Source organism: Vibrio sp. S457-15 (assembly GCF_000960545.1).
Lineage (GTDB): Bacteria > Pseudomonadota > Gammaproteobacteria > Enterobacterales > Vibrionaceae > Vibrio > Vibrio parahaemolyticus.
Genome location: NZ_JYOQ01000177.1, coordinates 172705 through 230375 on the forward strand (window position 1 = coordinate 172705; position 57671 = coordinate 230375).

Here is a 57671-nt window from a genome sequence, read left to right on the forward strand (position 1 = left end):
TTGTTGGTTGTAGTCGTCAATCAGGCTCGATAACGCACGATAACTATCACCATTATGAACTAGATGTGGCAGATGAAAAAGCTGTAGTGTCAATGGTTAGAAGTGTTCGTAAGATACTGAATAAAGTTGATGTATTGGTTAATAATGCAGGCATGGCTTCAATGAACCATTTCTTGACTACACCTTTAAGTAGCGCTGAAAAAGTTATGGCTACAAATGTCTTTGGTACATTTCTATTTTCACGAGAAATTGCCAAGCTAATGATGAAGCAGGGCTATGGCTCAATAGTAAATTATTCAACGGTAGCAGTTCCTTTAGATTTAGAAGGGGAGGCTATTTATGCGGCTAGTAAAGCTGCGATAGAGTCTTTAACGAGAGTCTCGGCTAAAGAGCTTGCCCCTTATGGTATTAGAGTTAATGCTATTGGTCCTACTCCAGTGCCGACTGATTTAATCAAAGCAATACCCAAGAAAAAAATTGATGAATTAATATCAAAACAAGTGATAAAGCGACTAGGACAAGAAAGTGATGTTATTAACGTAATTGACTTTTTCATTTCCCCTAATAGCAACTTTATCACTGGGCAAGTTTTATATTTAGGTGGGGTTTTTAAATGACCGGTTACTTAACTAAGTTATTAGACTATTCTGATGAAATTGCTCTTTGTTTTGATAATGGAAATTATACTTATAAAGAGTTAAATGATCGAATAAATTACTTTTTTAATGGATTGAAAGACATAAAGTCTGGTCAAGTGGTTTGCATTATTAGTGATTATTCATTTGAAGCAATTTCTTTATTTTTTGCTCTGGTAAAGAATAAAAACATTATCGTTCCAATTGTCAGTGAGAATCGAGAAGAAGTAGAAAAAAGACTCGATGTTGTATCTCCTGATGTTGTTATTAATTTAAGGGAGGGAAACTTTAGTGATCTTCCTAACTATAATGTTAGTTCTGACTCAAGGCATCCATTAATTTTAGATATTGTGGCCAGTCGAAGCTCCGGATTAGTGTTGTTTAGTAGTGGTAGCACTGGTGTACCTAAAGCGATGATCCACAATTTAGACAATTTACTCAGTACCTATGCCGATAAAAGATCGAAGTCTTTATCTATTATGGTATTCCTAATGTTTGATCATATTGGTGGGCTAAATACTTTACTCAATTCATTGGCTATGGGGGCAAAGATCGTAATCCCTCAGAAGAGAGAGCCTGAGCATGTTGCAATGCTTGTTGAGCAGGAAAAAATTAATTTATTGCCTGCTTCACCAACGTTTTTAAATATGATGTTAATTGCAAATGTGCATCAGCAATATGATCTTAAATCATTGAGAATGATTACATATGGTACTGAAGCTATGCCGGAAAGCTTGTTACTAAGGTTGAAAGCAGCTTTACCGCGAGTAAAGCTATTGCAAACTTTCGGTACAAGTGAAACTGGCATTGCGCAAACTTCCAGCAGATCTTCAAGCAGTTTAGAAATTCGATTTGATGACCCGAATCAAGAATACAAAATTGTGGACAATGAACTTTGGTTGCGTAGCAAGACACAGATTCTTGGTTATTTGAATCATGATATGAGTAGTTTTTCGGATGATGGTTGGTTCCAAACTGGAGATTTAGTAGAGCAGTCTGGTGACGGATATTTGAGAATTATCGGGCGAGCGAAGGAAGTCATCAATGTTGGTGGTGAAAAGGTTCTTCCAAGTGAAGTTGAATCCGTTTTATTGGAAGTTGATGGTGTTGAAGATTGCGTTGTCTATGCTGCATCTAACGCTATAACTGGTCAGACAGTAGTAGCAAACATTACACCTGCCTCGGACATGGACTTGAAAGAACTAAAAAAGCAAATTCGTAAATACTGCCGTACTAAGTTGGATAGCTACAAAGTGCCCACGAAGATGAATTTTAGTACAGATACAGGCATTAGCGACCGCTTCAAAAAGGTTCGTATCAACAAATATAGTAATTAATGTTCCTGAATAGGTAATAGCATCATGATCCCTTTTAATAAACCAGCAGTTGTTGGTACAGAGACGGCATTCATTCAACAAGCACTTAGTAGCGGTAAGTTGAGTGGTGACGGTGACTTCGGACAACAGTGCCAACGTTGGTTTGAAAAACAAACCGGTTGTATTAAAGCACTACTAACGCCTTCTTGTACTCATGCTCTTGAACTGGCGGCTTTGCTCATAGACGTTCAGCCCGGTGATGAAGTTATTATGCCAAGCTACACTTTTGTAAGTACGGCAAATGCATTTGCTCTTCGTGGAGCTAAAATAGTGTTTGTTGATATTCGTCCTGATACGATGAATATTGATGAAACTAAAATTGAGGCGGCGATTACCGAAAAAACAGTAGCTATAGTACCTGTACATTATGCTGGTGTTGCTTGTGAGATGGACACAATCATGAGTATTGCAGACAAGTATCAACTTATTGTTATTGAGGATGCAGCTCAAGGTGTGATGTCTACTTACAAAGGGAAAGCGTTGGGGGCAATTGGCCATCTAGGTGCATATAGTTTTCATGAAACGAAAAACTATACGTCCGGTGGTGAAGGTGGACTACTTCTTATTAGCGATCAATCTTTTGTTGAACGAGCAGAAATTGTTAGAGAGAAAGGTACGAATCGAAGCTTATTTTTCCGAGGCATGGTTGACAAATATACCTGGGTTGATCTTGGTAGTAGCTTGCTTCCAAGCGAGATTCAAGCTGCTTACCTTTGGGGACAGCTTGAAGATGCTGAAAGGATTAACCAGAGACGACTACAAATTTGGCGCACATATCTAGATGAGCTTACGCCTCTAGCAACAAAGCACAATATAGAAGTGCCAACTGTTCCTTTTGAATGCCAACACAATGCGCACATGTTTTATTTGAAACTAAGAAATTTGGAACAGAGAAGCAAGTTTATAGAAATGCTCCGAGACGAAGGTGTTATGTCGGTGTTCCACTATATTCCTTTGCACAGCTCACCAGCTGGTCAAGAGTTTGGTCGGTTTGTGAGCAGTGACAATTACACGACGCAAGAAAGTGAGCGTTTGGTAAGGTTACCGTTGTTTTTCAATATGACTGATGTTGAGCTGTCTTTTGTTATCAAGGCCATAAAAAATGTACTAGGACGCATGGAATCGTAATAATGCCAAGCAGCGATATTAAACATATTTTTTTAGTGTCTAGTACTGACCATTTTTCCTCTCTGTTTATTGATGCCTTAATTGAGAAAGCTGGCATTAATCACGAGACGTTAGGTGTCGCCGTTTTCGGGGGGGGGGATGTTGAATCTCAATACCCTAAGAAAATTGATGGCGTCACTTACTTTTCTTACGAGAAGGTGAACAACTCTATTTTTTTGAACGCCTCAACGATAACTTATTTCTCTTTAAGTGCACTTAACTCGGCTCAAGTTCGAGAGGTTCTCGAGCTTAACCCACAAATGAAAAGTAAGTGCTATATGTTTATCACGGATGATGAGGTTGACAGATGGCTTTTGTGCAAAGACAAGCATGGGCATTTAGTTACAGATGTTAAATTTAACATTACAGAGAATGACCTTTGGGTTTTGAGTCAACAAGAGTGGTTTATTGCTTTAGATGGTGCATTTCGTGATAAGTTGACTCAAGTATTAGGTCGACTAGATTTTTCTATTGTTGATTCTGGTGTTGTGTTCGATACCTTACCTACCAGAGCCGCTGAAAGTTTGGCGGTGTCTGTTTATGCAGACGAAAAAAATAAGAAAAAGAGTATCCTTTTAGGTACAAAACCTAATGCATTTAAATATCAAGATATTAAAGCGATGTTACGTGCATTCATAAAAGCTAGTGTGCACACGGAATACAAGTTTGTTGTGATGTGGCCTGTAAAGCAGTGGCGAAAACGTCTTCTTTTAGAACTTTATTTAACCTATTTGCAAAAGATAAAAAAGCAGACAGTCGATGTTTCTGTCTTAACATCTCTTCCCCCATTAGCTTACACGGCTGTTGTGATGTCGTGCACACATCTTGTGCTTCAACCTAGAGGCGGAGCTAGTACCGCCCGTCAACTGATGAAGTGGGGGCAAGGTAAGGTTTATGTGGCGAAAGGAAGCCACAATGAACTGTTCTTTAAAGATGCACAAAATATTGAACTATGTAGTTTTTCTACATTTGATGAGCTAGCGAGCAGTTTAGGAAAACAGATTGATGTTAACGCTAATGCCTCTAAAATAAATGCAGAAGAGCAACGTTCACTTCAAGAGCTAGCTACACTTTATAGCTAGGCCACACCCAGATTTTCAAGGCTAAATATGAGCAATATTCTCTCTCTTATCGGTCGTACCGATGCTTTATTCACTCAAGACATCTCAAATCATGAAGTTGAATTGTCAAAGATTGTCTCTGAATCTCGCTTTCTTGTCTTAGGTGGGGCTGGCTCTATTGGTCAAGCGGTCACGAAAGAGATTTTTAAACGAAACCCACAGAAACTTCATGTTGTTGATATTAGTGAAAACAATATGGTTGAGTTGGTTCGTGATATTCGTAGCTCTTTTGGTTACATTGATGGCGATTTTCAAACATTCGCATTGGATATTGGTTCCATTGAGTACGATACGTTTATCAAATCGGACGGTCAGTTTGACTACGTATTGAACTTATCAGCTCTTAAACATGTGCGCAGTGAAAAAGATCCATTCACACTCATGCGCATGATCGATGTGAACGTATTCAATACAGATAAGACAATTCAACAATCGATTGAATCTGGAGCGAAGAAATACTTCTGTGTATCGACAGATAAAGCTGCCAACCCCGTCAATATGATGGGCGCCTCTAAGCGTATTATGGAAATGTTCTTAATGCGCAAAAGTGAGCAAATGTCGATTTCAACTGCTCGTTTTGCCAATGTGGCGTTTTCCGATGGCTCTTTACTGCATGGCTTTAACCAACGAATTCAAAAGCGTCAACCAATCGTAGCACCTAATGACATTAAGCGCTATTTCGTGACGCCACAAGAGTCGGGAGAGCTTTGTCTCATGTCTTGTATCTTCGGTGAAAATCGAGACATCTTCTTCCCTAAGTTGAGTGAGGCTCTTCATCTAATTTCATTTGCTGATATTGCTGTGAAATATCTAGAGCAATTGGGGTTTGAACCATACCTTTGTAGCAGTGAAGACGAGGCTCGTGAACTCGCGAAAACGTTACCTGAGCAAGGCCAGTGGCCTTGTCTGTTTACAGAAAGCGATACAACGGGAGAGAAGGATTTTGAAGAATTCTTCACGGATAACGAAGTGCTTGATATGGAGCGCTTTGAAAATTTAGGCATTATCAAAAACGAACCGTCGTTCGATCAAGATCTTTTGACTTTATTTGAGCAAAGCATTGCTGCAATGAAAGATAAGCGTGAGTGGAGTAAGGAGCAGATTGTAGAGTTGTTTTTTACTATGATTCCCGACTTTGGCCACAAAGAAACGGGTAAATACTTAGACAGCAAGATGTAAGCGGAGCGAATAATGAAGCCAACATCGATTGTTGAATTTGTACGAGATACGTATCAAACCAAAGACTTTATCCCACTACACGCGCCGACTTTCCAAGGAAATGAAAAAGCGTATGTGATGGAGACTATCGACAGCACTTTTGTCTCAAGTGTCGGTAAGTTCGTAGATCAATTCGAACAAAAAATAGAGCAATACACTGGTAGTGCAAAAGCGGTAGCCACTGTTAATGGTACAGCGGCATTGCACGCCGCGCTTTATATGGCGGGTGTACAAAGTGGTGACTTGGTGATCACTCAAGCTCTTACTTTTGTCGCTACTTGCAATGCCCTGTATCACATGGGAGCTGAACCTATTTTCGTTGATGTTTCAAAAGTCAGCCTTGGTTTATGTCCTAAAGCGGTGGAGGCTTACCTAGCGGAACATGCAACGCTCACTGAGGAAGGGTGCTTTCACAAAGCGACGGGGCAACGTATCAGAGCTGCAGTTCCCATGCACACGTTTGGTCATCCGGTTGAGTTAGATGAACTAATGGCAGTTTGCTGCAAATGGCAGCTTGTTTTGGTTGAAGATGCAGCAGAAAGCTTGGGTTCTTTCTATAAAGGCCAGCATACCGGAACCGTTGGTGACTTTGGTGCCGTCAGTTTTAATGGTAACAAGATCATTACGACTGGTGGAGGCGGTATGGTGTTGTGCAAAACGAGAGAATCGGGTCTACAAACTAAACATGTAACGACGACGGCGAAAGTACCTCATCCTTATGAGTTTTATCACGACGAGCCGGGCTTTAATTATCGTATGCCAAACCTCAATGCGGCACTTGGTTGCGCGCAAATGGAAGTTATAGAAAGCTACTTGGAACAAAAGCGCAAACTTGCGAAGCAGTATCAGAGCTTTTTTGTTGGCAGTGAGATTCAGTTTGTTATTGAGCCAGAATATGCGCATTCAAATTACTGGCTTAACGCGATCATTTGCCCTGATATCGAATCCCGTGAAGCCATGTTACAAGAGACAAACGCAGCAGGTGTGATGACTCGTCCAATCTGGAAGTTGATGCATCGCTTGCCTATGTTTAAAAATGCACTTCGAGGTGATTTAAGCTATTCAGAGTTCATTGAAGCGCATTTAGTTAACTTACCAAGTACCCCCGTAGCATTAAATCGTTAAGGCAAGATTCAACATGACTCAGCAACAAAAGAAAGTTGCCGTATTTACCGGAACAAGAGCCGAGTATGGCCTGCTTTATTGGCTTCTAAAGGATATTCAAGATGATCCTGAGTTGAAACTTCAGCTCTTGGTGTCTGGTATGCATCTTTCGCCAGAGTTTGGTGAAACTTATCATCAAATAGAGCAGGATGGATTCGTCATTGATGAAAAAATTGAGATCCTACTTTCATCTGACTCCGCAGTTGGTACTGCGAAGAGTATGGGACTAGGAGTACTTGGCTTTGCTGATGCTCTTTCAAGACTGAAGCCTGATATATTGGTCATTTTAGGTGACCGATTTGAAGCTCTTGCCGCAGCACAAACGGCAATGATACTGCGCATCCCCATTGTTCACTTGCACGGTGGGGAGATCACTGAGGGGGCGTATGATGATGCAATACGCCATGCTATTACCAAATTAAGCTATTTGCATGCTACGTCCACTGAGGATTACAGGCAGCGTGTTATTCAGTTAGGTGAGTCGCCTGACCGAGTAAAAAATGTGGGTGCCATTGGTTTAGACCACCTAAAACGTGCAACGTTTATGACGGTAGATGAGCTTGCAAAGTCACTTGCCTTTAACCTAACTCAACCATTTTTTGTGGTCACATATCATCCAGTGACCTTAGGTGATGAGAAGCCTGAGGCAAGCTTTCAAGCGCTCTTAGGCGCATTAGATGAATTTCCCAATCATCAAGTAATCCTTACTTATCCGAATGCTGATGATGGAGGGCGACGTATTATCCCTATTTTGGAACAATATGCTCAAGCTAACCCACAACGTGTTTTAGCTATTCCATCTCTTGGGCAAGTACGTTACTTGAGTGCGGTAAAGTATGCTGATGCTGTGATTGGTAACTCTTCGAGTGGGATTATCGAAGTGCCTGCATTTGACGTACCTACCGTGAATATTGGTTCAAGACAGAAAGGGCGTTTGGCCGCCAAGAGTGTCCTAAATTGTAAGCCTGATCAAATAGATATCTCTGCTTCAATACGTGCGGCTGTGCAGAGAGCTTACAAAAAAGATAGCAACGAGGTTGTCTTAAATCCTTATGGGGAAGGTAATACAAGCGGACAGGTGATTGACATGATTAAAACTTTACGTTTTGAGCCGAGTAAGGCCTTTTTCGACCTAGATTTTGATAATGTATAATTATCCCATTGTAGATTTGAAGACGATAGAAGAGACTCTATGACATTAATAATTGCTGAAGCTGGTGTAAATCACAACGGTGATGAAAAATTGGCATTTGAACTAGTTAATGCAGCATACAAAGCTGGTGCTGATATTGTTAAGTTTCAAACTTTTAAAGCAAAAAACTTAGTCACCGCTGAAGCACAACAAGCTGAATATCAAGTTGCTAACACGCAAAAACAAGAGTCTCAGTTAGCGATGTTGAGCCGGTTAGAACTATCTTATGACGTGCATCATCAACTTGTAGAGCACTGCCAGTCAATTGGTATTGAGTTTTTATCGACAGCTTTTGACTCTGAGAGTCTAGATTTCCTTGTTAATGACTTAAAGTTAACGCGATTAAAAATACCGTCGGGAGAAATTACTAATGCCCCTCTTGTTTTGGAGCATGCACGTACTGGTTGTGACCTAATTGTCTCGACAGGAATGGCAACCTTATCAGAAGTGGAGGCCGTTTTAGGGGTTGTCGCTTTTGGCTATACTGCAGATAAAAGTGCAATGCCAAGCGAGTTAGAGTTTCAAAAAGCGTATGCCTCTGAGCTTGGTCAAAAAGCCTTAAAAGAAAAAGTGACATTGCTGCATTGTACCACCGAATACCCAGCGCCAATGGAAGAGATAAATCTTAAGGCAATGGATACCCTTTCAAAAGCCTTTGAGCTTCCTGCCGGTTACTCGGACCACAGTGAAGGCATCACGATCCCCATTGCGGCAGTTGCCCGTGGAGCGGTTCTGATCGAGAAGCATTTTACTCTAGACAAGAATATGGAAGGGCCGGATCACAAGGCTTCACTTGAGCCTAGTGAGCTGACAGCGATGGTTTCAGCAATTCGTCAAGTTGAAGTGGCGTTAGGAGTAGGGGTCAAAAGTCCAACGGTTTCTGAAGTTAAGAACAAAGCGGTAGCTAGGAAGAGCCTGATAGCAGCAACGAACATTGCCGCTGGTGAAATGTTTACACCGAATAACCTGACTATAAAACGCCCTGGAACAGGTCTTTCCCCTTACAAGTTTTGGGAACTATTGGATAAACCAGCGAGCAAGTCTTACCAAGCTGGAGATTTAATTTTTGAGTAAAGAGCGTTTGAAGCCTCTCGTAATTATTGGTGGGGGCGGTCACGCAAGCGTGTTGGTGGATACTCTTCTTCAACAGCAGAGAGATATTCTGGCCGTTATATGTCCTGATGATTTGAGTGAGCGCGGCATTTTTAACGAGCTACCTCATTTTCGCAAAGACGAAGATGTCTTTAGGTTTGATTGTAACGAAGTTTTGCTAGTCAATGGCATTGGTGCCCTCCCCAAATCGGGCTTAAGAAGCAAGCTAACTCAGTTTTACACAGCGAGTGGGTACCAGTTCGAAACAGTGATTGCTTCTTCTGCTCAAGTATCTCCTTTTGCGGAAGTTCATATGGGGGGGCAAATTCTTTCCAGTGCCATTATTCAAGCCGGAGCCAGAATTGGTCGCCATACAATAGTGAATACTGGCGTTATAGTTGAGCATGACTGTGATATTGGATCTTTTAACCATTTGGCCCCTCGTTCAACACTGTGTGGTCAAGTTCTGACTGGCGATAATGTTTATATTGGAGCGGGGGCTACGGTGATTCAAAACGTCCGAATAAATACAAACTCTATTGTAGGTGCTGGAGCGACAATCACTCAAAATGTGCCAATGGATACGATCTGTTACCCATATAGGGTAACAATGAAAAGTTTTAAATGATTTAGAAAATAGGTTAAGCATGAGTCATTGTTGGAAAAATGTTTTAATTAAGCCAACCAGTTCATTACTTGATGCGTTAGAAATTATAAACAATGAAGCGTTGAGGGTTGTGCTAGTTGTTGACGATAATGATCATCTTTTGGGGGTCGTTACGGATGGTGATATTCGTCGTGGGTTGCTTAAAAACTTGCCTTTGACAGCTGATGTAGCGCAAGTGATGAACACTAACCCATTGACGGCAAATATTAACACTCCTCGTGAAGAGTTAATTTCAGCAATGGAGAGCCGTAGCGTTCTTTCTATTCCATTGATAAAAGACGGAAAAGTGGTTGGTTTAGAAACTCTGCACGGTGCGCTACGTCAACCAACCTATCAAAATCCTGTTTTTCTCATGGCTGGTGGTTTCGGGACTCGGTTGAAGCCTCTGACTGATACATGCCCTAAGCCAATGCTCAAAATTGGTGGTAAGCCTATTTTAGAAACGGTTATTCGAAGCTTCATTAAGGCTGGTTTTGTTAATTTTTATATTTCTACTCATTACATGCCGGAGCAGATTGAGCAGTATTTTGGTGATGGCTCTAAGCTCGGGGTAAATATCACCTACGTTTATGAAGAGTCTCCGTTAGGTACTGGCGGTGCTTTGGGTTTGCTACCTAAGGACTTACCAGCAGACCTGCCATTAATAATGATGAATGGCGATGTCTTAACGAAAGTTGATTTTCAGCGACTTCTGGAGTTCCATACAGAAAATCAAGCTGATGCAACGATGTGTGTCCGTGAATATGATTATCAGATCCCGTATGGTGTTATCAATGGCGATGGCAATAGAATTACCAGCATGGTAGAAAAACCAATCCAACGTTTTTTTGTTAATGCCGGAATATACGTTGTATCTCCGAGAGTCATCCAATCCGTACCGAAAAATCATCATATTGATATGCCGACTTTACTTGAGCAACATATGAATGAACGTGAAAATGTACTCATGTTTCCAATTCACGAGTACTGGCTTGACATTGGTAGAATGGATGATTTTAATCGCGCTCAAGCAGATATCCATACGTTAGGGGTACTGTAGTGATCGAGGGTAAAAAAGTAATTGCGCTCATTCCTGCTCGTGGGGGGAGTAAGCGCTTGCCTAGAAAAAATGTGTTACCGCTTAACGGTAAACCTTTAATTGCTTGGTCTATTGATGCTGCGAATAATTGCCCATACATCGACAAAGTCTTGGTGAGTACTGATGATCAAGAAATCGCAGATATTGCATTACAATTCGGGGCTGAGGTTCCTGAATTGCGGCCGGAACATTTGGCTTCTGATACAGCGAAAACAGAAAGTGTGTTGATTTACACGCTTGAAAAGTTTGGTAAAGGTGATGAGATACTTGTCTTGTTACAACCGACATCCCCTTTACGCACCACTCAGCACATTAATGAAGCTCTGGAGTTGTTCATAGAAAAGCAAGCTTTGTCCGTGGTTTCTGTTACACCATGTGAGCACTCCCCGCTATGGTCGAACACGCTTCCGGAAGATGGTTCGATGGGGGGGTTTCTGAGGCCAGAAGCACTTAATCGTTCACAAGACCTCGGAGAGTTTTACCGACTAAATGGAGCGATATACATTTTTGATGCCAGAGACCTGCTGGAACAAAAAAAAATTCATTATACCGCTAAGTCATACGCCTATGTCATGGATAACCGAGTCTCTTTTGATATCGATCAGAAGTTGGATTTTGAATTGACTGAGTTTTTTATGGGTAGAACGAACTGATATATAATGCCTTGTTACAAGGCATTATATTACTTAATGGTTCAAATTTTCTTATTTCAGGTTTTTGTCTGTTTTCCATTGAGTAAGGAAGTCGTGTAGGTCCAGTGCAAGTAAATCAACTTGTATATTATCATTGACCTCTTTTAGGTTCAGTACAGAGGTTGAGTTCAAAGTATAAAGATGAACATTTTTATCATCTGGAGAAATAAGAACTTCTGCTGGTATAAATTTATCTAGAACCAAACAAGAAAAATGCTCAGTATAATCTGTACATTCGCGAGGATGTGGCTTTATTACTGTAATGTTATATTTCTCAGAAATTTCTTTGTACAGCTCTATTTTTCCATCTTCCGTCACCAGATCGCTGATAGGTTGAGTAAATAAAATGTTTTTTCCACTAAGAGACTCGAAGTTGTGCGTAAGTATCATTTGCAAACTAAAATTTCTTGTGTAGTCCAACATGTCAACAACATCGAAGACTTTTGTTTTGTTTTGTAATTGAGAGTCTACAAGTTCTGGTTTTGATAAATAGATACTAGTTATTTTATTTCCATAGCCCAAAGGAGATACAACTCTGCCTTTTAAAGCACGTTTTACTCTTTTTTTGAATGGTATTGGGCCATTATAGTTTCCAGCCCCATCTTCTAGAACTGAGCCGTGAGATAAATCGAATAGAAACGCATAGGTTAGGTGATCGTGACCAAAAAACTTTTTCTTTTTAATTAGAGTTGTAATGTCATATTGTAGAAGTCCCATTTTGTAAAGCAAAGAGTCCCAATTTTTGTTGAGCTTAGTGTTAACAATGACTACGTTATCTAACTTACTATTCGCTAACAGAGCCTGGAAGTCAATATGGCTAACGAACAGTGTATTATGGCCCCCTTTATTAATATATAAGTATAAAAAAAGTGCGAAAATTGAGTTTACGTAACATACGTTCTCATAATTAGACTGAATTCTCTTATACGTAATGATGTTTTTCATTATTTTTTCTCAAAGATTATTGTTACTATTTTATTCACAACATTTGTATAATTAGCGATGAAATTTGCACTATGCAAGCTTTTAGAGTTTGTACTTAATGAAAAGTGATTATCTATCAAGTTACTGAGTTCATTAATTTTTGTAATGATATTGCAGAACGAATGTTTTTTAAGAAGATTAACAATTTCTGTAAAATTGTAATAACTTGGTCCTGTGATTACAGGTACTCCCAGGGCTGCTGGCTCTAACACATTGTGTCCACCGACTTTATCTCCGATTAGACTGCCACCCATAAAGCAGATGTCTGCTGCACCAATCAATACGAGCATTTCACCCATTGTATCGCCTAGGTAAATCTGAGTTGTGTTTTCTGCAGGTTGCTTTTCTGTGCGACGGACAGTTTCAAAGCCTTGTTTTTTACAAAGAGCGAAAACATCGTCAAATCGTTCCGGATGCCGAGGAACTAAAATGAGTAAAGCATTGGGATGAGATTCTAAAATCTGTTTATGTGCCTCTAATACCTGTTCATCCTCGCCTTTATGCGTACTCGCTGCAATCCATACTGGGCGGTCTTTTCCAAGTTGTGCTCGAAGTGCTTTGCCTTGTAGCTTCACGTGATCTGAAATTTGAATATCAAATTTAATCGAGCCCGTGACCGATAGCTTCTCTTTATTGACGCCTAAGCGTTCAAATCGCTCTGCATCAGAATCCGTTTGACAAAGTACTTGCGTCAAGCATGGATGAAGTTGGTTAAAAAGCCATTGGACTTTTGCGTAATTTTGACAGGATTTTTCTGATAGCCTAGCGTTAACTACGGTGATCGGAACATTGGCTTGTTTGACGACGTGGAGCGTATTTGGCCACAGTTCTGTCTCTATAATCAGCATTTTCTCTGGCTGTATTGCCTTTAGGAAGCTTTTTACAGCAAAGCCAAAGTCTATTGGCATATAGCGGTGTTCAACTAAATCACCCAACTTGGCTATTTGTTCCGCACCAGTGCTCGTGGTTGTTGTGACAACGATAGGTTGCTCTGGATATTGCTGTTTGAGTTCCTTGATTAGAGGTGTTGCCGCGATGCTTTCGCCTACAGAAACAGCATGAATCCAAATTGGACGCTGATGCGTTTTTAACTGTGGGGTTATTCCAAAGTGTTCTTTCCATCGCCCACCAAATTTGGGTTTATTGGGTTTGCTTTTATATAAGCCCAATAAAAGAAATGGTGAGGCAAGCGCTAACAGTGCCGTATAAATAATTCGAATTAACATGAAATAGTCGCAATGGCTTCGAGCTTCTGGATGCTATCTAGGACTTGTTTTGGCGATAGCTCAGTCAAGCATTTCAAATGTTGGTATTGGCACTCACGCTTGAAACATGGTCGGCAGTCGATATCGGTATGAACCATTTCAACTTTTTCAGCCAGTGGTGGTGTGTACTTTGGTGATGTTGAGCCATAAACAGCAACGACATTACAACCTACAGCGGCTGCTACATGCATTAAGCCTGAGTCATTTGCGACCACCGTTTTACATGCAGCAAGAAGATCGACCGCTTCAATTAAACTGGTTTGCCCTGCTAGAACATGAATGTGTTCATGGAACTGTGTTGGAACAAGTGCACGGATATTGTTACAAGTCTCTAGGTCTTTTTGAGAGCCAAACAGCCATACTTGATGGCCGGCTTTGCACATCTGTGTAGCAACTTCGGCATAGTGTGTTTCCGGCCACTTTTTCGCTGGGCCAAATTCTGCACCAGGACATAGACCAACAGCTGGTCGTTTTTGATCTAAATTGAATTTATTGATGGTTGTTTGCTGTTCTTCTTTATTGATCGACAGGCTAGGGCGAGGCAGTGTATCCAATCCTCCAAGAGAAGATGAATCAACCATTTCTGATTTAGAGTAAGCGAGAGCCACATAACGCTCAACCATGTATTGGAAGGATTTCATATTTGGACGCAGGTCATTGAGAAGACCGTAGCGCATCTCTCCTTTCCATCCTGTACGCAGAGGTATATTCGCAAACCAAGGAATCAGCGCTGATTTCGCTGATTTTGGCAGAATATAAGCGTGGTCGTATTGCTTTTCACGTAATGATTTACCAATCTCTCTGCGGCCTAATAAATTAAACTCACCATGGCCTATCGGCATCTCGATTGCTTGGTGAATTTCTGGCATACGCTCAAGAATAGGCTTACACCAGCCGGGTGCAATAACATCAATTTGGCTTTCCGGATGCAGTTGCTTTAGTGTGATGTAAAGAGATTGGGACATCACCATATCACCAACCCATGCTGGGCCAATAATTAGAATTTTTTTCATTTTTCAACTTGCCAGTCAGTGTTGTATCTCGGCTTAAAGAGATTGTAATAATTGTTGCCGTCTTCTTGTGAATGCAATAGCTGTAGCACCCACATATATTGTTCTGGTTTATCACCGACGAAGTATTCAATAGCTTCGTTACAGGTGCGGGCGTCTTGTTCTTCACCTTTGTCTAAATCAAATGCAGGCAAAATTTCGATATCGAATGTGCCATCTTCGGTGTTCATTGAAGCGAACAGAGGTAATACTTTGGAACGTGATAGTTTAGCAATTTTACCCAATCCAGGGAGCGTTGCTTTACGTGTGGCGAAAAAGTCGACAAATACGCTGTGTTCAGGGCCATGATCTTGATCGGGTAGGTAATACCCAATGTAGCCGTCTCGAATAGATTTTAGAAAAGGCTTAATGCCACCAGAGCGCTCGTAAACTCGGCCGCCATACTGAACTCTTTGCTTGTGCATTAACCAGTCAGCCACATCGTTCTTTTGTTTTTTTGCCATCGCAGAGACAGGCATCCCCATTGAAGCCAGCAAAATAGCAGGAACATCGATAGCCCACGAGTGAGGCACCATCAAAATCACATTTTCATTGTTATCAATGTGCTGGCGTAGTACGTCCAATCCTCGAATTTGGCAGCGACTCTGAAGCCATTGAGGAGAACGCAAACTCAGCAACCCAAAACGAAAAAAGAACATGGCTGCTGTGTAGAGCGTTTTTTCAATTAAGGCTTCGCGTTCCTGAAACGTCTTTCCAGGGAAGCATAATTCAAAGTTGACTCGAGCCCTGTGAGCTGGCCCTTTATGAGATTTAGATAACTTTTTAGCTATTGTTTTGGCTAGCCACTTTTGGGCGCTAAGAGGCATTAAGGCTAGCGGCAAAAAGAGTATTACACCTAACCAAGTTCCCCAATACTTAGGCGACAAAAAATGACGCTCAAATTCAGGGTTATATGCTTTGGAGTCGTAGTCGTCACGTTTTGCTGTCATGGCGTGTCTAGTTACCTATCCGTCTTGATTTACTCGTATGAGAGCAAGGTGATAAAAATAAGATAGTAGAGATGATACAGGCTATTGGAATGGAGTAAAGGTGGCAACAAGTGATGCTACCACCTAAATAATGCTTAACTGTTTTGGATAGTTAAGTATTCGGCAACGCCTTCTGCAACCGTCTTGAACTCAACATCGCAACCGGCAGCGCGTAGCTTGGTAAGGTCTGCTTGCGTGAACTCTTGATAGGCACCTTTTAGATGTTCTGGGAAAGGAATAGTTTCAATCTCGCCTTTTCCATGATGGGCAATGACCGCTTTTGCTACTTCTTCAAAAGATTCTGCACGACCAGTACCACAGTTGAAGATGCCAGAAACACCATTTTCAAGGAACCACAGGTTTACCTTACATACATCACCAACGTAAACGAAATCACGCTTAAAAGACTCGCTACCTGCAAACAGTTTTGGATTTTCACCTGCGTTTAGTTGGTTGTTCAAATGGAACGCAACAGATGCCATGCTGCCTTTGTGATCTTCACGTGGGCCATATACGTTGAAGTAACGGAAGCCGGTGATTTGAGAAAGGGTTTCACCATGTTCTTCAGCGTCTTGCCATAGACGACGAACGTAGTTATCAAACTGTTGTTTCGAGTAACCGTATACATTGAGTGCGCCTTCGTATTCGCGTTCTTCAACGAAAGTATCTGTATCGCCGTAAGTGGCTGCGGAAGAGGCGTATAGGAATGGAATTTCACGATCTAAACAGTAATGAAGCAACTCTTTTGAGTATTCATAGTTGTTTAGCATCATGTATTTGCCGTCCCACTCTGTCGTTGCAGAGCAAGCGCCTTCGTGGAAAATTGCCTCAATCGGACCAAAATCATCGCCCGCCATAATTTGGGTCAGAAAGTCGTCACGATCCATGTAATCTGTGATGTCCAGATCAACTAAGTTCTTAAACTTTTTGCCATTTTTTAGGTTGTCGACAACCAAGATATCGTTAATACCAGCTTCGTTTAGTGCTTTAACAATGTTGCTGCCGATCATGCCAGCGCCACCAGTTACGATGATCATAGAACTTCCACCATAGATTAAAATTTTCTCAGGAATTCTAGCAAGAAACGAAAAGTAGCGCTATTGGAAGCAGGAAGATAGGTTTGAGTCTTCTATGACTCAGTATCTATATATGAAAAAGGGAGCCGCAGCTCCCTTGAGTACTTTATTATTCCGCATCCGAACGGTTAGGCCTTTGGTACCAAGGATTTCGCTCGTCGGTCAACTCAATTAAGCTGTATTTACGTCCGAGCTTCTGTCCTCCGTCACGAGTAAGAGGCTGCCAACTAAAGTTCGCACGATTGTTACTTGGCTTAACGGTCATGATGTCAAATGGAATCGACAAGTAGAAACCTTTAGTAAAGCTACCTTCACCAAATTCATCCGCAGACAAGTCTGTAAATGAGGCAAAGGCGCCAGCAATTACGCCACTCTTGAACTGCTTAGAAACATTGATTTGTGTCCCAACATCGCCAGCTAAGAACTGCCCGACATCGACTTGGATCATCAAGTCTTGCAGGAATTCCCATTGAGGGTAGTAGTAACCAGATACAAAACCAGTGAAGCCTTTATCAATAACTTGGAACGGACGTCCATATTCTGGCACGTTTTGCCATTTCTCATCGTAAACACCGAAGTAACTTTGTGGATCACGTTGAGAAATTACGTTGACGTCAGCGCCAATCGCCCAGTTAGCTCCTTGTGGTCGGTAAAGAAACTCGGTACCGACTCCAGCAAACATGCTCTCCAGATAACCCGCGTAGAATTGCTGAACCATGGTATTAGAATACTCTTGGAACCAAGTCAATTGTAGGTTTGACATGGTTACCGCATGTTCATTTTGGTAAGCGCGGAACATGGTGCGAACACGAGGAACGGTAGTGCCATCAGGTGGAGTGACATAGATAAACTTATCGTAGTTGTTATACCAATCCCAGTATAACGAACCGCCAATTTCAAGGTTGTCCGTTAGCCAGTATGATGCATTACCGCTCAGCCCTACACTAAAGAGATAGAAATCTTCAGCATTTCCGAGAGTTTGAACAAGCTTAGGTGCAAAGCCCCAATCAAAACGTTCAAAACCATCATGGACAGATTCTCCACTTGGCTTATTGCTAGCTTTTGCGGTTGCATCTTCTATTTTGGGGGTGATGTAATTAACTTGGGCAAAGTCGCGATATTTCTCCTTGGAAATAATCGTTTGTTCGCCGACTAAGCCTCGGCTACGTTCATTGATCGCATAGGTATCAATATCGTCAGGCATTTCATTATGAAGTACAGCCGCCGCTTTTTCATGTGCCTCTGTACGGTCACGATATTTCTTTTGCTCACCAACGACAGTTACGGTGTTGTCATCAACATAAATGCGCGTGTTTTGGTAACCTGCAATTTTGTCTAAATCTTCTGTTACACGTTCCCAGTCAACATCAGACAGTTCTTCTGGCTGATTGCTTTCTACTTCTGGCGTAGGTGTGTCTCGCCAAAAAGATGGCATGTCATTGAAATTAGTGTTTAGCGTTAAGCCAGCGACCAAAGTGTCTCCGCGTTCATAACTTAAACGAAAATCAGCCATTCCTAGACGATAGAGCACACCAAAGTTCCATGGTGTATGGGGGGTCATATCAACGTCTGCGCCCACAACTGCATAGTCTGTAGAATAATCATTGCTGTCGTACTCAACTTTAAATCGTAAAGGAGTATGCAAAGTCTGGAATTCTACGCCACCAAATAAAGCCGCGGGCCCTTTGAAAGCTCTGTCAAAATTAGTTGTTCCTCCAGAGTCAAGAAACTCTTCAGACCGATCACAAAATCTCTCTGAAGCTTTACAAAATGGATTGGTTATATTGTCTCTGGTTCCTAAGTAGCCCCAGCCCATACCGAGAGTAAAGTCGAATGTTCCAAGCTGAGGAGTTGAGTATCGTTTGGTCGCTGCAATATATTCTGCATCAAACAGGCCAGTACCAGCGAAGTCTCTTACCCCAATGGCAATTTCAGGAGCATATTGGGATTCTTCCCATACTTTAAATTTAAAATCTATTCCTTTGTCTGTGTACTCATTGTCTACATCAGGAAGTGAGGTGGAGTATGGCAAGTCTTGAACTCGAGTATACCGAATAGTTGTTTCTAGCCAAGGCAGTACCTGCAAGGTTACATTGTAAAAAAGGTATTCGTTACTCCCAGTAACAGAAAAGTTGAACTCCCCTTCAGGAGCCATACGTCCGGTTGGCATCTGCATTAAGCCAACACCACCAAAGTCAGATTGAGAAGGCTGTAACGAGGGAGCCTCAAAGGGTATTTCTTGAGCCCAAACCAATGCTGGACCCATTAAAGAAAGGGTTAAGCTTTTTCTAATTGGCATCATTGTGGTCTCTTTGTGGAATTTGGTATCAGTTGAGTGAGTAAGCGGACAATATCTTGGTCCATTTCGGAGTATTCGAGATCATCAAATGGGACATATACCAATGTCAGAGGTGGTAAGTAATATTGTGTTGTTAACCAAGCTCCGTGATGCGGCTTAACTACATGACCATCTGGGTAGATCAATACTGGCGGCGTTGATAACGTACCAATATTACTTTTCAAATTCTCTATTTGTCTCTGCAAAGGGATGCCTGCCTGCTCCTTCACGGAATAAACGCTATTTAGGTTTCCTAAGTAAAATACTTTTTCTTCGCGTAGAGGGCTTACTAGAACGTAATTGCCGTGCAAAAGCGGATTGTCGAATTTATTTAGTCGAACTTTATCAACATCGATTGCAGACAGTACTCGTGGTGCAAAGCTTTGCTTCTGAATGAATTTGTAGAATGGGTGTGCAACCAAATTATGTTGAATCATTTGATTGAGCACCGAGTTCTTTAAAGCGGTAGAGGTTTTCTCGGCGCGTTCCGATTTATCAAACAAAGTCGTACCAAGAGGATATTGCTGCGAGACGCTTTGCTCCTTAGCAAGTGCTAACACACTTTCTAAACGAGTCGGCCCTTGAAATTGCAGCTGTTTGCCTGCTTCTAGCAATTCAACATTTAATGGTTGCATAGCAGAGATTTCTGTTTGAGCGAAGCTAGGAATGCTCAAAAGCGGTATGACCAAACCGAATAATGTGAGTAGTTGCTTGCTCATGATTTGCTATATCCCTTCAAAATGGTTAACTCAACCGGAATCATATTTGGCCCTAGGTGTTGTAAGGTTTTAACGACCTGGCCCTGTTCATTGACCCAGTAGTAGTTTTCGACCGATTGAGAAAGGCTGCTAAACTCAACAACTTCTTTATATACGTTGGTCATAGTGCTAGAAATAGGTGTTGTTAACGTTTCTTGGCCTGAGTAAGAACGCGTTATATTTGCAGGAAAACCATAACGGTATTGTGTTGCCCAATCGTATGAGAGTGCGTAGTTGACAGATGTTGAGTCTAAAGAAAAATCTGGAACGTCACCGTAAACGCCCGCCAAGTCTCCATTCTGTAGTCCAATCGTTTTGACGATATGCCCATTCTCTGTAACGATCATAGCTTTGTCAGCACTTACCCATTTCAGTTGTATTTTTCTATTGAGAGGGTTTCGTTCTGCAAAAGCTAAAACAACAAAGACCTGTTTTTGATTCCCAAGTTTTAAATAGGCACTGGCATAAGGAACGGCATTTATTTCTTCTGGGGTCATCTCTACATCGATGTAGTTACCATATGCTTCTTGGACTGTGGCTGATACATCATTGAACTTTTGTGTGCAACCAAAGAGTAAGGCGAATAGCGGAAGAGTGAGAACTGTGCGTAGCGATTTAGACGTTCGGAAGATATTCATTGATCCCTCTTATCAAATAAAATCGCCCTGAGTGAATCAGGGCGATTGTCTTCTATCTACAAACTACAAAACAAAATTAGTTAGTAGTAGGAGCTGATGCTGAAGTAGACGTCGTAGTTGAATCGCTATCTGATGCTGCAACTGCTACTACAGTCACTGCTGCTGCTGCACCTACTGCTACAGCTGTTGTGCCTGTTGCAGAAGCAGAAGCTGCACCTGCTGAACCTGCTTCTTCTGCTGCAAATGCAGTTGATGCGCTTAGAGCCATAAGAATAGCTAGAGCTGTATTCTTCATTATTAATCCTTGTGTATCCGGTATAAAAACATCGATGTTTGGTAGCATAAAAAATGCTCCAAATTATATTTTAGATAAAAAAGCCTTAGCATGTAAATAGTTTCTTATTTTGCCATGACTTACGATCTCATTTCTAACACCAGCGTGACATTGTGCGGTTATCTTGCTCCCTTGCTTGCTGATAAACTATCAAGAGTGCATAATTTGTCGGCCTATTTCATTCAGAACTAGAGGTTTGGAGTCAATAGGTCGTTTTTACTTACGCCATATAGAAAGCGATACAGTGGCTCACGCTCAACGCCTCGGGGCGGTAGCGTGCCAATTCTTCAGTATTTAATGGCCTGCATAGCACGCTTAACTTTGCTTTGGCAGCCCATATTGTTACCAGTACTAGGAACTTTTACGTGATAAAAAAGCAGCATTGTTTGGGAATACTTAGTGCACTGGGTTTGAGCCTGAGTTCTTCTTCAGCGTCAGCCGATTTTTATGCTGGTGCGTTAGTGAGCTACTCAAATGCAGAATTGAAAAGCTCGTCTTCTGAGTCCGTGAAAGAGGGAAGCCCTTTCCTTCTTAGTGCGCAAGCTGGTTATTTTTTTAATGACTATATTGGCTTAGAAGGGCGCTATGGGACATCAGTTCAACGTGACAATGGTCTTGCCGTTGATAGCGTTTTGAGCGGCTTTGTTAAGTTTAATATGCCAGTTTCAGAGCGAGTTGCACTTTATGGTTTAGCTGGGTATTCAAGCGTTCAGCTTGATCTACAAAATGTAGGGTCTCACAAAGAACAAGGATTTAGTTTTGGGTTGGGTATGCACTACGCTTTAAACAACCAAAGCGCGGTGATATTTGAGTTCGTTGATAACGTCTCTGAAGACCAAGTTCGCCTTAACTCAATTACACTGGGTTTTCAGCACCGTTTCTAATTTAAATACCTAGAGCTCAAACTTGGGGCTAGGGTCTTTTATTCAATTATTATAGTGACATACCATGTTTAAAGGATATTTCTCTATTGCCGCTTTTATATTGGCAAGTACGTTTGCGTCTTATTCAATGGCACAAACACCCACTCCAGAACAAATAAAAATGTTTCAAAACTTACCCGCTGACCAACAGCAGGCATTGGCGAGTAAATATGGTTTCTCAATTCCCTCTAGTTCGTCCTCAAACAAGTCTCCTTACGAAAATCCGCAAGTCATCAAGCCTAGATCTGAATCTAGTGGAACTATCTCTTCCAACGTAGAAGAAGAATGGCTCAAAAAAGGCGAACAGAAAGAGCTTAAACGCTTTGGTTTAGATCTTTTTTCTGGTTCTCCAAGTACTTTTGCTCCGATCAGTGATGTTCCTGTGCCAGCAAATTACACCGTGGGTGCAGGCGATGAAATTATTGTGCAGTTATTTGGTAAAGATAATGAAACGCATCGTCTACGCGTAAATCGCGCGGGCACAATCAACTTCCCCTCACTTGGGCCAGTAAATGTTGCTGGCATGCACTTTTCCGATGTACGTGACTCTCTGACTCAACGAGTAAAAGAACAAATGATTGGTGTGCGCAGTGATATCTCATTGGGTGAATTGCGTACCATGCAAGTGTTTGTCATGGGTGATGCATATAAACCAGGAGCCTACACGGTTAGCGCATTGACGACAATTTCACAAGCTATCTATTACAGTGGCGGCTTTGGTGAAAGTGGAGCGCTGCGAGATATTCAGCTAAAGCGTGATGGTAAAATCATTCGTAAGTTGGATATGTATGACCTGTTACTTAAAGGTGATGCAAGTAATGATGTGCGCTTACTACCGGATGATGTCGTTTTCATAGGCTCGGTTAAAGATACAGTTTCTGTAGAAGGTGAGATCAACCGTCCGGCAATTTATGAAGTCAAGTCAGGTGAAACCTATCAGCAACTTATTCAGATGGCTGGTGGTTTTACTGCTAATGCTTATGCCGAGCAATTGGAGATAAAACGCTACGCTACGCATGGTACTCGGGAGGCTTTGACGCTTGATTTTAATAAAACGCAAGCTCGACAGAGTAAAGTTAAAAATGGCGACGTCATCAAGATCTTGAAAAAAAGCGAAGAGCTTACTCGTTACGTGCAGATAGGGGGAGATGTTCGTCATCCTGGCTATGTGGAATGGCGCAATGGCCTTCGTGTTGCCGATCTTTTCAAATCTGTTGACTCTGCTTTTAATTCTACTGCTGATGTTAACTATGCCGTTGTGGTGAGAGAAGTGAATCCACAGCGTGATATTGAAGTGTTCCAGTTTAGCTTAGCAAATGCAATTTTATCGCCAAGTAGTCAAGACAACATCCAGCTACAATCACGTGATCGTATATTAGTTTTCAACCGTTTCAATAACGAAGACTTGGATACTTTAGCAACACAAGAGTCTGTTTCAAAAGCGAAGACGTTAGAGCAAGCGCAGCAACAAGCAGAGCTTGACCAACAGAAAGAACAAAAACTCATGAGTTCTTCTGTTGCGGTTTCGCATTCAGCAGACGGCATGGTCGTTAACCAGAACACATCTAAGCTGGCGAAACCAGCTAAGATCATCATGTTTCGTGGCAAAGAGATTACAGAAGAAGACTTTGAGAGGCTGAAGCAAAACACTCGTCGCACTTTGCTTGCACCAGTGTTATTACAACTCCAGCAGCAGTCTCGTTTAGGGCTAGCCCCTCAAATTGCTGAAGTATTTGGTGAAGTGAAGCACCCTGGTCGTTACCCGATTACTCCAAGAATGACGGTATCAACGCTAATTGAAGCAGCCGGTGGTTTGACTTACAACGCATTCACGATTAATGCAGAACTAGCACGAACAGCGATTAATAGTGCGGATGAGCGTGCGTATATTGATGTTGAACGCATTGATTTACGTAAAGTAATACAAGGCAGTGCTTCAGACGATGCAATTATCGTAGGCCGAGATCGTTTGAACATCCTCGAAAAGCCAAATGTGAAGCTACAAAGCACAGTCACTTTACAAGGTGAAGTTCGCTTCCCTGGAACCTATACCGTGCGCCAAGGTGAAACCTTAAGTGAGTTATTGGACCGAGCGGGCGGCCTAACCGAATTTGCTCACCCTCAAGGAGCAATATTTACGCGTGAAGCATTGCGTTTACAAGAGCAGAAGCTTTTAAACCAATACGCCGCAGATATGCGAGCAGAGACTGCGAAGAAAACATTCCGTGCAGACAGTAATATGGGCTCAGTGATCTCAGACCCAGATAAAACACTGAAGTTTGTTGAAGAAGCAAGTCGCAGCAAAGCACTTGGCCGTATGGTGGTACAGTTAAACCGTATTTTAAAAGGCGAGCGTTCAGCAGACTTTATGCTCGAGGACGGTGACTTCCTCTTTGTTCCGACTTTCCGAAACACAGTATCAATCATGGGTGAAGTTCAAGTTCCAATTACCTACTTGTTAGATAACAAACTTGACGTCGATGATTATCTGAACAAAGCGGGTGGTGCTAAAAAGCAAGCCGACGAAGACCGCATTTTTGTAGTGCGTGCGGATGGTTCTGTTTACAAGCCTTCATCAGGTTATTGGTTCGGAAATAATAAAGAAGGGTTAAAAGCTGGCGATACTATCGTTGTACCAATTGATACCGACTACCGTGATGCATTAAGCACGTGGACTGCAGCAACGCAGATCCTCTACCAAACGGGTGTTGCTATCAACGCACTGAAGTAATGACTTAAGCCACTTAACAAGAGAAAGGGGGAGAAATACCTCCTTTAATATTAATGGAAAATAATCAACTTGAACTAGATATTGGTGAGCTCATACGCTCACTTTGGCAACAAAAAATAATGATAGTTGCCATTACATTTGTATTTGCAGTCGCATCAGTGCTTTTTGCTATGTCTAAGCCTAACCTCTATAAATCCGAAGCAGTATTGTTTCCAGTAGCAGACAATACGCCTAGTTCAGCTATGGGGCAGTTGGGGGGGCTAGCTGCATTAGCTGGATTTGGTAGTCAAAAGAGCTCTAAACAAGCAATTGCCTTAGAGTCTTTACGTTCACGAGCATTCTTGGGGGCCTTCATTGAACGTAGAGATATTTTGATTCCATTGATGGCAATCGAGCATTGGGATGCAGCTACTGGAAAAGTATATATTGATCCAGAGATTTATGACGAAAGTACAAGCACTTGGACAAGAGTTGTTAGTAACGGAAAAACACCAAAGCCAACCATCTTAGAGGCCACGAAAGTTCTAAATGAATTACTCGTTATCGATTCAAATAAAACGAATGGTTCAACTATTGTTGCTTTGACGAACCAGTCGCCAGTTTTAGCAAAACAATGGCTTGATTGGTTGATTTCAGACCTAAATAAATGGATGAAGAATAAGGATATCAACCAGGCTAAGAATAATATTCAATACTTAGAGAAGCAGTTGAGTCTTACTAATCTCTCTGAAATGCAAAATGTCTTCTATCAATTAGTTGAAGAGCAAACTAAAAAATTAATGCTTGCGGAAGCGCAAGAAGACTACATTTTCGATATTATCGACCCTCCTGTAGTACCAGAAGAAAAAGACAGCCCAAGTCGAGCTATCATCTGCGTTCTTGGTACTTTGATCGGTGGTATTTTGGCAATGGTTATTGCGTTGTTCCGTATTGCACTATCAAGAAAAAATGTTTAATTTGAGCCTTGATCCAAATAAACTCTTAGGGGTACATATGTACCTCTTTGCTATATTGGCCCCCCTTTCAGTAACAAAATGGAATAAGATAGTTTTAGTCCTCTTATTCCTATCAGCATTAATTACATTTTTCTACTACATCACTATTTCCAAGAAACTCACGTTTGATAAATATTCCTTTGGTGTGATTCTTATATTTTTGTCTGTCTTTCTTGTATCATTATTTAGTATTTTGATAAATCGAGATTACCTTGTTGCTGATTACTTAAAGTCAGTAGTTATAGGCAGGATGTTTACACTAATAGCACTAACACTTAATTTGGTGCTATTTACAATTTGGTTGGCAGTAGCTGATGAAAAACGTGTGAAACTTATCCTTAAGCTTGGCTTGCTCACTGTATTTAATTTTATTTTGCTTGGGTATTGGCAAGTTATTTGCAATTTTATTGGTATCCCATTTTTCGTAGAAACTAGAGACTGGATGCATGGTGTGCCTGCAGCTTTACGCTCAATTTTTCCTTCTCGAGTGACCTCGATAGCGGAAGAGCCGAATTTCCTTTCCCCGGTTTTGATGGAGTGTATGCTGCTTATTACAGTATTAGTGGCAAAGAAAGTTATAAGACTAGCAATGTTGGGAATGACTGTTGTTATCGTCGTACTTTCTTTTTCTGGCGGAGCCTATGTTAACTTTGCTTTAATTTGTGCTTTTGTATTTTCTTTGATTGCCTTGAAGACAGTATTAACTGGAAAAACAAGAATCAGTCACTTTTTTGTGCTATTGCTGGTTTTTTGTTTATTGTTGGTGCTGACGTATTTAGGTACGTTGCTTTTAGATTTTATCTATTACAAGCTACAGCACGAAGCAACTGGCGGCTCTTCTCGTAGCCAATTTATGGTTTCATTTACTACTTTATTAGCAGAGTCTAACCTAGCTCAACTAATTTTTGGTCATGGACTTGGTACCATGTCTGTTTTAGATAGCTTTGGTATGCGAAGTGAGGATTATTTATTCAGAATTACGAATAACTATACATTGGATATGTTTTGGGAGGGAGGTGTTGTTGGCGTTGGTTTGATCTTGCTTTTTTACTTTAAACTGATTTACCCAGGCTTGAAGTATGGTTTTAAGAATAACACTTACCTTATAGGTGCTATAATGACATTCCACTTCCTAGTAACTTCCACATACCGTTCAGAATATCTAAGTACTCATTTTTTATGGGTGTTACTAATGATCTTTTCCATATATAAATTAGCAGAATTCCAGAGTAATAATGTTAACAATTAATGTTCTAATAAGCACCTTAAATGATGGGATTGAACGCTTGATGTTTGGGGATTTTCCTGAAGATGAAGCGGTGACATATATTGTTGTTCATCAGATAAAAGATAGCTATGTTTTAACGGAATCTATCAAGGAGTGGTTAGAGAGTCGAGTTGACTTTTTATATTACAGTTCAAATGATAGTGGGCTATCTAAAAGTAGAAACTTAGCTCTGAGTAAGTCATTCTCAGATGTGGTGGTATTTTGTGATGATGATGTTAGCTATGTAAATGAAGCTTTCGATATAATAAAAAGTAGCTTTGATGGGAATATTGATATAGCAACATTTAAAGTAAAAACTCCGGATGGGTTAGACTTCAAAAAATATAATAGTAACGCGTTTGTACATACAAACAAGACAATATTTAAAGTGTCATCAATTGAAGTTGCTGCCAAGCGAGAATCTATCATAAAAAAAGAAGTGAAATTTGATGAACGCTTTGGTTTGGGGACTCAACTTCCAGCATCGGAAGAAAATATATTTTTATTGGATTGTTTTAACAAAGGTTTAAACTTAAAATATTTCCCAAAAACTATCAACTTACACCCAATAGAAAGTTCTGGTAGAGATTGGGGAAATAAAAGAATGCGTTCAAGTAAGTTATCGTTTATGTATAGATGTTTTAATGTTATTGGATTTTTTATATTTTTATTGTTTGCTATGAAAAAATATCCTGAGTATAGAAAATCAGTCAGTTTTTTTTCATTTTGTAAAGAAAATATAGATGTGTTTTTTAAATACTATAGAAATAAAAAATAGACGTTAACATCTGTAAGTTTCAATTAAGGGTAAATTATGAAAATTTTGGTAACGGGTGGCGCTGGATTTATTGGTTCAGCTGTTATTCGCCACATAATCAACAACACGGAAGACTCCGTTGTTAATGTAGACAAGCTGACATACGCAGGAAACCTTGAGTCTTTGTCTGATGTTATGGATAGCGAGCGTTATGTTTTTGAGAAAGTTGATATCTGCGATAGAGAGTCATTAGAGACAGTATTTTCAAAGCATAAACCTGATGCGGTAATGCACTTAGCTGCGGAGTCTCATGTAGATAGATCTATCGATGGCCCGTCTGCTTTCATTGAAACTAATATCGTAGGAACTTACGCATTACTTGAAGCTGCACGTAATTACTGGAATGGCTTGGAGCAGGAATTTAAAGAACAATTCCGTTTTCATCATATCTCAACAGATGAAGTGTATGGTGATCTAGAGGGAACTGATGATTTATTCACTGAAACAACGCCTTATTCTCCATCGAGTCCTTATTCCGCTTCAAAGGCATCAAGTGATCATCTAGTTCGAGCATGGCTACGTACCTATGGTTTACCCACAATCATTACCAATTGCTCTAATAACTACGGCCCTTATCATTTTCCAGAAAAGCTTATTCCATTGATGCTCCTCAATGCCTTAGAGGGTAAGTCTTTGCCCGTATATGGCGATGGGATGCAAATTAGAGATTGGCTATATGTAGAAGACCATGCCCGTGCACTGTATAAAGTGGTAAGAGAAGGCTTGGTGGGCGAAACTTACAATATAGGTGGTCACAATGAGAAAGCTAACATTGAGGTTGTCAAAACCATTTGTACTATTTTAGAAGAGCTCGTACCAAATAAACCAAGTGGTGTTAAAGAATATGTAGATCTTATAACTTACGTCTCTGATCGTCCGGGTCATGATGTTCGTTACGCGATAGATGCGACAAAGATTGAGCGTGAACTTGGGTGGAAACCGGAAGAAACTTTTGATTCAGGTATCAGAAAAACGGTGGAGTGGTACTTGGAAAACAAAGTTTGGTGGTCACGTGTTTTAGATGGTTCATATGCCGGTGAGCGTTTAGGTGTTATCAAAAAGGGGACAAATTAATGAAAGGCATTATTCTTGCGGGAGGCTCTGGCACTCGATTGTTTCCTATTACGATGGGTGTATCTAAGCAATTGCTTCCGGTTTATGATAAGCCTATGATTTATTATCCTTTATCGGTATTAATGCTTGCTGGTATTAAGGATGTTCTAATCATAACGACACCTGAAGATAAAGACAGCTTCGTACGTCTACTGGGAGATGGTAGCCAGTTTGGGATATCACTAAATTATGAAGTTCAACCGAGGCCTGAAGGATTAGCACAAGCCTTTATTATAGGTGAAGAGTTTATTGGTGATAGTAGTGTGTGCCTTGTTTTAGGTGATAATATTTTCTACGGACAGGCGTTTAGCCCGAAGTTGAAACTTGCTGCTAGTCGCTCTCAGGGAGCTACGGTGTTTGGCTATCAAGTGAAAGATCCAGAAAGGTTTGGTGTTGTAGAATTTGATGACAACCAAAAGGCGGTTTCAATTGAAGAAAAGCCTGAAAAGCCTAAATCTAATTATGCGGTTACAGGGCTTTACTTCTATGACAATGACGTTGTCAAGCTTGCGAGAGAAGTTAAACCTTCTGACAGGGGTGAACTCGAAATTACCTCTTTGAATGAAGCTTACCTAAAGAAAGGTCAATTGAACGTAGAAATGTTAGGGCGTGGTTTCGCATGGCTAGATACTGGCACTCATGAAAGTTTACTTGAAGCTGCTCAGTTTGTTGAAACGATTGAAAAGAGACAGGGCTTCAAAGTTGCTTGTTTGGAAGAGATTGCTTTTTCAAATGGTTGGTTAACAAGAGATGAACTTCTGCAACGAGCAGAGTTAATGGCCAAGAATAGTTATGGTCAGTACTTGAAAACTTTAGCTGGTTAACCGTTTGTGAGTGATACTCAAAGTAAAGCCAAAGCCGGCTTAAAGTGGAGCGCTGTAGAAAGGATTTTAACACAAGCTATACAATTGATAGTGATGTTGATATTAGGCCGAATGTTAGGGCCTTCAGCATTTGGTCTCATAGCTATGTTAACAATATTTATCGCCATTTCTCAAACAATGGTTGATAGTGGTTTTAGCAGTGCGCTGATACGCAAACAAGATAGAAAAGAGGTCGATTTTTCGACTACTTTCTACTTCAATATCTTGGTTTCAATTTCCTGTTATATACTGCTCTTTGGTAGTGCTCCTTATATAGCATCTTTTTATGAGCAACCTACGCTCACTTTATTACTTAGAGTATTGGGCATTGGTGTGGTTATCAATGCTCTTGCTGTCGTACAAAGAGCAAAGTTGACCATAGAGGTGGACTTTAAGACTCAAGCGAAGGCATCTTTTCTGGCCGTAGTATTTAGTGCTGCAATTGCTATAATTATGGCTTATTTAGGCTATGGGGTTTGGGCTCTAGTCGCTCAAATGCTTTCTTTTTATGCTGTCAGTGCCATTACACTTAATATACTTTCGCCATGGGTACCTAAAACTGGCTTCTCAAAAGAATCTTTCACTGAGTTATTTGGCTTTGGGTCAAAGCTTTTACTTTCAAGTCTAATAGATACTATTTATAACAATATCTATCAGTTAGTGATTGGTAAGTTCTTTACTGCAAGCCAACTTGGTTACTTCTCTCAAGCAAAGAATTTATCTCATATTCCATCACTAACTCTTACAACTATTATTCAAAGAGTTAATTATCCTTTATTAAGTAAAATACAAGATGATAATGAGAAGTTAGAGAGTGCTTATGTGTTAACGCTAAGACTATCTTCCCTTTTTATATTTCCTATCATCTTAGGTATAGGGTTAATATCCACTCCTTTAGTCAATATATTACTCGGTTCTGCTTGGGGCCCTACATCTGAACTAATCTCAATATTGTGTTTTGGATATATGCTATACCCCATTCATGCAATTAACCTTAACTTACTTCAAGTGAAAGGACGTTCAGATCTTTTTTTGAAATTGGAAATTATAAAGAAAACTTTAATAACGATTATTTTGTTTGTAACAATACCGTTAGGGATTAAGGCTATTACCATTGGAATGGTCGTTCAGTCATACGTTTCTTTATGTATTAATACATATTATACAGGGAAGCTAACATCTTTGAGTTCCTCAAAGCAGCTTAGATTTCTCTTTCCAATTTGGAGTGTATCTATATTTAGTGCTTTAATATCATCTGTATGGTTCAACTTTTTAGATAGTGATATTTTTCAAATTTTCATTGTTTTAAGTTCAGCACTATTTCTATACATTATCAGTATTAGAGTTATACAAAAAGACCTTTACTTGTATGTGGTGAACAACATTTTTAGGAAAAATTAAATGAAACCAATTACCGTCACCTCTCCACTTTTACCACCTTTAGAAGACTTTACTGCAAGCTTAGAAGACATCTGGGAACGGAAGTGGCTTACAAATAATGGGACTTATCATCAACAGTTAGAGCAAGCACTTTGTGAGTATCTAGGGGTTGAATATATCAGCCTTTTTTCAAATGGTACATTAGCGTTAGTGATCGCATTACAGGCTCTAGAGTTAGAGGGTGAGGTCATCACAACGCCTTATAGTTTTGTTGCTACCAGTCATGCGCTATTACTGAACAAACTTAAACCTGTATTTGTAGATGTTGACCCAGATACATTAAACCTTGACCCAGCCAAAGTTGAAGCAGCAATCACAGATAAAACTGTTGGCATTCTGCCAGTGCATGTTTACGGCACCCCATGTGATCACTCTCACTTACAGCAGGTTGCTGATAAGCATGATCTAAAGATCATATATGATGCTGCTCATGCGTTTGGTGTTGAAGAGAAAGGTTGCTCTGTCCTAAATTATGGTGACCTTTCTATCTTGAGCTTCCATGCTACTAAGGCTTACTCAACAATAGAAGGGGGAGCTGTCATTTGCCATACAAAAGAGATGAAAGAGAAGTTAGACAAGCTTAAGAGCTTTGGTTTTGACTCTGATATTGAAGTATCTCTAATTGCGCACAATGCAAAAATGAACGAAGTGCAAGCAGCTTTTGGTTTAGCAACCCTGAACATCATAGATGATGCCATTGCCCAACGAAAGTTCGTTGCAAACGAATATCGTAGTCAGCTACGAGGTGTTAAAGGCATCAGTTTTCCTAAAGAGTTGCCAGATGTTAAATACAACTACTCATACTTTCCAGTTTTTATTGATGAACAAGAGTATGGAGAATCTAGAGATTCTCTATTTTCAAAGCTTAAAGATAGTAATGTATTAGCTAGACGTTACTTTTATCCAATAATTACTGATTATGCTGCTTATAAGAACAATCCTGAAATTGAAATTGTGAGTGATGAGATATCTCGAGGCATTTCAAAAAAAGTAATTTGCCTACCATTACATCATGAGCTGTCGATAGCTGACATTAATAAAATTGTTGAAATTTGTAAAAGTGAAAATAAAAAATGAAAATTGCAATCACAGGCCCACTAGCAGATAGAAATCTTGGTGATTATGGGATGTTTATTAACAACCTTTACGATATTTCACCAAAAAATGAATTTGTGGTTTTTTCTTACAATAGTTCGTTTGTTGAGCAACTAAAGAATGATTATCTGAAAGAGTTTAGTATTGATTTTGTCGACGTTGAACTGTCAGAGAAGAAAAAAGATAACCTCGATCCGATTGAGCAACTAAAAAAATTAAGAAGAGTTCTATTGGGTAAAGAAAAATCTTACTATCCAACACCACTAGAACTTTTGAATCGTTGTACCAATATCTCTGCGATCGAAAAAGAGATTGAAAGTTCAGATGTATTACTTGTTTCTGGAGGCGGCTACTTTAATGATTTATGGTTTGAGTGGATACGAAATGACGATCTCTTTAGAATCATTGTTCCTATTTTGATCGCTGCGAAGATGAATAAAAAAATTGTCTTTACCGCAAATGGATTTGGGCCATTTGACAGCAGTAAACACTTCTATGAAATGATTTTTTCCGAGGCTAAAGATGCGATCATCACTAGCCGAGACCGTAAGTTATCTCCTACTTATCTATCTGATATCGGGGTTAAAGACATTACCTATCTACCTGATGACCTATACATAATCAATGATGGAATTAACCCAAGAGAACAATCTAAATCATCTAAATATGGTAAGTATGTAATTTTTGAGCAGTACGGAAACATCAATAAATTTAAAGAAAATATTGAATCAATTCGCACATTGATTACATTCTTTAAAAACAAAGGAATAAATGTTGTTTTTCTCACTTTTGATGTCGATGAAAAAACAACAAGCTATTTAAAAGAAGAAATAAAGGAAGATAACTTCTTTATCTATGATTTTGAAACTGGGTATTTGAAAATTGATGAAGCGATTGAGTTAATTAAAAACTCTGAGTTAGTACTTTGTAATAGATATCATGCGTTAGTTTTATCCGTTACTAATCAGATACCCGTAATTAATGTAGTAAAACCAGTTTTTGATCTAAGATATTATTATAATAAAAATGCAGGATTGCTAGATAATGCATTTGAAGGAGTGTACTTTAATTATAATGAGTATATGCAAGAGTCCTTATCTGGTGCTATTCAACATGTCATTGATAATTATGAACATATCGTTAGTTATCAAAGTTCATTATACGCATCAAGTGAATTTTCTTCCAATAAAGATAAACTTGCGAACAAAAGAATTGAATTCTTTTCTACTCATTTCCAAGATTAAATACGATAGACTTTGATTATGATGAATGTTTTAGTTGTACCTTGTGGTACTGAAATTGCGCACGAAATTGTACGTTCTCTCAAAGATGTGAAAAATACCGTTGTTTTTGGTGCAAATGGCATCAAAGCCTATACAGAAATTCCGAGTGAGCGTGTTTCAAATAACATTCCTTTTATTGATGATGAAGGGTTTATTGAATCTATTGCTAGCCTCATTAAAGAATGGGGCATCACGCATATTATTCCAGCACACGACTCTGCAGCACTCAAACTATCAGAGTCTGCTCCAACACTATCTGCGAAAATTGTAAGCTCTCCTTATGAGACGAATATGGTGTGTCGTTCTAAAAAGTTGACATACGAGAGACTTACAAATGTTGTTAAAACGCCAAAGTTGTTTCAGCAGACTGATGAATTAGAGTTTCCACTTTTTGTTAAACCGGATGTCGGTCAAGGGAGTGTTGGGACAAGACTTGTTAGAGAAGAGAACGCTTTAGAACTCAATGATGATGAACTGTTATGTGAGTACCTGCCAGGCGAAGAGTTTACAGTCGATTGTGTTTCTAATCATCTAGGGGAGCTTATCTTTGCAAGTGCTCGTAAGCGCAATCAAACTAGAAACGGCATTGCTGTAGAAACAGAACTTGTACAAGATCAAGAGCGCTTTAGAGAATTGGCTATTAAAATCAGCTCTACACTAGATCTTCGTGGTGGCTGGTTTTTTCAGGTAAAAGAAGCAAAAGATGGCGAGCTTTGCCTTTTAGAGGTTGCGACCCGAATTGCGGGGTCAATGATTACTAGTCGATTCAATGGAATCAACTTCACTGAATTATCGTTACTTGTTTCAAACGACATTCCGATCTCCGTATCTAACAATAACCTCAATGTAAAAGTATATAGGAATCTTAATTTTCAGTTTGAAACTAACTTAGATTTCGATGTGATTTACACTGACTATGATGACTGTCTTCTTCTAGAGGAACGATTTATAAATGCGGAGTTAGTGAAAGTTATTTTCGAAGCGATTAATGCAGGAAAAAAAGTAAAACTTATCACTCGCCACGCTGGAAACCTCAAAGAGTCACTAGAAAAATATCGATTAACAGAGTTATTCGATGAGGTTATTCACATTAAGGATAATGATGCGTTGAAATCTAACTTTATCTCAGATGAAAAAGCGATTTTTATTGATGACTCTTTCCGTGAGCGTAAAGATGTTTCGAGTCGATTGGGCATCCCGTGCTTCTCTGTTGATATGATTAGAGGTTTATCTTGTTTAAGAAACTAAGTGCACCAGCATCTGAAGAGAAAATCACTCGCTATTGGAAGCACACCGATAAAGTATATGTCAGTGTTGTTTGTCCTTGCTTTAATCAGGAAAATTACATTGCTGATGCCTTGGATAGTTTTCTGGCCCAACAATTGGACTACAAGTTTGAAATAGTAGTCCACGATGATGCTTCTACAGACGGTACACCCGAAATTTTAAAGGCTTATCGGAAAAAGTATCCTTCAATAATTCGGTTAATCTTACAAACAGAAAATCAGTACTCACAGCGAAAGCAAATCTCGACGATAGGCGTCTCTCATTCAAAAGGTGAATACATAGCTTTATGCGAAGGCGATGATTTTTGGGTCGATGAATTAAAACTGCAAAAGCAGTTATGCAGAATGATTGAAGAGCCAAAGTTTCAACTTTGCTATACGGCAGGTTATGGGCTGTATGGAGATGGTAGCTACAAAGACATATCCAAATTTAGTAATACAGAATGTATTGTTGACACCTCTAGCGTAATTAGGATGGGAGGCGCGGGTATGCCGACGCCATCTTTATTAATGAAGCGAGAGGTTATCGAATCCATGCCCACCTGGTTTCAAGAAGCTGCGCCGGTAGGGGACTTTTATATGCAAATTATTGGTTCTAAGCCTGAAGGGGCTCTATTTTTACCTGATCAAACAGTTTGCTATCGTATTAATGCAGTTGGTTCTTGGTCTTCTGAGCGAAGTAAAATATCTGTTTCGAATACTCTAGATAATATGGCCAGACAGGAGAATGCAATTCGAGGCTGTCTATGTGATTGGCAAGATGAGAGTGATCTCAAATATGCACTTTCAGTTAACTTATATAACACAGCTTTTACTCTTGTGATAAATAAAGAGTATGAATATGTAAAAGATCTTATCGTATGTTCCTGGAATCTTTACCCCAATGCGCATCGAGTTCAAGCAATCTTATACAGAACCCGACATATACCAAATATAGCAACTTATGTTTTTAGACTCTATCAGAGATTAGGAACAAAAATAAAAGCTAGAAGATAAGGTTGTTAGAGAGACTAACGAAAAATTTTAGCTAACTAGTAAAACGGTTTGAATAGATGCAGAATAACGAAGATGTAGTTTCTATTATCATGCCAACTTACAACTCTGAGCAAACGGTTGTAGAAAGCATTCAAAGTGTACTATCCCAAACGTATAAAAATTGGGAACTTATAATCGTAGATGACAGATCTACCGATAATACTTGGCAAGTCATTCAAACATATGCTGATAAATACGACAATATCCATGTTCACCAGAATAAAAAAAACCAAGGGGCTGGTGCAAGTCGTAATTTCGCGATAGAAAAGGCAAAAGGCCGCTTTATTGCCTTTTTGGATTCGGATGACCTTTGGACAGAAGACAAACTAGCAGAGCAAATTCCATTCATGCTGGAGAACAACTACCCACTCACATACACTCACTACAGCCGTTTTAATAGTGAAGAAGAGCTAAGTGTTGTAACTGCGCCAGAATATACAACGTACAAAAAACTCATGTACAGTAACGTTATCGGGTGCCTGACCGCCGTTTATGATACACAGGCACTAGGCAAGCGCTATATGCCACTTATTCGTAAACGTCAGGATATGGGATTGTGGTTAGATATACTGAAAGATACTCCCAAAGCATACTGTCTACCTAAGCCATTAGCAAAGTATCGGATGGATAGTGGTATGACAGCTAACAAATTTAGCGTTTTGTCATACCAATGGAAGTTCTATAGAGACGTAGTAGGTTTGAGTTTTCCAAGAAGTCTATTTACATTTTCTGTCTATGCCGTTAAAGGTACGATGAAACACCGAACTAAGCGCAAGTCTTAGTCTCGCGAATCTTCGGTAGAACCTAGTAACACAAAATACGCATACAAAAAGAGCAGCTGCCGTAAGGCGCTGCTCTTTTTTATACCTGTGATCCGTTCGATTAAATTCGCCGTTTTCTAGCGACCCATCCCAAACAACACTGTTTTAACCGTAAGGAAAAGAATCTTCACTTCCATCATCCAGTTTTGATGTTTGATGTAGTAAATATCGTATTTATGCTTCCAGATGGCATCTTCTACTGATGCACCATAAGGGTATTTTACTTGGGCTAGGCCAGTTACCCCAGGTTTCACTGCGTGACGAAAGCGGTAGTAAGGAATAGCTTTTTCCAATTCAGAGATGAACACCTCGCGTTCTGGGCGTGGGCCAACCATCGACATCTCTCCCTTTAGTACATTGATTAACTGAGGGAGCTCATCTATGCGAGTCTTACGAATAAAACAGCCAACTTTCGTTACGCGCGCGTCATTTTTAGTTGCCCATTGGGCACCATTCTTTTCCGCATCGTTTCGCATCGAGCGAAACTTAATCACTTCAAACTCTTCATTATATTGGCCAGTACGACGCTGCTTAAAGAATACCGGGCCTGGTGACTCAAGCTTAATAAGCAGTGCCGTAATAAGCCCTACTGGGATAGCAACCCACGAGAGCATAAAAACAAACAATAGATCAATAAAGCGCTTTTGCCAGCTGTTCTTACGATTAGAGAGGATAGAAAAAGCTTTTTGGTGTAAGAAGTAGCCGCTATGCAAGAGCTCAGTTTCAGTGTAGCCAAGTGAACGATCAAAGTAGCTCACTAAAGGCTCAACCCAAGCACCTAGCTCTGTCGCAGCTACAAGAAACGCTTGCTGCTCAGAGTTTAGGTGTGAGCTTTTGAAGTGGCAAAGCGTTTTACTCTTGAAATCCCTAAGGGCATAGTTATTAACTTGAGCGTTAATCTCAGGATGTCTCTTAAGTACCTGAGCAATCTTTGTTTCGTCTTCTTTTGGACAGTAGATATAAATACAAGCATCGGTTTCGCTTGCTGATAACTCGTCCAATGTTGATGTTATGCTGATAGAATTATTCTTAGCTAATTCAGTTGCTTCTCGTTCTTGAAGCGTGTCGCTCATACTGTCTGTCATAGGAATGGAATAAGTTGTTTTCGGCTAGCCAATTGCTTACAAGTCGGCGATTATAATTTAATTCGTATAGAAATTATATCCCTTAATCCAGAACATGCTTGTAACTTTGAGAATTTTCTTGAACCTGAGTCCTTACTTATGGCTTGTTTTTGAATCTTGACGTAACTATATCAATGAATTCGACAAACTATGTTTGCGATATATTATGTTGCCTCGAAATTAAATAATCATCTAATTCACTATAGTACGCAGTTATATCCGAGGTTGATTAGTTGTTGATAAAGTGCTTTTTTCGAATCTTCCTCACCATGTATAAGGTGAACCTCCTTAGGAGGAGTGGGAATGGCAGTTACAAATTGTATTAAGTCGTTCATATCGGCATGTGCAGAGTAGCCTGACATCGTATGAACTTGAGCTTTCACTTTTACGCGTTTACCTTCAATCAATACACTGTCTGCTCCATCTTGGATACGCCGACCTAAAGTCCCTTCCGCTTGATAGCCGGCAAATAGCACATCATTTCTTTTATCTGGCAGCAAAGCTTCTAAATAATTGACGACACGTCCACCTTCACACATTCCTGAGGCCGCAACTACGATAGCAGCTTCTGCTGTGCTCGCGAGTCGATTCACGAGCTTTAAATGGTCAGTGTGGCTTTCGACCATAATACATTGATCAAATGCAAGAGGATGTCGGTGATGCTCGATCCGCTCTTTCGCTTCTGCTCCCCAAAGCTTTTTAAATTGGCGATAGGTATTAGTTACCTTTTTAGCCAAAGGAGAATCAAGAATAATAGGCAGTGAATCTTGCAAAGCGTGCTCATGAATAAGCTGTTCTATATCAAAGAGTAACTCTTGAGTTCTCCCGACGCTAAAAGCCGGTATAACAATTACGCCACCATCCTGAAGTGCATGCTCAATAATAGAAAGCAATCGCCTACTGCGAGACTCTACATCTTCGTGAACTTTATTGCCGTATGTCGACTCGATAAACAAATAGTCAGCTTTTTCAGGCGATACCGGATCCGGTAGGAGAGGCGTGTTACGAGGGCCCAAATCCCCTGAGAACACAACAACCTCATTGTTTGATAAACGAAACTCAACATATGCAGACCCTAAAATGTGTCCTGCTGGTTGAAAGCGAAGAGAGGCATGTTCGTCAATCTCTATCCATTGGGAATAAGGGCAAGGGCGAATAAGCGTTCGAATAAAATCGAGCACGTTTTCCCTTTGATGATGCCTCATGCCTAGTTGGAGCTTTAAACCATCTTCTAACATAAGCGGTACGAGCTCAGCGGTGGCTTCCGTACAGTAAATAGGCCCTTTATAGCCAGCAGCCAATAGCCAAGGAAGCCTACCAATATGATCGATATGAGAATGGGTTAGAACAACCGCTTTGAGATCAGAGATAGAAAAGTCGATATTCAAACTCTGCTGCTGAGCATTATCTTGACCTTGTAACAAACCGCAGTCGATCAGCACACTTCCATTCTGTAATACGAGCTCGTGACAAGAGCCAGTAACCGTATTTTTCCCACCGTGGTGCAGTACTTTCATAACAAAACGACGCTTTTACCTTTGCTAGCTTACGCTTGCGAGTATCTATTTTACACATAACCAAACCTCACAATTTGGCAGCGATTCGGTAAATCGCTCAGTAGAGTAGATAGGGTAAGCAGGCAGATAGTGAATAAGTGAGCGTATTGTAGGCAAGCAAAATAGGAGAAAGAAAATGGCAAAACTGAAAGTTTAGAGAGACTTAGATATTCGTCATAAATTTGACTGTGTTAAGTTGCAACTGCTTGTGATGCAATTCATATTATTGCAATTATTTGCATTTAAGCTTTTGGAATCAACGTCACTGGCTGCTTAGTCCTAACTGCGTAAATGGGCATCTGATAATTATAATTTTATAAAACCGACACATTTCTGACGCTTTAAGTGTCAGGAAAGGGCTATTTTTTTGTAAGCTTTTCGATTGAATGGCTTTTCGTTGCAACGAGTTTACTATACAATTCGTCACCAGATCGGAGATGCAACCGATTAAATCGTGAACATTTCAATTGCCTCTAGGAGCCAGACCTAGGGGCGGTAGCGTGCCCGAAGTCGTTATAACTCCGAGGTCTCTAAAGCTAAGTATCTGAAAAGTGAAATAACTTTTAATAATAATAAGCATCTAAGTGCATTTCTGGCAAGATTGATTTATAAAAAACGAGAACTATTACAAATTTATGTAATTCCCTTTGTCAGAGGGACGCTCAAAGCTAACAAAGTGGCGAGCAAATGTTGGTTAGGCATAGGTTACAATTTAAATCTCCATTTCTCATACCTATCAAAACCAAATACTAGGTTTATAGAAGTACATAACTACCGGCCCAAACCGTTAGTTAGTGTATTCAGCTTTGTATTTGGCCTGCCTATAAAAGGCTGAGAACCGATGACCGTCACGAGCTAGTGTCGGTGGAACTCAGTTACTTACATATTCAATATTAGAAATTAGCGTTTGCAATGCGTTACAACCCACGTTGGCTAATGTGGTTTTGTCACGCCAAAAAATCACCTGCTCATTCTTAGAGATCGGCGTGTCTAGAGACGAGCGAAGCAAGAATCAGCAGTATCGGACCTGTGATGCAATGGAATCCGTAAAGGGAATCAGTCGGATGCGTTATAGATTTACCTCAAACTTATTTAATAACACAGTTGGCTATCATGAATAATGCATATTTATTTGTATTTATTTTGTCGTTCGTTCTACTTTTTGTTATGCGCAAAGTTGCTAAGCGCGTAGGTCTAGTAGATAAACCCAATGCAAGAAAGCTTCACCAAGGTGTGGTGCCACTTGTAGGAGGGATCTCCATTTTCTCTACTATACTGGTCGGGTTCCTTCTGTTCCTACCAATGAATGACAACCTATCACTCTACTTATCTTGTTCGGCTGTGCTTATAGTGCTCGGTGCATTAGATGACTACTACGATGTAAGTTTCAAAATTCGCCTTATTATCCAAGCCGGAATATCCCTTGCGATGATTTACATCGGAGGCCACAGCTTACACGATTTAGGCTACTTAATGGGGAGCGAAACCATTGCCCTTAATGAAGTCGCTGGCGCAGTGATCACCGTTATTGCGGTAATAGGCGCAATTAACGCATTTAATATGGTTGATGGCATAGACGGCTTGCTGGGCGGGTTAGCTTCGGTCACCTTTACAGCATTAGGTATTGTGTTTGCCTACAACGGAAACGAATATTTAGCCACAATCTGTTTAATGATCGTGACTGCGATGCTTCCTTACATCTTCCTGAACTTAGGTTTCCCACTTGGTCGTCGCTTTAAAATCTTTATGGGTGATGCAGGCAGTATGTTCATTGGCTTTACCGTGGTCTGGATGCTAATTCGTGGCACGCAAGAACCAGGAGCTGTAGCTTTCAAGCCAGTCACTGCTCTGTGGTTAATTGCCTTACCATTGATGGACATGGCAACCATTATGATTCGTCGCGTTCGTAAAGGTCAGTCACCATTCCAACCAGACAGAGAACATCTACACCATATTTGCCAACGTATTGGGCTTTCACCAGGTGCAACGTTAATTTTCATCTGTTCGATGGCATCGATTTGTGCTGCGGTAGGCTTATGGGCTGATTTTACTAATGTAAGTGAATCTACCATGTTCTTCGCCTTTGTAATTCTGTTTGCGTGTTATTTTTCTGTGATTAACCATATTTGGCGTATTTCATCTTGGGTAAATAGATTGTTTGAAAAGAAAATAGAATTAAAAGAACAGAAAATTGATTAATTTGGTAAAACAAACTTTATGTTTAAAATTTTAGCTAAAGTATTAAGTGGCAATATAATATATTTCGGCTCTTCTTGGCTGATGCTTGCATTTACATCTACGTATTATGGTATAGAAGAAATGGGAGTTATGGGGCTTTCTATCTCGGTATGTGCCCCATTGCTTTTGTTGTTTGGCTTATCACCAAGGCAACTAGTGGTAACTGGTGTTATAAAAAATAGAATGATGTTTCAAAGCTCTAGAAATAGTCTTCTTTTTATTTTTTCATTAACGTTAATTCCGATGTCTATGGTTTTAATTGACCAAGAATACATCCTGGTTTTTTTCTTGTTTTCTATATTTAAGGTTGTTGAATCGATATACGAATTAGAATATGCATGGCTTACAAAAGCAAAAGACTTTGAAAGAATATTTTTTATTCAGAAATTTCGTTCAATTCAGTTGGTTTTGTTTATATTAACATCAGTTTTTACTTATAGCCTTAACTTATCAATAATAATAATTATAATATTTAACTTACTTCTAATGATTAAGTTAAATGTTAAGTTTACTCTAGGATTTAAAATAAAAGAAGTTTTAAGTAATGTTAAGATAAGTAGTTTAGTATCAATATCTTCATTCATTACTCTTCTTTATTTAAATATGCCTAGATATTACCTTTCTATAGATGGATTATATGTGGTTGGTATATTTACGGGCTTGGTTAATATAATCAATGTTATGAGGTTGGTTGTTCAATCCGGAACACAATCATTATTACCTTTTTTATCCGATAGTTATATTGAAAATAAAAAAACAAAATTTGTGAAACTCATTTTTAAGCAGTTAGCTTTTATACTATTAGTATCTTCGATATCTTTTGCTTTCTACATCCTTACAGAGGATAAAGCATTAAGGATAATATATGGTAACGACTTCGTGGTTGAGGACGGGTTGATAAAGTTAACATTAATTTATGGTTTTACGTTATGTGTGGCTATGATATTAAATAATGCTGTGACGGCAATGAAACTTTTTAAACATCAATTATATATATCGTCATTTTTATGTATTTCTATGATTACTATCGGTTCGTTGTTAGTTAAAACTTATAGTATCAATGGTGCCTTCCTATCTTTAATTTTTATATCATTAATTCAAATACTTCTTCTTTCGATATCTATTTCTAGAGAGTTATCCTTTACCGAAGGGAAGTGTAATAGATGAGCTTTATTCTCTTTTCAATATTAGGTGTTTTATATTTTATAACATGTTTGTTTTTTTCTTTAGATATAATTTATATTCTATTTTTAATTGTTAGCCTATCACAATTAATAGTTGTTAATGAATCTAAGTTAAAGTACGAGTCGCCTATATTATGGTACTCAACCGCCGTATATTTTTATCATTTTTCTTCACTATTTCTAGCTACTGTTGGATATTATCAATTTGAAAATGCTTTAGAATCATCGATAATATATGGAATTATCTATTATTCATCAGTGGCCCCCCTATTTTTTTGCCGTAAAAGTTCAATTGACAATCAAATTTTAGATAGGTTTGATTTGTTCTTTGAAAAAAACACAATATTCATAACATACTTAATATTTATGGTTCTAACCATATTATCCAATGTGTTCTTCTTTAAAAGTGGCTTCTCTAACAAAGGCGAGGCAATCCTTTCTGGAGGAACCAGATTCAACTTTATATATAATTGGGCTAGTCTGTTTACTCTTCTTTTTATTATTCGCTATAGAAATTCTAAGTTATATTTATATGCGATGGTTTTTAGTTTTATTCTCTTTCTATTTACTTCTCTAAATACCGGAGAGAGGAATGTTGTCCTAAGTTATACGCTGAGTGTAATTATACTTCTTGTCGTTTTTAATAAAATCACCAGACAAAAATCGATTATATTTTTTATTTTGGCCGCTTCTTGTATCCCGATATTACAAGAACTAAAAACAGTATTTGCAAAAGACTTAGGGGACATAATTGCTCACAGAGACTCGATTCCATTTTATGTAAAGTTGTTGCAGGGGGAGTTTAGGAGTGCATCCAGAAATATTGATTGGTTGTTGTCTAGGGAAAGTAGTTATGATATTTCCTACGGACTAAATTTGATAAAAGACATTTTAGTTGGTTTTTCTCCTATATCCACAGGGATCCTGAATAGCCAAACTTGGTTCAATAATACCTTTTTTTCTGAAGTAGTAGCTACAGGGCAAGGATATGGATTCTCTTTGTATGGTTCGTTTTATATAGCTTTCTATTGGCCAGGGTTAGTAATTATATCCATTATTTATTCATGTACTATTGTGATGATCTACAATAATGCTAAGGATAATATATTTTTATTCTTATTGTCTATATTGATGATTACACCTTTAATATATGCACAACGTGGCGACCTTTCTGTTGTATTATCATTTATGATTAAACAAAATTTATTGCCTCTAATTATAGTTTATTTGTTTTCAAGATTATTTAGAAGGGTCTTTTCTTCATGATTGCTTTGAGAGTTATTAGGTTAATTAGAAAAATCATCATTACAACATTATATAAGTTTATCTATTGGAATAGATTTAAAATAAACCCGATAAAGAGCTACTTTGGTGGTTGCATAAATATATCAGATAATGGTGTTATAGTTGTTGGTGAGGGACTTAGAAATAAAAAAAACTTATCATTTAATGTAAGTGGTGGAAAATTATTAATTGGCAAGAAATCATTTTTTAATAATAACGTTTCTATTAATGTTAAAAACAAAATAATTATTGGTGATGATTGTTTGTTTGGTGAAAATATATGTATGTATGATCATAATCACAATTATCAACAATATGACATAAATATTCGAGAACAAGGATTTTCATCAAAAGAGATAAAAATCGGTAATAATGTTTGGATTGGGAGTGGCTCAATTATTTTGTCAGGAGTAGAGATCGGCGATGGCTCAATTATAGCTGCTGGTTCGATAGTTACGAAAAACGTACCATGTAATTCTGTTTTTCTTCAAAAAAGAGATACTATAATTACAAATAAGTAAATTAAATTTATGAAAAGTATATTGTTTATAGATAGCTACTATACTGGTCTAAATGGAGCGCCAGCTAGTATGTTATCCTTAGCCTCTGGGCTTAAATTGAATGGCCATTCTGTTACTATCTCTTCAACAAAATTCGATGGTTTATTGGCTAAAGCAGAAGGATTAGGTCTAAATGTAAAAAGCTTAAATACTCCAACAGTATTACTGCGCTCAAGAAAAGATTTTTCTTTACCCAATAAAATTAGTTATATGTTTGTGTTGTTATATTATTGGTTTTTTCAATTAATTAAAATTAACTTCAATAAGTTTGATACTATATGTATAAATGATATTAGAAGCTTTTTATTACTCTTTCCTATACTGCTTTTAAATAAAAATAAAGCTATATGGTATGTTAGAATTAATGAAAGAATAAAGCTAATATCTTCACTCGCAGCGTTTTTGTCTAAAGAGATAATTCTTATTTCATCAGATTGTATCGATGTTTTGTCTCATACAGAACGAAATAAATATTCAAAGAAAATATCCATATTGCATACTGGATTTAATTTTAATGAAGTCTGTAAAGAAAAAGTCATTGAGATAGAAAAGTCTATACCTAATAAGAATGGAAAGGTTTATATTACAGTCGGCAGTATTTGTCCAAGAAAAAATCAAACGGAAATAATACAATCTTTCAATGAAGTTTGTGAAAATGATGATTTACTCTTACTGATAGGTAGTGCTACTTCTAATGAAGATTTGATTTATGAAAATGAAATGAACTCTAAGATATCAGAATTGAATTTGGAAAATCAAATCATTAGAGTTCCTCATACACCTTATGTACATGAGTACCTATCTATTTCAGATATCTTTCTATTTGCAAGTCATAAAGAAGGTTTGCCTCGAGTTGCTATTGAGGCTTTGCATTCAGGTTGCTTTCTATGCTCTTCGCTTGTAGATGGAATAAGAGATATTATAGATGATAGTAATAAAGGTTTAGTCACTTCAGTAAAACCTAATGATCCTCGTTTTCATTCAGAATTCGTAAACAAAATTCTGTCTATAGATAAGTCTCAACTTTCAGAGCGAGACTTAAGGAAAAATTACATATCAAAAAAGTTTGGTTATGATGAGTTTATTTCTGGGTTTGAAAAAATAGTTTTTAATAAGGATGTTTAACGTGAATAAGAATATCACAAACTTTATCAGAGACTCGTTAAGAGCTCTGCTAGGCATTAAGATCTATAACAAATTAAGATTTATTCTTACACACAAATATTATCCAAGTTTTTCTAATCCTAAAACTTTTTCTGAAAAAATTCAGTATAGAAAGTTTTACGAAGATCCTAATAAGTACTCAAAATTTGCCGATAAATTACAAGTTAGAGATTATATTCAAGATGTTGTTGGTGGTGAGTTTTTAGTCCCTCTTATACTTAGCTCTGAGAAATTAACTTTGTCACAACTAACAGCCTTGCCATCTAAATTTGTTGTTAAATCTAGTAATGGAGGAGGTGGTGTTAATGTTAAAGTTGTTCAAGATAAGAGTAAAGAAGATTTGCATTCGCTATGTGAGCAATTTAATCGATATCTTACATTAATGCCTGGAAAGGGGATTGATGAACTATTCTACGATATAGAAACTCCGACAGTTCTTGTGGAGGAACTTCTGGAAAATAAAGATAACTCTATCTTATTAGATTATAAGTTCCATGTTTTTAATAATGGTGAACTTATACTTTTACAAATAAACTCTGAATATAACACTCCAAACTGTACCAAAACACTATATGATTTAGATGGTAATAAGTATCATATTCAATTCTCAAAATATAAGCATGGGCCTTCTAAAATTAACCTTCCACAAAAATTCTCAGACATGGTTGATATGGTTACTTTGTTATCAAAACCGTTCAATTATGTCCGCGTTGATTTATTTAATGTGGATGGAAAAATATATTTTGGTGAAATGACTTTTTGTCCGGCTAGTGGTTGGGATAAATTTGAGACATACAAGGATGACTTATATCTCGGTAATTTTTGGAAGTAGTGTTACTACTTAAAATTAAATATATTTTGTCTAGTTAGGTTGGCTTGGCTTTTAAATTGGAAACTATAATGAAATATTTAGTAACTGGCGCAGCGGGTTTTATTGGCGCTAAAACCATTGAAGTACTTTTGAGTAAAGGTGCGAGTGTTGTTGGTGTAGATAATATTAATGACTACTATGATGTTAATCTTAAAGAAGCTCGACTACTGACGATCAATAATAGTGAGCGATTCGAATTTGTAAGGATGGATCTCTCGGATAGACAAGCTGTTGCTGATTTCTTCGCTAATAACCAGTTTGATTGTGTTATCCACTTAGCGGCTCAAGCTGGTGTGAGATACTCTATAGAAAACCCGATGGCCTATGCGGATTCTAACTTAGTTGGTCACCTAAACATCCTAGAGGGTTGCCGACATTCAAAAGTTAAGCATTTAGTTTACGCATCGTCATCTTCTGTTTATGGCTTGAATCAAAAAACACCTTTTGAAACGAGTGATACGGTTGACCACCCGGTTTCTTTGTATGCGGCGACGAAGAAATCAAATGAGTTAATGGCACACTCATATTCTCACTTGTATGACTTACCGACGACTGGATTGCGGTTCTTCACCGTTTACGGTCCATGGGGTCGTCCTGACATGGCACCTTTTATTTTCACTAAGAAGATATTAGAGGGCGATACAATTGATATAAACAATAATGGCGATATGTGGCGAGACTTCACTTACATTGACGACATTGTTGAAGGTATTGTACGTATTTCTGAGGTTATCCCTCAAAGAAATGACGAATGGACCGTTGAATCCGGTACGCCTGCTTCTAGTTCTGCTCCATATTCTGTTTACAATATCGGTCACGGTAGTCCAGTTAACCTTATGGACTTCATCACGGAAATCGAATCAGCGCTTGGTATTGAAGCGAAAAAGAACTTCCGCGAGATGCAGCCTGGTGATGTGTATAAGACTTATGCTGATACCTCTGATTTATTCGAAGCGACTGGCTACAAACCTCAAGTTGGTCTTAAACAAGGCGTTCAAGCCTTAGTTGATTGGTATCGCGAGTTTTATAAGGTTTAGGTAGTTAGATGAAAACGGTTGCGATTTCAGCAAATACAAGTTGGTATTTATATAATTTCAGAAGAAACACCATTACGGCGTTGTTGGACGCTGGTTATCAGGTTGTAGCTATAGCTCCTAAAGATGATTATTCACCGAAGCTTGAATCACTTGGAGCAAGCTTTTGTCATATCAACATTGACCAAGGGGGTACAAACCCTGTTAAAGATATTGGTACGTTTTTCTCATTTATCAAAATCTTTAAGAGTGTCAAACCCGATGTGGTACTGAACTTTACTCCAAAGAATAATATCTACGGTACGTTAGCTGGGCATTTTGTTGGCTCTAAGTCGGTTAATAATATTGCCGGTTTAGGTATGGTCTTTATTAATGAAGGCCTTACGTCTAAGATTGCCAAATTGCTGTATAAAATGAGCCAATCTAAAGCAAGTAAGATCTTCTTTCAAAATGAAGACGATAAAACGTTGTTTTTGGATAACCGGTTAGCGCCATCGTATCTTGTTGATCGTTTACCTGGTTCGGGAGCTGATCTCAACCGTTTTCAAGTTAGCCCTGCAAATGATGACGGTGTAATTCGCTTTTTATTGATTGCCAGAATGTTGTACGACAAAGGCATTGGTCACTACGTTGAAGCGGCTCGTGCATTGAAGTTTAAACATGGTGATAAGGTTGAATTTCGATTACTAGGTTTTCTTGATGTTAATAACCCTTCAGCTGTCTCTAGTAGTGATATGCAAAAGTGGGTTGATGAAGGCATTGTAAGTTATCTTGGCACTTCTGACTGTGTAGAAGAGGAGATTGCAAAGGTAGATTGCATGGTGCTTCCTTCATTCTATCGAGAGGGAGTACCTAAATCGTTACTTGAAGCGGCGGCAATGGGGAAACCCATAGTAACAACTGACAATGTTGGTTGTCGTGAAACGGTTGACGATGGAGTCAATGGTTATTTATGTGCTCCTCGTTCGACAGAGAGTTTAATTGAAAAACTGGATTTGGTGATCAACCTCACTCATCAAGAAAGGTTGACAATGGGACAATTCAGTCGTCAAAAAGTTGAACGAGAGTTTGATGAGCAGTTAGTCATACAAAAATACTTGGACGCAGTGGAAGATTGCTTTCAAAAAGAAAAAACTCAAGCAGAAGGCCTCAGTGCTAGTTAGCAAAACTAAATAAAATAAAGAGTTATGATCAAAAAGATTTCAGTGGATGAAGTAACGATAATTACGCTATCGTTGGCTTTTAGTTGTGGCGTCGCGGCAAACGAGTTGCAGACTCTAAATTCTAACCAAAGCTTTAGTGGACTGGTTTTTAACCCTAATGCTCAAGTTAAAGAGTATGGCGACTTTGGTGTATCTTTTGCCCAAGGGCGCCCTTGGCTTGACGAGGTGCAAGGTTTAGATTCTATAAAAGTATCTTTTGGCCTCATTGAAGGGTTAGAGGCTCACGGTAGTATCGTTACTTATGATTATAACTCGAACTGTTTTAAAACAGGCTGTGGCGGTATTCGAGATTTATCATTATCACTGAAGTACCAGGTTCCCAATTTTTGGGGGAATGAGAACTTAGATTTTGCTTTAGGCATGCAAGATGTCGGTGGGGCTGCAAATAAGCTCATGACTAATTTTGCCGTCGCGGATTATACGTTTAATGCACTTCCCTTAAGGATTTCTGCTGGTTTCGGTCAGTCAGAAGAGCGTTTGATGGGTGTTCTAGATGGCCCTTTTGGTGGCTTTGAATACCAACCTTTTGACTTTGTTCAAATAGTAGGAGAGTACGATTCAGTAGAATTCAACTCTTCTATAAAAGTGTTTACTCCCGATAATTTACTGCCTAATGATATAACCGCCTCATTAAGCTACCAGATTTATTCTGGTCATGAATCGGATGGTTCAAGCGTTTGGAGTGCTGCACTCTCGATGCCATTGATAACGGAATACTCTCGCTCTCGCGACTACGCGAAGAATAATATGACGTTAATGGATCGTTTAGTCGTTGAGCAAAACAAAGCGCAACAAGCGTCAATTTCCTCTTTGGTTAGTGCGTTAAAAAATGAAGGCTTCGTTAATGTTCAAGTGGGCGTATCAAATGACAAAGTTGTGGTGGCTGTAGAAAACCGCCGCTACAACCATAATCAAGTTGACGGACTAGGTGTCGCTCTGGGTATTGTGTCGAGTCATTTAGGTCAAAATGCGGCGCAAGATATAGGCGCTGCATCGGATCAATTTGAACTTGTGATGCTTGCCAACCAAAAACCAGTGGTAAGTGTTTTGTCTGACGCTAACTGTTACCAAAGTTTTGTCAATGGTAGCGCAGTTTGTGATGACATTCAGTTTATCACGCGCGATTTGCCTGAAAGATTAGACATGGTTGATTGGAAAACGGAGCGAGTTAATTCAGGTACTTTAGATTCGCAGATCGTGCTTTCTCCTATGGTAAGGCATGGTTTTGCAACCGAGTACGGTGTGTATGATTATTCTTTTGCTATGTCTAGCAACTTATACACCTACCTATGGTCTGGCGCGGCAATTGATGTTCGTCATATTTTACCTTTAGCAGAAAGTGATGATTTTGAAGAAGGTGGGTATTTCGAAGACAGCGCGTACGAGAACGAGATTGATCGTGCAATGGTGCATCAGTTCTTCCGTTTACCATATGTCGATATTGCTAACCAGGTCTCTCTAGGCTTGGTTAAGTCGGATTATATCGGTGCGCGCAGCGAATCAGCTTGGTTCTCTCAATCGGGCAACCATGAGTTGGGACTAGAGATGAGCTATTTCCAGCATCAAGACGAAAAAGATAAAAATGGTTATGCGAACCCAGACCGCCAAACCTTTTTAACTCGTTATACATTCTCTATGCCGGAGTGGGATTGGCAGTTCAATGCAACTGCTGGCGAGTTTTGGAAGGGGGATGTCGGCGCAAAATTCACGACATCACATTGGTTTGAAGACATAGAAGTATCGGCAAGTTATCAGGTGACAAAGTTTAACGATACAGACGAAGAGCAGTTTGTCACTGTGTCAGTAAAGCTGCCATTAACGCCATGGCGTGATATGTCTCCGGGAGTGATACAAGTTCGTGGTAACGAGGCTTATGATTTCAACGTTACGACACGAGTTGGCAACGATACAAACTATTTGGCAGCAGGTCAGGGTGATGAACTCGTGATGGATAATAGTATGCTTCGCCGCTACTTTAACCGAGGCCGTTATGGTCAAGAGTACTTTGAGCAGAACAAGCTTCGCATTCGCAATGCTTATTTGCGTTACTTGGGTACTCAATTGAATTAAGTTGTGTTGCTAGTTAGGCTTTTAGTTAATCACCGCACTCTACCGAGAGTGTCGGTGTTTTGATATGCTAGCGTCAGTTAAATAATAGGAAATAAAAATGAAAATTGCTGTAGCAGGCACGGGCTACGTCGGTTTGTCCAATGCCATGTTATTGTCACAAAACCATGAGGTTGTGGCGGTTGATATCATCCAAGAAAAAGTGGACTTGTTGAATGACAAGAAATCTCCAATTGTTGATGCGGAAATCGAACATTTCCTTGCAAACAAAGAACTCAACTTTATCGCGACGCTAGATAAAGAGCTGGCTTACAAAGACGCAGAGTTTGTTGTTATTGCCACACCAACGGATTATGACCCTCAAACGAACTACTTTAATACTTCTTCAGTTGAAGCAGTGATTAAAGATGTCATGGCAATTAATCCAGATGCGGTTATGGTGATTAAGTCGACTGTACCTGTGGGTTATACTGCGCGTATTAAAGAGGAGCTCGGTTGTCAGAATGTTATGTTCTCTCCAGAGTTTCTTCGCGAAGGCAAAGCACTTTACGATAACCTCCACCCGTCTCGCATTATCGTTGGTGAGCGTAGCGAACGTGCAGAGAAGTTCGCTAACCTTTTAGTTGAAGGTGCAGTAAAAGAAGACATCTCGGTTTTGTTTACTGACTCTACAGAAGCAGAAGCGGTTAAGTTGTTCTCAAACACATACCTCGCGATGCGCGTAGCTTATTTCAATGAGTTAGATTCGTATGCTGAAGCTCACAACCTTGATGCTCGCCAAATTATAGAAGGTGTTGGCTTAGACCCTCGTATTGGCAATCACTACAACAACCCGTCATTCGGTTATGGTGGTTACTGCTTACCAAAAGATACAAAGCAATTGTTAGCAAACTACCAAGAAGTTCCTAATAACATCATTGGTGCAATTGTTGATGCAAACCGTACTCGTAAAGATTTTATTGCAGACTCTATTATCAAACGTCAGCCAAAAGTAGTGGGCATTTACCGCTTAATTATGAAAGCTGGTTCAGATAACTTCCGCGCTTCGTCTATTCAAGGCATTATGAAACGTATTAAAGCGAAAGGTATTGAAGTAGTGGTTTACGAGCCGGTACTGCAGGAAGATGAGTTCTTCCACTCTGCCGTTATCCGCGATATTGAAGAGTTCAAACAAATGTCTGATGTTATTGTTTCTAACCGCATGGTTGAGGAGCTTGCTGATGTGGCTGATAAAGTTTACACCCGTGACCTGTTTGGTAGCGATTAATTAGTTTTTGTATTCAAAATAATGTAATAGGCTCCCTCAGAGGAGCCTTTTTTTAGTTGGTAATGGTTATGATTAAAAAATGTTTATTCCCAGCGGCGGGTTACGGTACACGTTTCCTTCCTGCAACTAAGTCGATGCCGAAAGAAATGATGCCAGTGGTGAATAAGCCATTGATTGAATACGGTGTTGAAGAAGCGATTGAAGCCGGTATGGACGGTATGTGCATCGTCACCGGTCGTGGTAAGCACTCGTTAATGGATCACTTTGATAAAAACTACGAGTTAGAGCATCAAATTAGCGGTACAAGTAAAGAAGCGCTGCTTGATGATATTCGTTCTTTGATTGATTCTGCGAGTTACACTTACATCCGTCAGCGTGAAATGAAAGGCTTAGGTCACGCTATTCTTACGGGACGTGAACTGGTCGGTGATGAACCGTTTGCTGTTGTGCTCGCGGATGACCTTTGTGTGAATGAGGACCAAGGCGTTCTAGCTCAAATGGTTGAGCTGTACAAACAGTTCCGCTGTTCAATCGTTGCGGTACAAGAAGTGCCGGAATCAGAAACGCATAAATACGGTGTGATTGCTGGCGAGATGATCAAAGATGATATCTTCCGCATTGATAACATGGTGGAAAAGCCAGAACCAGGCACTGCACCTAGCAATCTAGCGATTATTGGTCGTTACATTCTGACACCTGATATCTTTGAGCTGATTGAAAATACAGAGCCGGGCAAAGGTGGCGAGATTCAAATCACCGATGCGCTGATGCAACAAGCTCAATCTGGTTGTGTTTTGGCATACAAATTTAAAGGTCAGCGCTTTGATTGCGGTAGCGTAGAAGGCTACATTGAAGCCACAAATTACTGCTACGAGAACCTTTATAAGAAAGACTCCAGCGCGGAGCTCGCGCAAAAGCCAACCGTGAAAATTGCCGAGCCAGCGTAGGTCGAAGCTTTCTATTAGGTACTCCGACGGTACAACACAAACAAAAAGGGATGCATGATGCATCCCTTTGTTATTTCTGCTTAATAAAAGCGAAATTAAGCTTTAGCTGCTGCCGCTGCTTTAGCGATTGCTGCGAAGCTCTTAGCGTCTAGAGAAGCGCCGCCAACTAGAGCACCGTCGATGTCTGGTTGTGAGAAGTAAGCTTCAGCGTTTTCTGGCTTAACAGAACCGCCGTATTGGATGATTACTTGTGCTGCAACTGCTTCGTCTTTCGCTGCGATTAGTGCGCGGATAGAAGCGTGGATGCGTTGTGCATCTTCAGCTGTTGCTGCTTTACCAGTACCGATAGCCCAGATTGGTTCGTAAGCGATGATCGCGCCGTTTAGAGCTTCAACACCGTAAGTGTCGATCACTGCGTTGATTTGACGTGCACATACTGCTTCAGTTTCGCCAGCTTCGTTTTGAGCTTCAGATTCACCGATACAGAAAACAGGCGTTAGGCCGTTTTCTTTTAGGAAGTTGAATTTCTTAGCGATGAACTCGTCAGATTCGTTGTGGTATTCACGACGCTCTGAGTGACCGATGATGATGTGAGTAGCACCGAAATCTTTCAGCATTTCTGGAGACATGTCGCCAGTGAAAGCACCGCTGTTGTTTAGGTCAGTGTTTTGAGCACCTAGGATGATCTTGTTACCGCCTTCAGCGATTAGACGCTCAGCTAGGTCGATGTAAAGTGCTGGTGGAGCTACTGCTACGTCAACACCTTCAACGCCTTCAAGCTCAGCGTTAAGACCAGTTAGCAGCTCAGTTACCATTGCTTTGCTGCCGTTTAGTTTCCAGTTACCCATCACTACAGGACGACGCATAGGAATATCTCCCTTATCTTTAATGTAAATAGTCTATTAATGTAAAAAATCTACGTAGGAATATAACAGAATAATATGAACAGATCATGATTGGTATCATGTCTTATGTGGCTTTCTCTCTCCGTCTGGAGTCGAAGTTGTTCTGTTATTTTTATCAAAAGCAATCGATTGGTGATCGCGTAGACAGAATGATAGTTCATTCCTCGGAAATTGCTGGCTAGATTGGTATTACTACGCACTGAATTTTTTATGTTGTAGAAAGGAATCAAAATGCCAAACTTAGTTTTAGAGTATTCGAACTCAGTGGAAGAGCGAGTCAATGTACAAGGTTTGCTGGAAGACTTACATAAAGCTGCGTTAGAGAGTGGCCTTTTTGAGTTGGCCTCTGTGAAATCAAGAACGTTAAGATGTCATAACTGGCTAATTGGTGAAGCGGGTGACAGCCTCGATTTTATCCATATCAATTTTGATTTGTTGTCTGGCCGAACGCCTGGACAAAAGCGAGAATTATCGCGAGCTTTAATGGCTGTGCTTCAAGAACAGGCAAGTCATGTACACAGTTTAACGGTTAACATTAGAGATATGGATGTGGACAGCTTTCAAAAAGTGGTGAACTGAATATAAGGCTTGGCCGATGTTGTTCACGACTTGTTGTTTCTTCCCAAATTAACCCGACTCGGCTAATCTGTATTTTTTTTTCTATTTTTGGATAAAAATTGATGTCGACTAAAGAGTTACTGTTTTCGTTTCACGGACGTATCGATCGCAAAACCTATTGGATTTGGAATGTGATTTACTACATTTCGATTATAGGTTTTGGTGCGGGTATCAGTAAGTTGTTTCCTGCGTTTTCTTACCTGTTACTGCCAATATTCTTGTTGGTACTGCTCATTCCTGATTTGGCTATTACGACAAAGAGATGGCATGACCGCAACAAATCGATTTACTGGTTAGGCTTGAATATTCCTTTGGTGATTGGTCGCATCGCAACGCCGATGACAAGCCCAATGGCGCAAGAGCCTTCAACGCCACAGCTGTTCATTGCTTCGATTTCATTAATTTGTGGGCTTTGGATTTTGATTGAGTGTGGTTTTTTGAAAGGCACATCAGGCCCGAATAAATACGGTCCTGAGCCACAGTGATTTATGAATGTGGGAGTCTGCCTAAGGTGTAACTCTCACATCAGTAGAAATCGTTTCTGTTGAAGGCGACTACGTTGTCTGTTTTAACCGACGTCGCTTTTCCTTGTAATGCTTCTCTGAACTTCGTGACTTGTTTTTGTAGTTCATTCATTAGCACGACGTTGGTGTGATGAGGGTTTTTACAGTTGCGAATCACACGATCAATATGGCTTTGCTGAGCCAATAAGCGTGGTTGCATCGTTTCTGAGGCGCTTTCTATCATTTCTTTTGCCATCTCGTGGCGAAATTGTTCAAAGCCTTCTGGATCGCTTTCGGCCATCTGAACCAGTTCATCAAATGAGGGTAATACTTGCGTTGCGTGAGTATGTAGAGTTCTCATCCCTTTCTCCAAATCCATATGGATACTCGTGTTCAATACTACAAGCGTACACCACAGGAATCAGAGTAAAGGATGAATCATTGGCCTGTCTCATTTATAAGAGAGAGCGAAAGGGCCGAAATCTAAGCGCGGATTCGGTAAACGCAGCGACGTTGACCGCTAATGATATGCTCGGTACGCTCGACGGTCGTGTCGTCTCCGAGTAAGGACTGGAACACACTCAGTTCAGATTTGCATAAACTAGGGCAACGCGTGGCGGCTTTACAAATCGGGCAGTGATTCTCGATCAAGATAAACCCGTGCTCATCTTGTTCAAGCTCTGCCATGTAGCCTTCTTTTTCGCGCAGAAAAACCAAAGTTTCCAGTTTGCTTTCTAAAGACTTACATTGGTCGAGGTGCTGGCGATAGTTTTGTAAAGTCAGTTTTTCGCGCTCGGAGGTAACTTTGTCGAGGCCATCTTTACCGAAGATGTGTTCCACGGCTTCGATAAATTGGATGGTGAGTTCGCCATGACGATCGGCGAATTGCTCGTGTCCCTTCTGGGTTAAAGACCAATGGCGAGTAGGGCGTCCGACTTTGACTTTTACATCGTGAATCGACAGGATTCCATCATCTTCTAAACCTTGCAGGTGCTGGCGAGCACCCATGGTTGTCATCCCAAGCTCAGAAGAGAGTTGTTTTGCAGTGACAGACCCGTCACGCTTAACGATTTGCAATATCCTATCTACGGTCTTCATATTCCCACCATTTGTATTTCCGTACACATTATGCGCGATAGGCTTAGTAAAGAAAAGTGTTGACTTAACTTGAGTGGGGATTTGGTGAGCCAAAAACAAAAAGGGCCGGCACTTTGCCAACCCTTTTCGATGCTGAACCCAAAAATTACAGAATGATATCGCGAATTTCTGGATCTTTGCGCTCTAAGTAATGGGTCGACTTGATACGGCGAATGGTACGGCAACGGCCTCGCACGAGTAGCGTCTCTGTTGTCGCAATATTACCTTGGCGAGAAATTCCCTCTAGCAAATCACCTTTTGTAATGCCTGTTGCTGAGAAGACGACGTTGTCGCTGCGCGCCATGTCTTCCATTTTTAGGACGACGTTGGCTTTTACGCCCATTTCTTCACAACGTTGTAGTTCAGCTGCGCCGTAAATACGGTTTTCTTCTGTGTCGCCTTTCACTTCGTGGCGAGGTAGAAGGCGGCCATGCATGTCACCATCAAGTGCGCGAATCACCGCTGCGGATACCACCCCCTCTGGTGCACCGCCAATGCAGTACATGAGGTCCACTTCACTATCTGGCATACACGTTAGGATGGAAGCAGCAACGTCGCCATCTGGCACCGCGAAAACACGCACACCCATCGCTTGCATTTCAGCTATCACATCATCGTGGCGAGGTTTTGCTAGAGTGATGACAACCAGAGTGTCCAGCGTTTTATTCAGCGCGCTAGCAACGTTTTCTAGGTTTTCTTGCAACGGCTTTTCTAGATCGATCACGCCTTTCGCACCTGGGCCAACAACCAGTTTTTCCATGTACATGTCAGGTGCTTTTAAAAAGCTGCCTTTTTCACCCGCGGCAAGCACTGCCAATGCGTTTGATTGACCCATTGCGGTCATGCGAGTGCCTTCAATAGGGTCAACAGCGATATCCACTTCATCGCCACCTAGACCAACTTTCTCACCGATGTATAGCATTGGTGCATCATCGATTTCACCTTCACCAATGACAATTTCACCACTGATGTCTGTTTTGTTCAGTAGAGTGCGCATAACTTCAACAGCAGCGCCATCGGCTGCGTTTTTGTCACCACGGCCAAGCCATTTGTAACCAGCGAGTGCTGCACCTTCAGTTACACGAGAAAATGCCATTGCTAAATCGCGTTTCATGATGTCTCCAAGTAAGCAATAGGGAAGAGGAATTTGCGCGGCGATTCTATCACAACGGCACTTAAACGTTTGCCTTTTTGCTGAGCTTTTACTTTAACTAAGTTGAATTTGATCAATACTTGGGTGATTTTTTGTCGCGGAGAGGCGTAAACACCTTGCACAAAAATGCTTCGCCGATAAGAAAAGTCAGCGTTTAGTGAGATTGCGCCGATTTTTTAACCGAATGATGCGAAATATCGAATATAGTGAGTGTTTCTCATCGCGACGCTGAGTAGAATGACCTTATATAGGTAAGCTGCACGCCAATCTCGTGCATCGTCCCAACGGAATAACATAGGTAGGCCAAGATGTCTTTTGAAGTACTAGAACAACT

53 protein-coding genes (2 of these 53 only partly in view) are annotated in these 57671 nt (G+C 39.9%); 38 read left to right on the forward strand and 15 right to left on the reverse strand.

Features of this window, described 5'->3' with window-relative positions; translation table 11 throughout:
* The 11 genes in view from UF05_RS20430 to UF05_RS20480 are tightly spaced (at most 39 nt apart) and all read left to right on the forward strand, a layout consistent with a single transcriptional unit that may run on beyond the window.
* A protein-coding gene (locus tag UF05_RS20430) for an SDR family NAD(P)-dependent oxidoreductase (RefSeq protein WP_017449093.1) crosses the window boundary here: on the forward strand, positions 1 to 617 show its 3' portion. The gene continues 85 nt to the left of window position 1, outside the view; 617 of the gene's 702 nt are visible here — the last part of the coding sequence; its start codon lies beyond the left edge, outside the window; the stop codon is at positions 615 to 617.
* The gene (locus UF05_RS20435) at positions 614 to 1972 is read left to right on the forward strand and encodes an ANL family adenylate-forming protein (protein ID WP_024700431.1); all 1359 of its coding nucleotides are present in this window, start codon (positions 614 to 616) and stop codon (positions 1970 to 1972) included. Before UF05_RS20430 ends, UF05_RS20435 begins: the two co-directional genes overlap by 4 nt.
* A gap of 24 nt (positions 1973 to 1996) precedes the next feature.
* Complete coding sequence (gene rffA, locus UF05_RS20440; protein WP_017449095.1) at positions 1997 to 3139, forward strand: dTDP-4-amino-4,6-dideoxygalactose transaminase; 1143 nt, start codon at positions 1997 to 1999, stop codon at positions 3137 to 3139.
* A gap of 2 nt (positions 3140 to 3141) precedes the next feature.
* On the forward strand, positions 3142 to 4260 hold the full coding sequence (locus UF05_RS20445; protein WP_045544798.1) for a hypothetical protein: 1119 nt from the start codon (positions 3142 to 3144) through the stop codon (positions 4258 to 4260).
* Positions 4261 to 4287: 27 nt separating this feature from the next.
* Positions 4288 to 5478: a UDP-N-acetylglucosamine 4,6-dehydratase gene (locus UF05_RS20450; protein ID WP_017449097.1), complete on the forward strand. Its 1191-nt coding sequence runs from the start codon at positions 4288 to 4290 to the stop codon at positions 5476 to 5478.
* A gap of 12 nt (positions 5479 to 5490) precedes the next feature.
* A complete protein-coding gene (locus UF05_RS20455; protein WP_017449098.1) occupies positions 5491 to 6642 on the forward strand; it encodes a LegC family aminotransferase in 1152 nt (383 codons plus the stop codon).
* 13 nt (positions 6643 to 6655) lie between these two features.
* Positions 6656 to 7834 (forward strand): UDP-N-acetylglucosamine 2-epimerase, encoded by a 1179-nt coding sequence (neuC, locus tag UF05_RS20460; protein ID WP_024700427.1) that lies wholly within the window; start codon positions 6656 to 6658, stop codon positions 7832 to 7834.
* 39 nt (positions 7835 to 7873) lie between these two features.
* Positions 7874 to 8947: an N-acetylneuraminate synthase gene (gene neuB, locus UF05_RS20465; RefSeq protein ID WP_045544799.1), complete on the forward strand. Its 1074-nt coding sequence runs from the start codon at positions 7874 to 7876 to the stop codon at positions 8945 to 8947.
* Positions 8940 to 9593: an acetyltransferase gene (locus UF05_RS20470; protein ID WP_021449022.1), complete on the forward strand. Its 654-nt coding sequence runs from the start codon at positions 8940 to 8942 to the stop codon at positions 9591 to 9593. Before neuB ends, UF05_RS20470 begins: the two co-directional genes overlap by 8 nt.
* Positions 9594 to 9612: 19 nt before the next feature.
* Entirely contained in the window at positions 9613 to 10671 is a 1059-nt protein-coding gene (locus UF05_RS20475; protein ID WP_021448984.1) for a nucleotidyltransferase family protein, read from the forward strand.
* Positions 10671 to 11363 (forward strand): acylneuraminate cytidylyltransferase family protein, encoded by a 693-nt coding sequence (locus UF05_RS20480; RefSeq protein WP_045544800.1) that lies wholly within the window; start codon positions 10671 to 10673, stop codon positions 11361 to 11363. The genes UF05_RS20475 and UF05_RS20480 overlap by 1 nt, the downstream gene beginning before the upstream one ends.
* Before the next feature lie 51 nt (positions 11364 to 11414).
* On the opposite strand, the gene UF05_RS20485 is transcribed toward UF05_RS20480, so the two are convergent.
* From UF05_RS20485 to UF05_RS20525, 9 genes are all read right to left on the reverse strand, one after another.
* Positions 11415 to 12347: a glycosyltransferase family 52 gene (locus tag UF05_RS20485; protein WP_045544801.1), complete on the reverse strand. Its 933-nt coding sequence runs from the start codon at positions 12345 to 12347 to the stop codon at positions 11415 to 11417.
* Positions 12347 to 13612 carry a lipid IV(A) 3-deoxy-D-manno-octulosonic acid transferase gene (gene waaA / locus UF05_RS20490; protein ID WP_045544802.1) on the reverse strand — a complete coding sequence of 422 codons (1266 nt, stop codon included), beginning with the start codon at positions 13610 to 13612 and terminating at the stop codon, positions 12347 to 12349. The genes UF05_RS20485 and waaA overlap by 1 nt, the downstream gene beginning before the upstream one ends.
* Positions 13606 to 14664, reverse strand: a complete 1059-nt coding sequence (gene waaF, locus UF05_RS20495; protein ID WP_024703453.1) for a lipopolysaccharide heptosyltransferase II — start codon at positions 14662 to 14664, stop codon at positions 13606 to 13608. Before waaF ends, waaA begins: the two co-directional genes overlap by 7 nt.
* Positions 14661 to 15650 (reverse strand): lauroyl-Kdo(2)-lipid IV(A) myristoyltransferase, encoded by a 990-nt coding sequence (lpxM, locus tag UF05_RS20500; protein WP_005466232.1) that lies wholly within the window; start codon positions 15648 to 15650, stop codon positions 14661 to 14663. The genes waaF and lpxM overlap by 4 nt, the downstream gene beginning before the upstream one ends.
* A gap of 134 nt (positions 15651 to 15784) precedes the next feature.
* Positions 15785 to 16726, reverse strand: a complete 942-nt coding sequence (gene rfaD / locus UF05_RS20505) for an ADP-glyceromanno-heptose 6-epimerase (RefSeq protein ID WP_021451714.1) — start codon at positions 16724 to 16726, stop codon at positions 15785 to 15787.
* A 148-nt stretch (positions 16727 to 16874) separates the two neighbouring features.
* Positions 16875 to 19067 (reverse strand): YjbH domain-containing protein, encoded by a 2193-nt coding sequence (locus UF05_RS20510; RefSeq protein ID WP_045544803.1) that lies wholly within the window; start codon positions 19065 to 19067, stop codon positions 16875 to 16877.
* Positions 19064 to 19822, reverse strand: a complete 759-nt coding sequence (locus tag UF05_RS20515; protein WP_045544804.1) for a capsule biosynthesis GfcC family protein — start codon at positions 19820 to 19822, stop codon at positions 19064 to 19066. Before UF05_RS20515 ends, UF05_RS20510 begins: the two co-directional genes overlap by 4 nt.
* Positions 19819 to 20499, reverse strand: coding sequence for a YjbF family lipoprotein (locus UF05_RS20520; RefSeq protein ID WP_045544805.1), 681 nt, complete (start codon positions 20497 to 20499; stop codon positions 19819 to 19821). The genes UF05_RS20515 and UF05_RS20520 overlap by 4 nt, the downstream gene beginning before the upstream one ends.
* 76 nt (positions 20500 to 20575) lie before the next feature.
* Positions 20576 to 20794 carry a hypothetical protein gene (locus UF05_RS20525; protein WP_025520696.1) on the reverse strand — a complete coding sequence of 73 codons (219 nt, stop codon included), beginning with the start codon at positions 20792 to 20794 and terminating at the stop codon, positions 20576 to 20578.
* 404 nt (positions 20795 to 21198) lie between these two features.
* Here UF05_RS20525 and UF05_RS20530 point away from each other — a divergent pair, with 404 nt between their 5' ends.
* The 13 genes from UF05_RS20530 (at position 21199) to UF05_RS20590 (ending at position 36463) form a co-directional block, all read left to right on the forward strand.
* Positions 21199 to 21717, forward strand: a complete 519-nt coding sequence (locus UF05_RS20530) for an outer membrane beta-barrel protein (protein WP_045544806.1) — start codon at positions 21199 to 21201, stop codon at positions 21715 to 21717.
* Between the two features lie 64 nt (positions 21718 to 21781).
* Complete coding sequence (locus tag UF05_RS20535) at positions 21782 to 24487, forward strand: SLBB domain-containing protein (RefSeq protein ID WP_045544807.1); 2706 nt, start codon at positions 21782 to 21784, stop codon at positions 24485 to 24487.
* Positions 24488 to 24540: 53 nt separating this feature from the next.
* Positions 24541 to 25443, forward strand: a complete 903-nt coding sequence (locus UF05_RS20540; RefSeq protein WP_045544808.1) for a Wzz/FepE/Etk N-terminal domain-containing protein — start codon at positions 24541 to 24543, stop codon at positions 25441 to 25443.
* A 37-nt stretch (positions 25444 to 25480) separates the two neighbouring features.
* Complete coding sequence (locus UF05_RS20545; RefSeq protein WP_228089476.1) at positions 25481 to 26731, forward strand: hypothetical protein; 1251 nt, start codon at positions 25481 to 25483, stop codon at positions 26729 to 26731.
* Positions 26718 to 27527 (forward strand): glycosyltransferase, encoded by an 810-nt coding sequence (locus tag UF05_RS20550; RefSeq protein WP_048852680.1) that lies wholly within the window; start codon positions 26718 to 26720, stop codon positions 27525 to 27527. Before UF05_RS20545 ends, UF05_RS20550 begins: the two co-directional genes overlap by 14 nt.
* Before the next feature lie 36 nt (positions 27528 to 27563).
* Positions 27564 to 28640 (forward strand): dTDP-glucose 4,6-dehydratase, encoded by a 1077-nt coding sequence (gene rfbB / locus UF05_RS20555; RefSeq protein ID WP_045544810.1) that lies wholly within the window; start codon positions 27564 to 27566, stop codon positions 28638 to 28640.
* Positions 28640 to 29503, forward strand: a complete 864-nt coding sequence (gene rfbA, locus UF05_RS20560; protein WP_045544811.1) for a glucose-1-phosphate thymidylyltransferase RfbA — start codon at positions 28640 to 28642, stop codon at positions 29501 to 29503. Before rfbB ends, rfbA begins: the two co-directional genes overlap by 1 nt.
* Positions 29504 to 29509: 6 nt before the next feature.
* Positions 29510 to 30943: a lipopolysaccharide biosynthesis protein gene (locus UF05_RS20565; RefSeq protein ID WP_045544812.1), complete on the forward strand. Its 1434-nt coding sequence runs from the start codon at positions 29510 to 29512 to the stop codon at positions 30941 to 30943.
* On the forward strand, positions 30944 to 32059 hold the full coding sequence (locus tag UF05_RS20570) for a DegT/DnrJ/EryC1/StrS family aminotransferase (protein ID WP_045544813.1): 1116 nt from the start codon (positions 30944 to 30946) through the stop codon (positions 32057 to 32059).
* Positions 32056 to 33321 carry a polysaccharide pyruvyl transferase family protein gene (locus UF05_RS20575; RefSeq protein WP_045544814.1) on the forward strand — a complete coding sequence of 422 codons (1266 nt, stop codon included), beginning with the start codon at positions 32056 to 32058 and terminating at the stop codon, positions 33319 to 33321. The genes UF05_RS20570 and UF05_RS20575 overlap by 4 nt, the downstream gene beginning before the upstream one ends.
* An 18-nt stretch (positions 33322 to 33339) precedes the next feature.
* Positions 33340 to 34608: an ATP-grasp domain-containing protein gene (locus tag UF05_RS20580; protein WP_045544815.1), complete on the forward strand. Its 1269-nt coding sequence runs from the start codon at positions 33340 to 33342 to the stop codon at positions 34606 to 34608.
* Positions 34593 to 35642, forward strand: a complete 1050-nt coding sequence (locus UF05_RS20585) for a glycosyltransferase family 2 protein (protein ID WP_048852681.1) — start codon at positions 34593 to 34595, stop codon at positions 35640 to 35642. Before UF05_RS20580 ends, UF05_RS20585 begins: the two co-directional genes overlap by 16 nt.
* A gap of 56 nt (positions 35643 to 35698) precedes the next feature.
* On the forward strand, positions 35699 to 36463 hold the full coding sequence (locus tag UF05_RS20590) for a glycosyltransferase family 2 protein (protein ID WP_045544816.1): 765 nt from the start codon (positions 35699 to 35701) through the stop codon (positions 36461 to 36463).
* Between the two features lie 116 nt (positions 36464 to 36579).
* On the opposite strand, the gene UF05_RS26695 is transcribed toward UF05_RS20590, so the two are convergent.
* Both UF05_RS26695 and UF05_RS20600 read right to left on the reverse strand, forming a co-directional pair.
* A complete protein-coding gene (locus UF05_RS26695) occupies positions 36580 to 37587 on the reverse strand; it encodes a sugar transferase (RefSeq protein ID WP_025500303.1) in 1008 nt (335 codons plus the stop codon).
* A gap of 239 nt (positions 37588 to 37826) precedes the next feature.
* Complete coding sequence (locus UF05_RS20600) at positions 37827 to 39143, reverse strand: MBL fold metallo-hydrolase (protein WP_045544817.1); 1317 nt, start codon at positions 39141 to 39143, stop codon at positions 37827 to 37829.
* A 1152-nt stretch (positions 39144 to 40295) separates the two neighbouring features.
* Here UF05_RS20600 and wecA point away from each other — a divergent pair.
* The 11 genes from wecA to galU all read left to right on the forward strand — a co-directional run bounded on the left by wecA (position 40296) and on the right by galU (position 53021).
* A complete protein-coding gene (gene wecA, locus UF05_RS20605; RefSeq protein ID WP_045544818.1) occupies positions 40296 to 41381 on the forward strand; it encodes a UDP-N-acetylglucosamine--undecaprenyl-phosphate N-acetylglucosaminephosphotransferase in 1086 nt (361 codons plus the stop codon).
* An 18-nt stretch (positions 41382 to 41399) separates the two neighbouring features.
* Positions 41400 to 42587, forward strand: a complete 1188-nt coding sequence (locus UF05_RS20610; RefSeq protein WP_045544819.1) for a lipopolysaccharide biosynthesis protein — start codon at positions 41400 to 41402, stop codon at positions 42585 to 42587.
* Positions 42584 to 43870: an O-antigen polymerase gene (locus UF05_RS20615; protein ID WP_045544820.1), complete on the forward strand. Its 1287-nt coding sequence runs from the start codon at positions 42584 to 42586 to the stop codon at positions 43868 to 43870. The genes UF05_RS20610 and UF05_RS20615 overlap by 4 nt, the downstream gene beginning before the upstream one ends.
* Positions 43867 to 44409 (forward strand): acyltransferase, encoded by a 543-nt coding sequence (locus UF05_RS26700; RefSeq protein ID WP_045544821.1) that lies wholly within the window; start codon positions 43867 to 43869, stop codon positions 44407 to 44409. The genes UF05_RS20615 and UF05_RS26700 overlap by 4 nt, the downstream gene beginning before the upstream one ends.
* A gap of 9 nt (positions 44410 to 44418) precedes the next feature.
* Positions 44419 to 45573, forward strand: coding sequence for a glycosyltransferase family 4 protein (locus tag UF05_RS20625; protein WP_045544822.1), 1155 nt, complete (start codon positions 44419 to 44421; stop codon positions 45571 to 45573).
* A gap of 1 nt (position 45574) precedes the next feature.
* Entirely contained in the window at positions 45575 to 46444 is an 870-nt protein-coding gene (locus tag UF05_RS20630) for an ATP-grasp fold amidoligase family protein (RefSeq protein ID WP_048852682.1), read from the forward strand.
* Between the two features lie 68 nt (positions 46445 to 46512).
* On the forward strand, positions 46513 to 47520 hold the full coding sequence (locus UF05_RS20635) for an NAD-dependent epimerase (protein WP_045544824.1): 1008 nt from the start codon (positions 46513 to 46515) through the stop codon (positions 47518 to 47520).
* Between the two features lie 8 nt (positions 47521 to 47528).
* Positions 47529 to 48680 carry a glycosyltransferase family 4 protein gene (locus UF05_RS20640; RefSeq protein WP_045544825.1) on the forward strand — a complete coding sequence of 384 codons (1152 nt, stop codon included), beginning with the start codon at positions 47529 to 47531 and terminating at the stop codon, positions 48678 to 48680.
* Positions 48681 to 48704: 24 nt separating this feature from the next.
* Complete coding sequence (locus UF05_RS20645; RefSeq protein WP_048852683.1) at positions 48705 to 50810, forward strand: YjbH domain-containing protein; 2106 nt, start codon at positions 48705 to 48707, stop codon at positions 50808 to 50810.
* A gap of 97 nt (positions 50811 to 50907) precedes the next feature.
* Complete coding sequence (locus tag UF05_RS20650) at positions 50908 to 52074, forward strand: nucleotide sugar dehydrogenase (RefSeq protein WP_025604212.1); 1167 nt, start codon at positions 50908 to 50910, stop codon at positions 52072 to 52074.
* Between the two features lie 68 nt (positions 52075 to 52142).
* Positions 52143 to 53021: a UTP--glucose-1-phosphate uridylyltransferase GalU gene (galU, locus tag UF05_RS20655; protein ID WP_045544886.1), complete on the forward strand. Its 879-nt coding sequence runs from the start codon at positions 52143 to 52145 to the stop codon at positions 53019 to 53021.
* 95 nt (positions 53022 to 53116) lie between these two features.
* Here galU and tpiA read toward each other — a convergent pair whose 3' ends face one another.
* Positions 53117 to 53887 (reverse strand): triose-phosphate isomerase, encoded by a 771-nt coding sequence (gene tpiA, locus UF05_RS20660; protein WP_005466271.1) that lies wholly within the window; start codon positions 53885 to 53887, stop codon positions 53117 to 53119.
* 270 nt (positions 53888 to 54157) lie between these two features.
* Between tpiA and UF05_RS20665 the strand changes: the two genes are divergently transcribed.
* Positions 54158 to 54505, forward strand: coding sequence for a 5-carboxymethyl-2-hydroxymuconate Delta-isomerase (locus UF05_RS20665; protein WP_015296167.1), 348 nt, complete (start codon positions 54158 to 54160; stop codon positions 54503 to 54505).
* A 101-nt stretch (positions 54506 to 54606) separates the two neighbouring features.
* Positions 54607 to 55029 carry a DUF805 domain-containing protein gene (locus tag UF05_RS20670; RefSeq protein WP_025635470.1) on the forward strand — a complete coding sequence of 141 codons (423 nt, stop codon included), beginning with the start codon at positions 54607 to 54609 and terminating at the stop codon, positions 55027 to 55029.
* A 40-nt stretch (positions 55030 to 55069) separates the two neighbouring features.
* Here the strand turns inward: UF05_RS20670 and UF05_RS20675 are convergent, their stop codons facing one another.
* The 3 genes from UF05_RS20675 to glpX form a co-directional block, all read right to left on the reverse strand.
* On the reverse strand, positions 55070 to 55426 hold the full coding sequence (locus UF05_RS20675) for a DUF3135 domain-containing protein (protein ID WP_045544826.1): 357 nt from the start codon (positions 55424 to 55426) through the stop codon (positions 55070 to 55072).
* A 104-nt stretch (positions 55427 to 55530) separates the two neighbouring features.
* On the reverse strand, positions 55531 to 56145 hold the full coding sequence (locus UF05_RS20680; protein WP_045544827.1) for a helix-turn-helix transcriptional regulator: 615 nt from the start codon (positions 56143 to 56145) through the stop codon (positions 55531 to 55533).
* A 145-nt stretch (positions 56146 to 56290) separates the two neighbouring features.
* Positions 56291 to 57298, reverse strand: coding sequence for a class II fructose-bisphosphatase (gene glpX / locus UF05_RS20685; RefSeq protein ID WP_045544828.1), 1008 nt, complete (start codon positions 57296 to 57298; stop codon positions 56291 to 56293).
* Between the two features lie 347 nt (positions 57299 to 57645).
* Between glpX and zapB the strand changes: the two genes are divergently transcribed.
* Positions 57646 to 57671: the 5' portion of a cell division protein ZapB gene (gene zapB, locus UF05_RS20690; RefSeq protein ID WP_005481417.1), read on the forward strand. Its footprint extends 217 nt past the window's final position; the window shows 26 of its 243 coding nt (coding positions 1-26); it begins with the start codon at positions 57646 to 57648; its stop codon lies beyond the right edge, outside the window.

Bases quoted from the DNA above. Each gene is read 5' to 3' on its own strand.
- tpiA (WP_005466271.1), bottom strand. From the start codon at position 53,887: ATGCGTCGTCCTGTAGTGATGGGTAACTGGAAACTAAACGGCAGCAAA.
- glpX (WP_045544828.1), bottom strand. From the start codon at position 57,298: ATGAAACGCGATTTAGCAATGGCATTTTCTCGTGTAACTGAAGGTGCA.
- UF05_RS20540 (WP_045544808.1), top strand. From the start codon at position 24,541: ATGGAAAATAATCAACTTGAACTAGATATTGGTGAGCTCATACGCTCA.
- lpxM (WP_005466232.1), bottom strand. From the start codon at position 15,650: ATGACAGCAAAACGTGACGACTACGACTCCAAAGCATATAACCCTGAA.
- UF05_RS20680 (WP_045544827.1), bottom strand. From the start codon at position 56,145: ATGAAGACCGTAGATAGGATATTGCAAATCGTTAAGCGTGACGGGTCT.
- rfbA (WP_045544811.1), top strand. From the start codon at position 28,640: ATGAAAGGCATTATTCTTGCGGGAGGCTCTGGCACTCGATTGTTTCCT.
- UF05_RS20665 (WP_015296167.1), top strand. From the start codon at position 54,158: ATGCCAAACTTAGTTTTAGAGTATTCGAACTCAGTGGAAGAGCGAGTC.
- UF05_RS20650 (WP_025604212.1), top strand. From the start codon at position 50,908: ATGAAAATTGCTGTAGCAGGCACGGGCTACGTCGGTTTGTCCAATGCC.
- UF05_RS26700 (WP_045544821.1), top strand. From the start codon at position 43,867: ATGATTGCTTTGAGAGTTATTAGGTTAATTAGAAAAATCATCATTACA.
- UF05_RS20575 (WP_045544814.1), top strand. From the start codon at position 32,056: ATGAAAATTGCAATCACAGGCCCACTAGCAGATAGAAATCTTGGTGAT.
- UF05_RS20675 (WP_045544826.1), bottom strand. From the start codon at position 55,426: ATGGATTTGGAGAAAGGGATGAGAACTCTACATACTCACGCAACGCAA.
- UF05_RS20570 (WP_045544813.1), top strand. From the start codon at position 30,944: ATGAAACCAATTACCGTCACCTCTCCACTTTTACCACCTTTAGAAGAC.
- UF05_RS20625 (WP_045544822.1), top strand. From the start codon at position 44,419: ATGAAAAGTATATTGTTTATAGATAGCTACTATACTGGTCTAAATGGA.
- UF05_RS20580 (WP_045544815.1), top strand. From the start codon at position 33,340: ATGATGAATGTTTTAGTTGTACCTTGTGGTACTGAAATTGCGCACGAA.
- UF05_RS20485 (WP_045544801.1), bottom strand. From the start codon at position 12,347: ATGAAAAACATCATTACGTATAAGAGAATTCAGTCTAATTATGAGAAC.
- UF05_RS20435 (WP_024700431.1), top strand. From the start codon at position 614: ATGACCGGTTACTTAACTAAGTTATTAGACTATTCTGATGAAATTGCT.
- UF05_RS20670 (WP_025635470.1), top strand. From the start codon at position 54,607: ATGTCGACTAAAGAGTTACTGTTTTCGTTTCACGGACGTATCGATCGC.
- waaF (WP_024703453.1), bottom strand. From the start codon at position 14,664: ATGAAAAAAATTCTAATTATTGGCCCAGCATGGGTTGGTGATATGGTG.
- UF05_RS20545 (WP_228089476.1), top strand. From the start codon at position 25,481: ATGTACCTCTTTGCTATATTGGCCCCCCTTTCAGTAACAAAATGGAAT.
- neuB (WP_045544799.1), top strand. From the start codon at position 7,874: ATGACATTAATAATTGCTGAAGCTGGTGTAAATCACAACGGTGATGAA.
- UF05_RS20635 (WP_045544824.1), top strand. From the start codon at position 46,513: ATGAAATATTTAGTAACTGGCGCAGCGGGTTTTATTGGCGCTAAAACC.
- UF05_RS26695 (WP_025500303.1), bottom strand. From the start codon at position 37,587: ATGACAGACAGTATGAGCGACACGCTTCAAGAACGAGAAGCAACTGAA.
- rfbB (WP_045544810.1), top strand. From the start codon at position 27,564: ATGAAAATTTTGGTAACGGGTGGCGCTGGATTTATTGGTTCAGCTGTT.
- UF05_RS20615 (WP_045544820.1), top strand. From the start codon at position 42,584: ATGAGCTTTATTCTCTTTTCAATATTAGGTGTTTTATATTTTATAACA.
- rfaD (WP_021451714.1), bottom strand. From the start codon at position 16,726: ATGATCATCGTAACTGGTGGCGCTGGCATGATCGGCAGCAACATTGTT.
- UF05_RS20475 (WP_021448984.1), top strand. From the start codon at position 9,613: ATGAGTCATTGTTGGAAAAATGTTTTAATTAAGCCAACCAGTTCATTA.
- wecA (WP_045544818.1), top strand. From the start codon at position 40,296: ATGAATAATGCATATTTATTTGTATTTATTTTGTCGTTCGTTCTACTT.
- galU (WP_045544886.1), top strand. From the start codon at position 52,143: ATGATTAAAAAATGTTTATTCCCAGCGGCGGGTTACGGTACACGTTTC.
- waaA (WP_045544802.1), bottom strand. From the start codon at position 13,612: ATGTTAATTCGAATTATTTATACGGCACTGTTAGCGCTTGCCTCACCA.
- UF05_RS20525 (WP_025520696.1), bottom strand. From the start codon at position 20,794: ATGAAGAATACAGCTCTAGCTATTCTTATGGCTCTAAGCGCATCAACT.
- neuC (WP_024700427.1), top strand. From the start codon at position 6,656: ATGACTCAGCAACAAAAGAAAGTTGCCGTATTTACCGGAACAAGAGCC.
- UF05_RS20520 (WP_045544805.1), bottom strand. From the start codon at position 20,499: ATGAATATCTTCCGAACGTCTAAATCGCTACGCACAGTTCTCACTCTT.
- UF05_RS20645 (WP_048852683.1), top strand. From the start codon at position 48,705: ATGATCAAAAAGATTTCAGTGGATGAAGTAACGATAATTACGCTATCG.
- UF05_RS20610 (WP_045544819.1), top strand. From the start codon at position 41,400: ATGTTTAAAATTTTAGCTAAAGTATTAAGTGGCAATATAATATATTTC.
- UF05_RS20590 (WP_045544816.1), top strand. From the start codon at position 35,699: ATGCAGAATAACGAAGATGTAGTTTCTATTATCATGCCAACTTACAAC.
- UF05_RS20455 (WP_017449098.1), top strand. From the start codon at position 5,491: ATGAAGCCAACATCGATTGTTGAATTTGTACGAGATACGTATCAAACC.
- UF05_RS20550 (WP_048852680.1), top strand. From the start codon at position 26,718: ATGTTAACAATTAATGTTCTAATAAGCACCTTAAATGATGGGATTGAA.
- UF05_RS20515 (WP_045544804.1), bottom strand. From the start codon at position 19,822: ATGAGCAAGCAACTACTCACATTATTCGGTTTGGTCATACCGCTTTTG.
- rffA (WP_017449095.1), top strand. From the start codon at position 1,997: ATGATCCCTTTTAATAAACCAGCAGTTGTTGGTACAGAGACGGCATTC.
- UF05_RS20640 (WP_045544825.1), top strand. From the start codon at position 47,529: ATGAAAACGGTTGCGATTTCAGCAAATACAAGTTGGTATTTATATAAT.
- UF05_RS20445 (WP_045544798.1), top strand. From the start codon at position 3,142: ATGCCAAGCAGCGATATTAAACATATTTTTTTAGTGTCTAGTACTGAC.
- UF05_RS20450 (WP_017449097.1), top strand. From the start codon at position 4,288: ATGAGCAATATTCTCTCTCTTATCGGTCGTACCGATGCTTTATTCACT.
- UF05_RS20600 (WP_045544817.1), bottom strand. From the start codon at position 39,143: ATGAAAGTACTGCACCACGGTGGGAAAAATACGGTTACTGGCTCTTGT.
- UF05_RS20535 (WP_045544807.1), top strand. From the start codon at position 21,782: ATGTTTAAAGGATATTTCTCTATTGCCGCTTTTATATTGGCAAGTACG.
- UF05_RS20510 (WP_045544803.1), bottom strand. From the start codon at position 19,067: ATGATGCCAATTAGAAAAAGCTTAACCCTTTCTTTAATGGGTCCAGCA.